The sequence below is a fragment of the Streptomyces sp. NBC_01198 genome (genome assembly GCF_036010485.1).
In the GTDB taxonomy this organism is placed as follows: domain Bacteria; phylum Actinomycetota; class Actinomycetes; order Streptomycetales; family Streptomycetaceae; genus Actinacidiphila.
Genome location: NZ_CP108568.1, coordinates 1370565 through 1427963, shown reverse-complemented (window position 1 = coordinate 1427963; position 57399 = coordinate 1370565). Strand labels below are relative to the sequence as shown.

General features: G+C 69.5%; 48 protein-coding genes and 10 pseudogenes (2 of these 58 running past the window's edge). 33 read left to right on the top strand and 25 right to left on the bottom strand.

The window, feature by feature from the left end; all coding sequences use genetic code 11:
* From OG702_RS06400 to OG702_RS06390, 3 genes are all read left to right on the top strand, one after another.
* Window positions 1-214: the 3' portion of a hypothetical protein gene (locus OG702_RS06400; RefSeq protein WP_327287894.1), read on the top strand. Its footprint begins 59 nt before the window's first position; the window shows 214 of its 273 coding nt (coding positions 60-273); its start codon lies beyond the left edge, outside the window; the stop codon is at window positions 212-214.
* 87 nt (window positions 215-301) lie between these two features.
* Window positions 302-673, top strand: coding sequence for a hypothetical protein (locus OG702_RS06395; RefSeq protein ID WP_327287893.1), 372 nt, complete (start codon window positions 302-304; stop codon window positions 671-673).
* Between the two features lie 68 nt (window positions 674-741).
* The gene (locus OG702_RS06390) at window positions 742-1737 is read left to right on the top strand and encodes a DUF389 domain-containing protein (RefSeq protein WP_327287892.1); all 996 of its coding nucleotides are present in this window, start codon (window positions 742-744) and stop codon (window positions 1735-1737) included.
* Window positions 1738-1974: 237 nt separating this feature from the next.
* Here OG702_RS06390 and OG702_RS06385 read toward each other — a convergent pair whose 3' ends face one another.
* From OG702_RS06385 to OG702_RS06370, 4 genes are read right to left on the bottom strand one after another with little or no spacing between them, the layout of a single operon-like run.
* Window positions 1975-2193 carry a hypothetical protein gene (locus OG702_RS06385; RefSeq protein WP_327287891.1) on the bottom strand — a complete coding sequence of 73 codons (219 nt, stop codon included), beginning with the start codon at window positions 2191-2193 and terminating at the stop codon, window positions 1975-1977.
* A 34-nt stretch (window positions 2194-2227) separates the two neighbouring features.
* A complete protein-coding gene (locus OG702_RS06380; protein WP_327287890.1) occupies window positions 2228-3595 on the bottom strand; it encodes a tetratricopeptide repeat protein in 1368 nt (455 codons plus the stop codon).
* Window positions 3592-4323 carry a class F sortase gene (locus tag OG702_RS06375; RefSeq protein ID WP_327287889.1) on the bottom strand — a complete coding sequence of 244 codons (732 nt, stop codon included), beginning with the start codon at window positions 4321-4323 and terminating at the stop codon, window positions 3592-3594. Before OG702_RS06375 ends, OG702_RS06380 begins: the two co-directional genes overlap by 4 nt.
* The gene (locus OG702_RS06370) at window positions 4320-5999 is read right to left on the bottom strand and encodes a DUF4331 domain-containing protein (RefSeq protein ID WP_327287888.1); all 1680 of its coding nucleotides are present in this window, start codon (window positions 5997-5999) and stop codon (window positions 4320-4322) included. The genes OG702_RS06375 and OG702_RS06370 overlap by 4 nt, the downstream gene beginning before the upstream one ends.
* A gap of 516 nt (window positions 6000-6515) precedes the next feature.
* Here OG702_RS06370 and OG702_RS06365 point away from each other — a divergent pair.
* The 3 genes from OG702_RS06365 (at window position 6516) to OG702_RS06355 (ending at window position 10538) form a co-directional block, all read left to right on the top strand.
* Window positions 6516-8198, top strand: coding sequence for a nickel/cobalt transporter (locus tag OG702_RS06365; RefSeq protein ID WP_327287887.1), 1683 nt, complete (start codon window positions 6516-6518; stop codon window positions 8196-8198).
* Between the two features lie 15 nt (window positions 8199-8213).
* Window positions 8214-8537, top strand: a complete 324-nt coding sequence (locus OG702_RS06360) for a hypothetical protein (protein ID WP_327287886.1) — start codon at window positions 8214-8216, stop codon at window positions 8535-8537.
* A gap of 258 nt (window positions 8538-8795) precedes the next feature.
* Window positions 8796-10538, top strand: a complete 1743-nt coding sequence (locus tag OG702_RS06355) for a multicopper oxidase family protein (protein WP_327287885.1) — start codon at window positions 8796-8798, stop codon at window positions 10536-10538.
* A gap of 105 nt (window positions 10539-10643) precedes the next feature.
* On the opposite strand, the pseudogene OG702_RS35405 reads toward OG702_RS06355, so the two are convergent.
* Both OG702_RS35405 and OG702_RS35400 read right to left on the bottom strand, forming a co-directional pair.
* A pseudogene (locus OG702_RS35405) lies at window positions 10644-10856 on the bottom strand (IS30 family transposase); the annotation flags it as partial.
* Between the two features lie 12 nt (window positions 10857-10868).
* Window positions 10869-10985: pseudogene (locus OG702_RS35400) on the bottom strand (transposase); the annotation flags it as partial.
* A gap of 103 nt (window positions 10986-11088) precedes the next feature.
* Between OG702_RS35400 and OG702_RS06345 the strand changes: the two are divergent.
* Window positions 11089-11417, top strand: a pseudogene (locus OG702_RS06345) (transposase); the annotation flags it as partial.
* 32 nt (window positions 11418-11449) lie between these two features.
* Here OG702_RS06345 and OG702_RS06340 read toward each other — a convergent pair.
* Complete coding sequence (locus tag OG702_RS06340; protein ID WP_327287884.1) at window positions 11450-12211, bottom strand: class I SAM-dependent methyltransferase; 762 nt, start codon at window positions 12209-12211, stop codon at window positions 11450-11452.
* Between the two features lie 309 nt (window positions 12212-12520).
* Between OG702_RS06340 and OG702_RS06335 the strand changes: the two genes are divergently transcribed.
* The 3 genes and pseudogenes from OG702_RS06335 to OG702_RS06325 all read left to right on the top strand — a co-directional run.
* A complete protein-coding gene (locus OG702_RS06335) occupies window positions 12521-12970 on the top strand; it encodes a DUF6882 domain-containing protein (protein WP_327287883.1) in 450 nt (149 codons plus the stop codon).
* A gap of 162 nt (window positions 12971-13132) precedes the next feature.
* A pseudogene (locus OG702_RS06330) lies at window positions 13133-13638 on the top strand (integrase); the annotation flags it as partial.
* Window positions 13639-13755: 117 nt separating this feature from the next.
* Window positions 13756-13963 (top strand): annotated as a pseudogene (locus tag OG702_RS06325) (VOC family protein); the annotation flags it as partial.
* A gap of 229 nt (window positions 13964-14192) precedes the next feature.
* Here the strand turns inward: OG702_RS06325 and OG702_RS06320 are convergent.
* The 5 genes from OG702_RS06320 to OG702_RS06300 all read right to left on the bottom strand — a co-directional run bounded on the left by OG702_RS06320 (window position 14193) and on the right by OG702_RS06300 (window position 21634).
* Window positions 14193-17321, bottom strand: coding sequence for an alpha-mannosidase (locus tag OG702_RS06320; protein ID WP_327287882.1), 3129 nt, complete (start codon window positions 17319-17321; stop codon window positions 14193-14195).
* Between the two features lie 69 nt (window positions 17322-17390).
* Window positions 17391-18599, bottom strand: coding sequence for a glycoside hydrolase family 76 protein (locus OG702_RS06315; RefSeq protein ID WP_327287881.1), 1209 nt, complete (start codon window positions 18597-18599; stop codon window positions 17391-17393).
* 14 nt (window positions 18600-18613) lie between these two features.
* Window positions 18614-19423, bottom strand: coding sequence for a carbohydrate ABC transporter permease (locus OG702_RS06310; RefSeq protein WP_327287880.1), 810 nt, complete (start codon window positions 19421-19423; stop codon window positions 18614-18616).
* 1 nt (window position 19424) lies between these two features.
* The gene (locus OG702_RS06305) at window positions 19425-20378 is read right to left on the bottom strand and encodes a carbohydrate ABC transporter permease (RefSeq protein WP_327287879.1); all 954 of its coding nucleotides are present in this window, start codon (window positions 20376-20378) and stop codon (window positions 19425-19427) included.
* Window positions 20375-21634, bottom strand: coding sequence for an ABC transporter substrate-binding protein (locus tag OG702_RS06300; RefSeq protein ID WP_327287878.1), 1260 nt, complete (start codon window positions 21632-21634; stop codon window positions 20375-20377). The genes OG702_RS06305 and OG702_RS06300 overlap by 4 nt, the downstream gene beginning before the upstream one ends.
* A gap of 310 nt (window positions 21635-21944) precedes the next feature.
* Between OG702_RS06300 and OG702_RS06295 the strand changes: the two genes are divergently transcribed.
* The 4 genes from OG702_RS06295 (at window position 21945) to OG702_RS06280 (ending at window position 28864) form a co-directional block, all read left to right on the top strand.
* Complete coding sequence (locus tag OG702_RS06295) at window positions 21945-23639, top strand: class I mannose-6-phosphate isomerase (RefSeq protein WP_327287877.1); 1695 nt, start codon at window positions 21945-21947, stop codon at window positions 23637-23639.
* Window positions 23636-24598, top strand: coding sequence for an ROK family protein (locus OG702_RS06290; RefSeq protein ID WP_327287876.1), 963 nt, complete (start codon window positions 23636-23638; stop codon window positions 24596-24598). Before OG702_RS06295 ends, OG702_RS06290 begins: the two co-directional genes overlap by 4 nt.
* 61 nt (window positions 24599-24659) lie before the next feature.
* A complete protein-coding gene (locus OG702_RS06285; RefSeq protein WP_327293106.1) occupies window positions 24660-25664 on the top strand; it encodes a LacI family DNA-binding transcriptional regulator in 1005 nt (334 codons plus the stop codon).
* 140 nt (window positions 25665-25804) lie between these two features.
* Entirely contained in the window at window positions 25805-28864 is a 3060-nt protein-coding gene (locus OG702_RS06280) for an alpha-mannosidase (protein ID WP_327287875.1), read from the top strand.
* 217 nt (window positions 28865-29081) lie between these two features.
* On the opposite strand, the gene OG702_RS06275 is transcribed toward OG702_RS06280, so the two are convergent.
* The 3 genes from OG702_RS06275 to OG702_RS06265 form a co-directional block, all read right to left on the bottom strand.
* Window positions 29082-29732 (bottom strand): hypothetical protein, encoded by a 651-nt coding sequence (locus OG702_RS06275; protein WP_327287874.1) that lies wholly within the window; start codon window positions 29730-29732, stop codon window positions 29082-29084.
* Between the two features lie 90 nt (window positions 29733-29822).
* The gene (locus OG702_RS35395) at window positions 29823-30446 is read right to left on the bottom strand and encodes a hypothetical protein (RefSeq protein ID WP_442814693.1); all 624 of its coding nucleotides are present in this window, start codon (window positions 30444-30446) and stop codon (window positions 29823-29825) included.
* Between the two features lie 249 nt (window positions 30447-30695).
* The gene (locus tag OG702_RS06265) at window positions 30696-31691 is read right to left on the bottom strand and encodes an immunity 49 family protein (RefSeq protein WP_327287872.1); all 996 of its coding nucleotides are present in this window, start codon (window positions 31689-31691) and stop codon (window positions 30696-30698) included.
* A gap of 116 nt (window positions 31692-31807) precedes the next feature.
* Here OG702_RS06265 and OG702_RS06260 point away from each other — a divergent pair, with 116 nt between their 5' ends.
* Entirely contained in the window at window positions 31808-32431 is a 624-nt protein-coding gene (locus OG702_RS06260; protein WP_327287871.1) for a transposase, read from the top strand.
* Between the two features lie 193 nt (window positions 32432-32624).
* Here the strand turns inward: OG702_RS06260 and OG702_RS06255 are convergent, their stop codons facing one another.
* The 5 genes and pseudogenes from OG702_RS06255 to OG702_RS06235 all read right to left on the bottom strand — a co-directional run bounded on the left by OG702_RS06255 (window position 32625) and on the right by OG702_RS06235 (window position 35932).
* Window positions 32625-33026, bottom strand: coding sequence for an SRPBCC family protein (locus OG702_RS06255; RefSeq protein WP_327287870.1), 402 nt, complete (start codon window positions 33024-33026; stop codon window positions 32625-32627).
* Window positions 33027-33161: 135 nt separating this feature from the next.
* A complete protein-coding gene (locus OG702_RS06250; protein WP_327287701.1) occupies window positions 33162-34031 on the bottom strand; it encodes an N-acyl homoserine lactonase family protein in 870 nt (289 codons plus the stop codon).
* A gap of 340 nt (window positions 34032-34371) precedes the next feature.
* Window positions 34372-34592 (bottom strand): annotated as a pseudogene (locus OG702_RS06245) (transposase); the annotation flags it as partial.
* 62 nt (window positions 34593-34654) lie between these two features.
* The gene (locus OG702_RS06240) at window positions 34655-34999 is read right to left on the bottom strand and encodes a cupin domain-containing protein (protein ID WP_327287869.1); all 345 of its coding nucleotides are present in this window, start codon (window positions 34997-34999) and stop codon (window positions 34655-34657) included.
* Window positions 35000-35389: 390 nt separating this feature from the next.
* Complete coding sequence (locus OG702_RS06235) at window positions 35390-35932, bottom strand: MarR family winged helix-turn-helix transcriptional regulator (RefSeq protein ID WP_327287868.1); 543 nt, start codon at window positions 35930-35932, stop codon at window positions 35390-35392.
* A 60-nt stretch (window positions 35933-35992) separates the two neighbouring features.
* Between OG702_RS06235 and OG702_RS06230 the strand changes: the two genes are divergently transcribed.
* The 3 genes and pseudogenes from OG702_RS06230 (at window position 35993) to OG702_RS06220 (ending at window position 39594) form a co-directional block, all read left to right on the top strand.
* The gene (locus OG702_RS06230) at window positions 35993-36712 is read left to right on the top strand and encodes an SDR family NAD(P)-dependent oxidoreductase (RefSeq protein ID WP_327287867.1); all 720 of its coding nucleotides are present in this window, start codon (window positions 35993-35995) and stop codon (window positions 36710-36712) included.
* Between the two features lie 12 nt (window positions 36713-36724).
* A pseudogene (locus OG702_RS06225) lies at window positions 36725-37094 on the top strand (transposase); the annotation flags it as partial.
* Window positions 37095-37593: 499 nt separating this feature from the next.
* A complete protein-coding gene (locus OG702_RS06220; protein ID WP_327287866.1) occupies window positions 37594-39594 on the top strand; it encodes a SpoIIE family protein phosphatase in 2001 nt (666 codons plus the stop codon).
* A gap of 252 nt (window positions 39595-39846) precedes the next feature.
* Here OG702_RS06220 and OG702_RS06215 read toward each other — a convergent pair whose 3' ends face one another.
* A complete protein-coding gene (locus OG702_RS06215; protein ID WP_442814313.1) occupies window positions 39847-39987 on the bottom strand; it encodes a hypothetical protein in 141 nt (46 codons plus the stop codon).
* A 191-nt stretch (window positions 39988-40178) separates the two neighbouring features.
* On the opposite strand from OG702_RS06215, the gene OG702_RS06210 reads away from it, so the two are divergent.
* The 10 genes and pseudogenes from OG702_RS06210 to OG702_RS06160 form a co-directional block, all read left to right on the top strand.
* A complete protein-coding gene (locus OG702_RS06210) occupies window positions 40179-40307 on the top strand; it encodes a hypothetical protein (RefSeq protein WP_327287865.1) in 129 nt (42 codons plus the stop codon).
* A 287-nt stretch (window positions 40308-40594) separates the two neighbouring features.
* Entirely contained in the window at window positions 40595-41419 is an 825-nt protein-coding gene (locus tag OG702_RS06205; protein WP_442814692.1) for an endo alpha-1,4 polygalactosaminidase, read from the top strand.
* Window positions 41420-41515: 96 nt separating this feature from the next.
* The gene (locus OG702_RS06200) at window positions 41516-42835 is read left to right on the top strand and encodes an ABC transporter substrate-binding protein (RefSeq protein ID WP_327287863.1); all 1320 of its coding nucleotides are present in this window, start codon (window positions 41516-41518) and stop codon (window positions 42833-42835) included.
* Window positions 42836-42845: 10 nt separating this feature from the next.
* Window positions 42846-43799 carry a carbohydrate ABC transporter permease gene (locus OG702_RS06195; protein WP_327287862.1) on the top strand — a complete coding sequence of 318 codons (954 nt, stop codon included), beginning with the start codon at window positions 42846-42848 and terminating at the stop codon, window positions 43797-43799.
* Window positions 43796-44701: a carbohydrate ABC transporter permease gene (locus tag OG702_RS06190; RefSeq protein ID WP_327287861.1), complete on the top strand. Its 906-nt coding sequence runs from the start codon at window positions 43796-43798 to the stop codon at window positions 44699-44701. The genes OG702_RS06195 and OG702_RS06190 overlap by 4 nt, the downstream gene beginning before the upstream one ends.
* A gap of 92 nt (window positions 44702-44793) precedes the next feature.
* Complete coding sequence (locus tag OG702_RS06185) at window positions 44794-45747, top strand: carbohydrate kinase family protein (RefSeq protein ID WP_327287860.1); 954 nt, start codon at window positions 44794-44796, stop codon at window positions 45745-45747.
* Window positions 45747-47057, top strand: a complete 1311-nt coding sequence (locus OG702_RS06180; protein WP_327293105.1) for an alpha-glucosidase/alpha-galactosidase — start codon at window positions 45747-45749, stop codon at window positions 47055-47057. The genes OG702_RS06185 and OG702_RS06180 overlap by 1 nt, the downstream gene beginning before the upstream one ends.
* 626 nt (window positions 47058-47683) lie before the next feature.
* Entirely contained in the window at window positions 47684-48871 is a 1188-nt protein-coding gene (locus tag OG702_RS06170; protein ID WP_327287859.1) for a hypothetical protein, read from the top strand.
* Window positions 48872-48926: 55 nt separating this feature from the next.
* Complete coding sequence (locus OG702_RS06165) at window positions 48927-49655, top strand: hypothetical protein (protein WP_327287858.1); 729 nt, start codon at window positions 48927-48929, stop codon at window positions 49653-49655.
* Between the two features lie 46 nt (window positions 49656-49701).
* Window positions 49702-50430 (top strand): annotated as a pseudogene (locus tag OG702_RS06160) (transposase); the annotation flags it as partial.
* Window positions 50431-50519: 89 nt separating this feature from the next.
* On the opposite strand, the pseudogene OG702_RS06155 reads toward OG702_RS06160, so the two are convergent.
* Window positions 50520-51952: pseudogene (locus OG702_RS06155) on the bottom strand (IS1380 family transposase).
* Window positions 51953-52324: 372 nt separating this feature from the next.
* Here OG702_RS06155 and OG702_RS06150 point away from each other — a divergent pair.
* The 4 genes from OG702_RS06150 to OG702_RS06135 all read left to right on the top strand — a co-directional run bounded on the left by OG702_RS06150 (window position 52325) and on the right by OG702_RS06135 (window position 54393).
* On the top strand, window positions 52325-52807 hold the full coding sequence (locus tag OG702_RS06150) for a YciI family protein (RefSeq protein WP_327287857.1): 483 nt from the start codon (window positions 52325-52327) through the stop codon (window positions 52805-52807).
* A 36-nt stretch (window positions 52808-52843) separates the two neighbouring features.
* Window positions 52844-53107 carry a hypothetical protein gene (locus OG702_RS06145; RefSeq protein ID WP_327287856.1) on the top strand — a complete coding sequence of 88 codons (264 nt, stop codon included), beginning with the start codon at window positions 52844-52846 and terminating at the stop codon, window positions 53105-53107.
* A 320-nt stretch (window positions 53108-53427) separates the two neighbouring features.
* Entirely contained in the window at window positions 53428-54051 is a 624-nt protein-coding gene (locus OG702_RS06140; RefSeq protein WP_327287855.1) for a TetR/AcrR family transcriptional regulator, read from the top strand.
* A gap of 93 nt (window positions 54052-54144) precedes the next feature.
* Window positions 54145-54393, top strand: a complete 249-nt coding sequence (locus OG702_RS06135) for a hypothetical protein (protein ID WP_327287854.1) — start codon at window positions 54145-54147, stop codon at window positions 54391-54393.
* A 145-nt stretch (window positions 54394-54538) separates the two neighbouring features.
* Here the strand turns inward: OG702_RS06135 and OG702_RS06130 are convergent, their stop codons facing one another.
* From OG702_RS06130 to OG702_RS06120, 3 genes and pseudogenes are all read right to left on the bottom strand, one after another.
* The gene (locus OG702_RS06130; protein ID WP_327293104.1) at window positions 54539-55744 is read right to left on the bottom strand and encodes an IS256 family transposase; all 1206 of its coding nucleotides are present in this window, start codon (window positions 55742-55744) and stop codon (window positions 54539-54541) included.
* A 223-nt stretch (window positions 55745-55967) separates the two neighbouring features.
* Window positions 55968-56301: pseudogene (locus tag OG702_RS06125) on the bottom strand (FtsW/RodA/SpoVE family cell cycle protein); the annotation flags it as partial.
* An 11-nt stretch (window positions 56302-56312) separates the two neighbouring features.
* Window positions 56313-56618, bottom strand: a complete 306-nt coding sequence (locus OG702_RS06120) for a winged helix-turn-helix transcriptional regulator (protein WP_442814312.1) — start codon at window positions 56616-56618, stop codon at window positions 56313-56315.
* Window positions 56619-56979: 361 nt separating this feature from the next.
* On the opposite strand from OG702_RS06120, the gene OG702_RS06115 reads away from it, so the two are divergent.
* Window positions 56980-57399, top strand: partial view of an MBL fold metallo-hydrolase gene (locus OG702_RS06115; RefSeq protein ID WP_327287852.1) — the 5' end (the start) only. It continues 432 nt past the right edge of the window; only the first 420 of its 852 coding nucleotides appear in the window; it begins with the start codon at window positions 56980-56982; its stop codon lies beyond the right edge, outside the window.

Here is a 57399-nt window from a genome sequence, read left to right as displayed (position 1 = left end):
CGCGATCGAGGCCGCCCTGCGGGCACTGCACGGGGATCTTGCGCTGTCGCTGCCGACCATGGCGGTGGTGGTCGGGCTCGTGCTGGTGACGGCGAACCACTGGCAGTTGGTGCGCCGCTTCCCGAAGGCGGCGCGGCCGCCGCGGCGGGCCGGGCGTTCGGTCCGGGTTGGACTTTCCTGCCGATCGGCGCCCTGGTGGTGGACTTCGTGCTGACCATCGGCCTGTCCATCTCCGCGGCGACCACCGCAGCCATCGCCCTGGCGGGCGGCTTGACGTGCGCTCCGCATCCCGCTGGCCCTGGTGCTCCCGGTCCTCGTCGCGGCGCAGACCTGGTTCGGGCACGGCGGCCGGCTGCTGTTCGCCGTGACCCGCTTCACCTATACCGAACACAAAACCGCCCTGACACCCAGCAATGGGATCGCGGCTGTCGCAGTGGCCTTCACCTCGGTCATCAACCTCCTGCGCGGCTGGCCGGTGGTCTCCCTGCTCGCCACGCTGATCATCGCGGCAGCCCTCCACCTCCGCTGGACCCGAGCCGGGCGCCGAGCGGCATCGAACACGTCGAGGCCGGAGCCCATCGGGGAGACTGACGCAGGCTGGTCCGGACCGCGAGGCCGACGCGCACCAGCCGCGCTCCAAGGCGCGATGCCCGCAGGGATCCTGGTTGCGTAGGCTCGGACGCCCGGCGCTCGCGTACGGTGGGCGCCCGGCACGACCACAACCACCGGAGGCGGCCCACAGTGCTCCATCTGCGGCTGATCGTCCCGACGGACCTCACCGACGAGGTGACCAAGCGCATATCCGCTGCCGTCGGAGCGACCCACCTGACGGTCATCAAGGGCGCCGCCCTCGATCCGGTCGGAGATCTGGTCACCGCCGACGTCGCCCGCGAGGCCGCCGACACCCTGCTGGCCGAACTACGCGCACTCGGCATCGACCAAAGCGGATCGATCTCCGCCGACTCCGTCGACCTCCTGCTGTCCAGCCGCGCCGACGCCGCGGAGGAGGCCGCCCCCGGTGACGGCGCGGACGCCGTGCTCTGGGCGTCGATGACGGAACTGACCCATGAGGAGTCCACCCTCAGCGTCACCTACATCGCCTTCCTCACGCTGGCCACCATGCTCGCCGCCTACGGGGTGATGCTGGACAGCGCCATCCTGATCGTCGGCGCGATGGCGGTGGGACCGGAGTTCGGACCGCTGGCCGGCTTCTGCACCGGCCTGATCCAGCGGCAACACCGGCTGATACTCCGCTCGTCGACCGCCCTGCTGGTCGGCTTCCCCGCGGCGATGGCGGCGACCGGCGCCTTCAGCGCGCTCATGGACGTCCTCGGACTCTTCAGCCACGCGCGGTTCGACGCCCCCCACCCGGCAACGCAGTTCATCTGGCAGCCGACAGCCGACTCCTTCGTGGTGGCCTTCCTCGCCGGCATCGCCGGCATGCTCTCCCTCACCTCGGCCAAGTCCGGTGCGCTGGTCGGCGTGGCGATCTCGGTGACCACCGTGCCCGCCGCAGCCGACGCCGCTCTTGCCCTGTCCTACGGCGCCTGGCACGAGGCACTCACCTCCAGTTGGCAGCTGGCGCTCAACCTGGCCGGCATCATCGTGGCCGGCAGTCTCACGCTGCTCGCCCAGAAACTGTTCTGGGCCCGTCGCACCGACCGCGACGCCATCTCCCGGGGGCGCCCGACGGAGGAGCCGCTGTCGCAACCGGAGGCGGCGCAGGAACGGCGCTGACGCGCAGGGTGCAGCCCTGGCCGCGCCGTACGGTCACTCCTTGGTCGAGCACCGCCCACTCGTCACGGTTTCCGGCCGTCGTGACAAGCATGATGGCCATGCCGAAGGCCATAGCCGCGTGGCAGCCGAGGTCCTACGCGGTGTGGCTGCGGGCGACGCCGGTCTTGCCGGAGGCGGTGATCTGGGGACAACAGTGCAGTGGCCGCTCCGGGCTGTGCCGGAGCGGCCGTTCATCGGTCAGCTGTGGCTGGGGACTGTTCCGGGGAGGGTCTGGAACCACAGGAAGATGGTGGTCGGGATGGGCTTGGTGACGCCGTTGGCCGGGTTGTTGGCGAGTTGCAGGGCGGTCTTGAGGTCCTTGGCGTACTCGATCTTCGCGAAGGAGGCGGGGCTGGTCACGCCGATGACGTAGACCACCCGTTGGCAGCGGGACTTCCGGGTCAGCCCGCCAGGCATTACTCGACTGGACCAGTGGATCCATCCGCTCGCCTCATGCGGCTCCGCTCAGGGCGGACAGAGCGGCGCGTGCTTTGGGGGCGAGGAGGGGGCTGAAGTGGGGGTTGATGGCAAGTGCCTCGGTGAGGTCGTTTTTCGCCGCGGCGGTGTTCCCGAGGGCTTGCTGGATCATGGCGCGGTGGTAGTGGAACAGGGCGTTGCGGGTGCCCTGGGCGAGGGCCTGGTCGGATTCGGTGAGGGCGTCGCGGTTCTGGCCGTTGGCGTGGAGGGCCCAGGCCAGGGCGTCGTGGGTGTCCATGAAGGGCCTGGTCTTGATGCCTTGGCGGGCGATGGCCAGGGCCTGTTCGGCATTGCCGTGGTCGGCTTCGAAGAGGGCGGCGTCGGAGTCGAGGGCGACGCCGTTGCTGGCGAAGAGCTGCTGTTCGGCGCGGAAGACCTGGTACTGCTGGGCGGCTTGCTCGTTGCGGCCGAGGGACTGGTAGAGCTCGCCGAGTTGGAGGACGTACTCGGGCTGGGGGACGCGCTGCACGGCCTGGTCGAGGTCGGTGATGGCTGCGGTGGTGTTCCCGAGGGCGGCTTCGGCGTGGGCCTTGGCCTGAAGCAGGGACGTGTAGGTGGGGGCAGTGCGCAGTCCGGCCTCGGCTTCGGTGAGTTCGGCGGCGGGGTCGCCGTTGTTGAAGGCGAGTTCGCCGAGGTAGTAGTGGGCGAAGGCCGCGTCGGCAGGTCCGGCGGCGTCATTGAGGGCGCGGCGCATGTCGGTGCGGGCGCCTGTGATGTCTCCGCGTAGTTCGGCGACGTAGGAGGCCCGGGACAGGGACGGTGATCCGGGGCGGAGGTCGACCATGCGCTGGACGGCGTCGGCGGCCTCGGAGTAGCGGCCGAGTTGGGTGTAGGCGTCGGCGAGGGTTCCGTACAGGGCGGAGTTGTACGGGTTGACGGCTACGGCTTTGCGAGCCCAGTCCAGTGCCTGGGCGAACTGGTGGCGGCCGGCTTCCAGGGCGGCCATGCCGCCCATCGCGGTGAAGTTGTCGGTGGTCCGGAGGGCCAGTGAGCGCTTGAGGACGGCTTCGGCCTTGGGGTAGTACGACGGGTCGGCGGTGGATTTGGCCTGCTGGACGTAGTCGAGTCCGAGGGTGGCCAGGGTGACCTCGTCGTGGGGGTTCTGCTGGGCCTTCGTCTGGAGGCGGGTGATGTCGGCGGCGAGCGGGTCGGCTCCGGCTGCGGGGCTGCCGGCCTGTGCGGGCGGGGCGGAGCCGGGGTCGGTGGGTGCTGCGGGCCAGGGGGACAGGCCGAGTCCCCCGGCGAGGAACAGTCCGACGCCGAGAACGGTGGTGACGGCGGCGGACAGCATGATGCGTCGGCGCGTCGGGCGCCGGCTGAGGGACCTGGTGGATCTGGTCAATTCCCGCTCCGGGGTGGGGTATGTGGAGGCGATGGGGACGAGTGGGGTGGGCTCGGCGCGGCGAGCGTGGCGTAGACGACCACGTTGTCGAGGTAGCCGCCCTCGGCCGGGTCGTAGGGGCCGCCGCAGGTGATCAGGCGCAGCTCCGGCGGGCCGGTGGTCGCGTACACCTCGTTGTCGGGGAAGTCGTCCTTCTTGTACTGGCGCAGGGCCTGGACGGTGAAGTCGAGGTGGGAGTGGTCGGCGCGGTCGACGGTTATGGAGTCACCCGGACGGAGCGCGGATATGCCGTAGAACGCGGCCGGGCCGGTGAGCGAGTCGACGTGGCCGACGATGACCGCGGCGCCCGCGTCGCCGGGGCGTGGGCCGTCGCTCCACCAGCCGACCTGTTCGGGGTCCTCGGGTGCGGCGAGGTGGCCGTCCGACTGGACACCCAGGTCGGCCAGGGAGCGGTCCACGCCGATGCCGGGTATGCGTATGCGAACCGGGCGGGCAGCGGGAGCGTTACGGCCGGGGAGGTGCTGGGCGCCGGCGGCTCCGGGGGCGGGCAGGGCCCCTATGTCTATGTGTGCCACCGGGCGGGAGCGGTCGGTGATCAGCGCGGTGGTACCTGCGGCGGCCAGGCTCAGGCCGGCCACGACGGCGGCCGCGGTGAGCCTGCGGACGCGCCGCGGTCGCCCGCCCTCCGGTGCGGAGGGCGGGCGACCTGCCGTGGGGTTGCCGGTCACACCCGGTCGGTCCGCCGTCGGCGCAGGGCGATGACTCCCGCCCCGGCCAGCAGGACCCCGCCACCGACAGCGGTCACCGCGACCACCGGGAAGTGCCCGCCGAAGGCGGTGCCGCCGAAGCCCGCTCCGACGCCGCCGTCGGGCTGCGCGGAGAACGCCTGGTTGACCGACATGTTGCTGGGCAGTGCCACGTAGGGGAATGTCGCGCCGGGCGCGCGGTAGGGGGCGTTGACGCCGTCGCCTGCTGCGAGGGCGGGCACGATCTTGCCGGTCTGCGCGGCGCCTTCCAGGGCCTGCAGTTCGATGTCGAGGACGTCGTCGGTGAGGCGGCGGCCGTTGGGGAAGCCGGCCAGGTCGCCGCCGAGGACGCCGAGGCGGTTGGGGCTGGCGGTGGGCGCCACCGACATGTTCAGCCGCAGCTCCTCGCCCGGCGTGAACGCGTTCTTGTCCACGTCGCCGTTCAGCAGTTGTGAGTTGAGGTCCGCGTTGATCGGGCCGCAGGCCTTGCAGATCCCGGTGAGGAAGATCTCCACGAGGTCGTTGCGGGGGGTCGCGGGGGCCGGGATGCCGTAGATGCTCTGTACGACCTTGGGCAGGATCGGGTCCTTGACCGCGTTGACCACCGGCGTGACCGTGTGGTCCTGGTAGGGGCTGAGGGTGTTGAAGGCGTCCTTGTACTTCAGCGGGACGACCACCTCGTTGACCAGGGGGTTGCCCAGGCGGGAGACCTGGTGCCAGCCGGCCCCGCCGGCCCCGTCCCTGCCCGGCGCCTTCCCGTCGTCCGCCGGGCCCGCGTTGCCGTAGGAGCCGGTCCCCTCGGTGCCCTTGCTCATCGAGGAGCTGACCTGCGCGCCCTGGCGGTCGGTGGTGGACCACACGCCGATCACCGGGTTGCGGGTCGCGTCGCCGCCCAGGGCGAGGTCCTTCTTGGGAACCTGGAGGGCGATGGTGTTGACGTTGTAGCCGGCCAGGGTGTTGTTGCCGGTTTCCGACAGGTTGCCGCCGTAGAGGAGGTCGAAGACCCGCAGGTCCGCGAAGAACGGGTCCGACGTCTGCCCGGCCAGTGTCTGGCCGCCGCCGGGCAGCGAGAGGGTTGCCTGTTTGCGCAGCGACGCGTAGTTCGGCATCGACGCCTTGCCGACGTTGGAGGGGGCCGCGGGGGCGTCCTTCAGCAGGGTGCGGGTGGCGCCGTGGGCGTCGGTGACCGTGAGGTCGTAGGTCTGGCGGAAGTTCAGGGTGGTGTCGTCCAGGTTGTTGACGACGCCGGTGTTGTAGAGGAACTGGTGGGCGGCGTCGCGGATGTGGTCGGTGAAGGACCAGGTGTAGGTGGTGTCGGCCTTGCCGTCACCGTTGCTGTCGATCTTGATGTTGTAGTGGGCGTCGTTGGCGAACGGGTAGAAGTTCGGGCCGCCGTTGGGCTCCTCGAAGGGGATCCAGTTCGCCACCATCGTCACGGTGTCGGGCTTGTCGGGGCTGGTGAAGGCGTAGACGTCGGTGTTGTCGGCCTTCGGGTCGCCCGCGATCAGCGGCGCCTCGCGGTGGCTGGAGGCGGAGCTGACGCCGGGCGTCAGACCGGTGAGGGCTGCGGCGGACACCAGGGCGAGGACGCCGGTGGTGGCGAGGACGCGTTCGGCCGGGAGGACCGGGAATCTCCGGCGCGGGCGGGTGCGGGGCATGGGCCATCCGTTTCGGGTGGGAGCCGGGGCCCTCCGGGTGCGGGAGGGGCAGGCTGACGGCGGTGGACACTCGAAGCCCAAACGGATCTTCCGGACCCTTTCCCCAACGGGTGCAGGCTCTCGTTGATTCATCCGTAATGCGACTTAAGTTATGAATAAGTCATCACGGAGGTGTCAAGCTCGCAACGCCGTGGAGCCGAACGGGGACGACCGCTCCGGACCCGCGAGGGGGATGGCGACGACGCCGCTCACGCTGTTCCCCGAGCGACGCCCCGATCGGTCGTCGAGATCCCCGGCAACCTCCTCGAGCTGCCGGGCGTTACCCACAGGACCCGTCCTCCGTGGGCTGTTTCGGTGGCCGGGGTGGGCCGCTCGGGTGGGATCCCTCCTGCGGTCGCCGGACACGGCGATCGACCGGGTACCAGTGCCGTCGTCAGGACGGAATACGCCTCGGATGCCGTTCGGAGACGTCCGACGGGACCAGCACCGGCCACGACCCTCGCGCGGAGGGATCTGATGGGATTCACCCGCTCCGTGCGGCGTACGGCAGCAGTGGCGGGTGTCGTCCTCTGGCTGTTCGGATGGGCCTGCGCGGCGGCGCCCCCCGCCCAAGCCCATCCGCTCGGTAACTTCTCCATCAACCACTACACCGGCTTCACGATCAGCTCCGGCCGTCTCGACGTCCTCGCCGTGACCGACACCGCCGAGATTCCGACGCTGCAGGCGGCCACGAGTGTCGACACCGACCACGACGGCGGCCAGAGCGCAGCCGAGCGCGCCGCGTGGGCCGCGGCGCGTTGTGCCGACACCTCCCGCCGGCTGGCCGTCACCACGCCCCGGCGCCTGGCCCTGACGGTGGATTCGGCCGCCTACGTCTACCGGCCCGGCCAGGCGGGGCTGCGCACCAGCCGGCTGGAGTGCCGTCTGCACGCGCCGCTGGAACTGGCGCGCGGACCGGTATCGCTGGAGGTGGCCACCGGTGTGGACGCGACCCGCGTCGGCTGGAACGAGATCACCGCCAAGGGGGCGGGTACCCACCTGCGGCAGTCCACCGTGCCGGCGTCCTCGGTCACCGACGAGCTGCGCAACTATCCCCGTGACCTGCTGGCCACTCCGCGCGGTGACACCCGAGCACGGTTCACGGCGGTCGCGGGCGAGGGTGCGTCCGGCGCCACCGCCCCGATGGCCGGGCCGGGCGCCGACGGCGGTCTCACCGGCCGGGTCGAGGCCCTGTCCCGGCAGCTGACCTCGCTGGCCGGCGCCCGGCGCCTCACCGTTCTGGTCGGACTGCTCGCGGTGCTGCTCTCGATCGTCCTGGGCGCCGGCCACGCACTGCTTCCCGGCCACGGCAAGACAGTCATGGCCGCCTACCTCGCCGGGCGGCGTGGCAGGACCCGCGACGCGGTGACCGTCGGCGCCACCGTGACCATCACGCACACCGCCGGCGTGCTCGTGATCGGCATGTGCCTCACCATGTTCTCCGCACTGGCAGGCGACGCGGTACTGAACTGGCTCGGCGTCGTCAGCGGTGCGCTGGTGGCAGTGGTCGGGGCGGTCCTGCTCGCCGACACCGTGCGACGCCCACACCGGCGGACCCGGTTGGCCGCAGCCGGGCCCGACGAGGACTTGGCACAGCCGGTCCCGGTGGCCCTGGTCGGCGCGGCAAGCCTTTCCTCCGGAACCGGTGGGCCGGGCTCCTCTGCGAACCGGACCGCGACCGAGCACGAGCACGCACACAGCCCTGCGGACGACCACTCTCACCACCGCGACCGCTTGGAACGCCGAACCCACGAACACAGCGAACCCCACCGCCACGGGCCGTTCGGCCACCACCACACCCACCCGCCGGGCGACGGCGAAGCCCGACCCTTCCCCACCCGCGGCCTGATCGGTCTCGGCGTCGCCGGCGGCCTCGTCCCCAGCCCCTCCGCGCTCGTCGTCCTCCTCGGCGCGATCGCACTGGGCCGAACCGTCTTCGGCGCCGTACTTGTGCTGGCCTACGGTCTCGGCATGGCGGCAACACTCACCGCCGTCGGGCTGCTCCTGGTCCGCCTCGGCAGCCGGGCCGGACGCCTCGCCGACCGCCCGCTGCTCGCGCGGCTGCGCCGCATCACCCCCTACACCGCCCTGCTCACCGCCGCACTCGTCCTCGTCGTCGGCCTAAGCATGATGGCGCGCAGCCTGCAAACCGTCCTGTAGCACCCGGGAGGTCCCATGGCACGCCGACCGATCGCCCCCGCTGCCGCACTGCTCGGCGTCCTCGTCCTGAGCGGATGCGGCGCCGCGGCCGGCGGGGTACTGGATGTACAGGCCACTGACCCCGCCCCCACGTGCCGCGTCCACCAGCGGCAGCCGCCCGGCAGCAGATACGCCGCGGGCGCCAGGGCCGAGACCGGCGCCGTCCTGCAGATGCTGCGCTACTACACGGCCAACGGAGCCAAAGCCTTCTGCGACGGCAAGCCACCCACCAGCACCGACCAGCGCTGGACGGACCTGTACACCGCCCTCGGCGCCAGACACGCCGCGGCGAAACCGTAGGAGGCGGGTCTCCCGCCGGTTCTGCCAACGGTATCGCTGGGTCACGGTCCTGCGGTGCTCGTTCGACCGTGTGCGGTGGCAGGGCAGGCAGACGGGGCAACACCGCAAGGGGACTGCGCTCTTCACCGACCGCGAAGCCGGCGGGGTGCAGTTCCGGCAAGTGGCCGCCATCCGTCCGTATGACAAGGAAGGCGGGGCGCCGACGCCACAGCACCAAGGCGCCGAAGGTGAGGAAGAGTCCCCACGAGGAGGAGCACCATGCCCTACGGTCCGACCCGCCGATCCCTGCTCGCGGCCACCATCCTGGGCCCCGGGACCCTCGCCACCAGTACGGCTCCAGCCCGGGGCGCTGACCTGGCCGTACGGGATCAAGCGGGAGAGCTCTCGTTCCCGTCGCCGGAGCTGACGCCCTATGTGGACCAGCTGCCGGTCCTGCCGACGTTGCGGGGTAGCGGCACGCTCTCGGTGGCCCCCTCTCGGCACCGCTTCCACCGTGATCTGGGTATGGCGCCGACCTGGTCCTACGGTGGCCAGCAGTATTTCGGACCGACCATCGAGGCCCACCGCGACCAGCCCATCGCGCTCGCCTTCAACAACCAGCTGGGGCGGCACCTGTTCGCCGCCGACGTCGACCCCTCCCTGGAGGGCGCCACCGAGCAGGACCGCACCAAACCGAGGGTCTCGGTCCACCTGCACGGCGCTGTCACCCCACCCGGCATGGACGGCCACCCCGAGCAGACCTTCCTCCCGGGCGGCGCGATGACCTACCGCCATCCCAACGGGCAGGAGGCCGCACACCTCTGGTACCACGATCACGCGATGGGCATCACCCGGCTCAACGTGGTCGCCGGACTGGCCGGCTCATACCTGCTGCGCGACCAGTACGACACCGGCACGGCCACGAACCCACTGGGTCTGCCGGGCGGTGAGTTCGAGGTGCCGCTGACCCTCGCCGACCGCAGGTTCCACACCGACGGCTCGCTGAACTTCCGCACCCTGCGCTCGGTACCGCAAGGGCACTGGGACGGCGGCATGATCGGCGACCGGATGACGGTCAACGGTGTGGTCTCCCCCTACTGCCGGGTCGCGAAGGGGTTCTACCGGTTCCGCGTCCTCAACGCCTCCAACCTCCGCGCCTACCATCTGTACTTCACCAACAAAATGCCGTTCTGGGTGATCGGCACCGACGGCGGCCTGCTCGACGCCCCGGTCCGGACCACCTCGGTGCGCCTGTCCCCGGCCGAACGCCTCGACCTGGTGGTCGACTTCTCCGGTCTGGTGGCCGGCGCCCACGTCGATCTGACCAACGACCAGGAACTGGCCCCCTCTGTCCGCGCGGTGACCGGCGCCAGGCCCCTGCCGTACATCGTCCGGTTCCTCGGGACTGGCGGCACAGGCCACAAGACCGCCCCGCCCACCCGGCTGCGCGGCGGAACCCGCCAGCCGGCGAGCCTGCCCACCTGGGCTGCCCCCAGCAGGCACCGAGTCGTCTCCATCGCCCAGATGCGGGGCAAGAACCGGCCGCCGAGCATGATGCTCGACAACCTCACCTACGACGACGACCCGATCCTCATGCCGAAACAGGGCACCGTAGAGCTGTGGGAGATCGTCAACGCCTCCTTCCAGGACCACCCGATGCACCTGCACCTGGCCAAGTCCCTCATCGTCAACCGCCAGTCCTTCGACCTCAAGAACTACCTGCGCGCCAACCCCCGCCCCAGGACAGGCATCTTCTGGGCACCGAAACCGGACCCCTTCCTGCTGGGTGCCGCGCAGCCCCCACAAGCGTGGGAGGCCGGGCTGAAGGACACCGTGCGCTGCCCGTGGGGCATGGTCACCCGCATGCTCGTCCGCTTCCCCTCCGCAGCGGAACTCGGCTTCGACCCGGACGCCGCCTTCGCCGCGCAGAACGGAAAGGCCCTGCGGGGCTACGTCTGGCACTGCCACATCCTCGACCACGAGGACGACTGCATGATGGCCCGCTACCGCCTCATCAAATAAGCGGCTCCCCGGGGCTCAGGGCTGCTCCGGCGAGGCGGACGATGCCAGCCCGGGCCCGGTCGAGGCACCCGACGCGTCAACGCGATTGCCTTGGCACGCTCAGATTCAACCGGTCAAGGCAAAACTCTCGGCTGGTGTGCGGAATTGCAGGCACTTGCGCGGACGGTTGTTGAGCTTCGTCGCGATGGCGTCAAGGTCGTTCTGGCTGAAGGCCGACAGGTTCGTACCTTTGGGCAGGTACTGCCGGAGCAGCTTGTTGGTGTTCTCGTTGGTGCCGCGTTGCCAGGGGCTGCGCGGGGCTGCGAAGAACAGGTCGACCTCAGCCTGCTTGACCCAGTCGCGCACCGCGGTCTCGGTCAGATCGAAGTCCTTGGCGACCTGACGCATCGAGCGGTCACCGCGTCGGCACAGATCGACGATCTCGGCCTTGAACTCCGGCGTGAACGAGCGGCGAGGGCGTGGCTTCTTCTTCCCCCATGCTCTCCATGATGGACATCATCCCGGGGCAGAACCCCCGATCTCGGATGTCCGTCAAAGCGGATCAAGCTCAGTCATCCTGGACAACCTGTCCGCCCACAAGAACTGGCGGATCCGCCGCTGGGCGGCGAAGAACAAGGTCGAGTTGTGCTTCACGCCGACGAACGCGTCCTGGGCGAACCCGATCGAGGCGCACTTCGGCCGCTGCGGCAGTTCACCCTCGCCAACTCCCACCACCCCAACCGCCCGGTCCAGACGCGCGAGTTGCACCGTTATCTGCGCTGGCGCAACCAGAACGCCCAGTACCCCGACGTCCTGGCCGCCCAACGGCGGGAGCGCGCCCGTGTCCGCAGCGAGAAAGGCATCCGGCTCGGTGGCCGCCCCATCGCCGCAGCTGCCTGACTGCCCTTCCGGATCCCAGGACACCATCCAGGTCACGGACGCGTGGCCACCAGCAGGTCAACCACGTAGGTCTCTTCGACCACCTCGTCGGGGAAGAACTCGCGCAGTCGCCTGCGCTCCCCGGAGAGAAAGGCACGCCTGTCGTCCTCGGCAAGTACAAGGAACGCCGAGCGGCTGCTGATATTGGCAAGGTGGCTGTCGAGGGAGACCACACGGCTCCACCGCACCTGGCGGCGCGCGACCCGGAGCCCCGACAGGCCCGCGAGCCGGATGGCGTTGCTGTCGTCGGGACGCACCCGAGAAGTCGGCTTCACTCCGCAGTGGTGCGCGATCCGCTGGTGCTGCTCTCGGATCCAGGGCACGTCGAAGGCGGTGGTGTTCCACCAGATCGCGAGCGCACCGTCCGGCAGCAGGACCCGCAGTGCCTCTGGGACCGAGCGGGTGGTGTCGGTCCACTGCCAGGACTGCGCGTAGGTAAGGAGGTCCTGCGAGGCGTCCGCGAGGGGGAGGGCGTTGCCGTCACCTCTGATGAGCGGCACATCCGGGAGCACGGTGTGGAACTTGGCGGCCATGGCGTCGCCGGGCTCAACGGCGATCACGTCAGCCCCGCGCTCACGCAGCAGAGCGGTGGCGATTCCGGTGCCCGCGCCGATATCGGCGACGCGGGCACCGGCCAGGGAACGGCTCGCGAGCTGTTCGATGCAGTCGAAGAGCGCGGGAGGATACGAAGGCCGGCTGGCCGCGTACTGGTCAGCCGCCGCGTTAAACGAATGGGCACGTGAGCTGGTGGTCATCCTCACATCATCCCCCTGTCCCGTTGACCGCCCGCCCCGGTGATCATTCCCGGTCACAGCACTGGCGACCGGATGCCCTCGGTGGGGTTGAGGTCTGTGAACGATCACGTATTTCCCCGCCCGGTTGGTCACGTAATTCCCCACCTTGTCGATGGGCAGATAGCCGTTCTGAGGGGACATCGCTGGCTGGCCAGTGGCGGCTGGCAGACTCTGCGGCATGGGATTGTTCAAGCGGGCCAAAGAGGCGGAAGTGCTGTTCAGGCTGCGGGGCGGGCTGACCTGAGCGTGCTTCTCCTGCAGGGAGAGGACATGATCGAACAGCTGGGTCGTGCGCACATGCCCTGGGGCCTGGGATCGGCGGACCGTTGGGATCTCGACCAGACGACGGGCATGATCACTTGGACCTTCCCCGACAAGACAGCCACGGCGCCGGCACAGATTCTCGGGAGCTTCAGCCCGGGCTCGGTCTCATGGCTGTGGGCCTGGGCTGACCAGAGCATCCTCCCCGACATGAGCCGAGACGCGCGCATCTTCCGGGACTGGGCAGAGGCCAACGGGCATCCCGCTCTCGCCCAGCCGAAGATCGAGGCCGATGAGACGGCCGCTGCAACGCTCGTGGCCTTGGCAGTTCGGGTCACCGAGGCGACCGGCTACTACCGGGGCCCGGGAGGCAACTCCGCCGTCATCATCACGTTCGGTCCGGTCACCCTGACCGCCGCGGACGGCAGCGTCTCCGACTTCAACATCAGCGTCGGCTAACACCAGCGAGCTGGGCCGCAGCCCGGCGCCTGAGCCTCGTGCTCAAGCGCCGGGCTGAAGACTCCTGCGGTCAGCCGACCTTCGCGGTCGCCGTTCCGCTCCTCTCGGTGGGTTCCTGGGGCGCTTGTTCGGGCGGTAACTGGGGCCGTTCATGATGACCTGGAACGAGCGAGCACGACGTGGGCCGACTTCCTGCGCTGCCAGGCCGGCGCCCTACTGGCCTGCGACTTCTTCGAAACCCGCACCCTGACCGGGGCGCGACTCTACGTCTTCGCCGTCGTCGAGCACTCCACCCGGCGCATCCGGATCCTGGGCGCCACCGCACACCCCACCGCGCAATGGGTCGTACAGCTCGGGCGGAACCTCGTCATGGACCTCGAAGACGCAGGGAGCAAGGCCAGCTTCCTGATGCGCGACCGCGACTCCAATTTCACGACCGCCTTCGACGCGCTACTGACGGACGCCTGACTGAAGGTCGTCACCACCGGCGTCCCGGATGCCGCGTATGAACTCCATCATGGAGCGCTGATACAGACCTGCCGGCGCGAACTCCTCGACAGAGCACTGATCTGGAACCAGAGCCACCTTCTGGACACATCAGGCACCTGGAGGTCCGCCGTCAAGACCGACTCGGCGGAACCCTCCATGAATGCCAGCATGCCGCTTGACCAGCCCGGATGATTAATCGGCACCCGCCGCGGCATCGCGTGTCGGTCATCGGCTGGGTGAGGCATGGAGGTGTCCGCGAGGTGCCTTACGGAGGCATTCCGCACACGTCAGTCGAGTTGAACCACACCATCGTTCACGCCCGGAACAACCGGGAATCCGCCGAATTCCTGGCGGGGCCTTGAGATCGGAGACGAGTGGGGACCCTTCATCCCCGTAGCCACCAGCAACCGCGTCACGCTGGACTTCGCCGTCATCCCGGCCGAGTCGATCACTATCCAGCACTACGCCTTCCTCGTCTCCGACGATGAGTTCACCACTCCCTACAGCAGCCACGCGGCGACACCCCGGCGCTGAGGTAGAGGCCCAGCTAGCCGCCACCGGGAGGGGGCGTACGTGCGGAGCTGTGTGCACCGAACGACCGCCCCCGAAGGCATGCTCCGCGGACATCCAACTCATGAGCTGAAGAGCTCACGCGCCACGTCGAACCTCTGTCACAGGCCTTGGACCTGCTCGTCTAGCCGTATCCGTACCGCTTGCCCGACCCCGGACACGGTCAGGTCCCCGTGACCACCAGCACCGCGGCTGTGCCCCTGGGACCGAGCGCCACGCGGAGCGTGCCGTCGTCCTCCGGAGCGATCGGTTCCCCGTTCTCGCCGAGGTAGGAGCAGCGCAGCGCGGCGGCGTAGGACGGCGTCAGGGTCAGCCCGGCCCGTACTGGCTCGTCGGCGAAGGACTGGAGCCGGATCAGGAACGTGTCCGGCTCCCGCGCCAGCAGCCCCACGACCCGGACATCGGGGTGGTCCACCGACACCACTGAGGTCTCGGCCACGTCCGCGCCGTCGGCCCCGGTGTTCACAACAGGCCCGGTGGCCCGTACCGCGAGCAGCGGGTGACCGGGGTCCGAGGCCCGCATGCCGAGCGCCGCGTCCGACGCCGGGTCACCGTCCCGGCGGACCGCCACGCTGTACCGGAAGGTCTGCTCGAACGCCTGCTGACTGGGGAAGTTGGTGTCCCAGATGTTGTTGTGCACCCAGGAGTACAGCGTCCCCGGCTCCTGGCGCGGCACCGACGGTGGGTAGGGCACGTACGGGATGGCGATGTTGCCGTGCTGGACGAGCGGCGCGTCATGGGTGGCCCAGCCCACGGTGGTGCCGCCCTCCGTCAGCGTGGCCCAGCGGCGGATCCCGCGCATGTGCAGGGCAGAGCCCGGGATCAGCGGCAGGCCGGTGCCGACCACGCCGCCCGTGGCCTCCATCCGGACCACCGGGGCGTCGAGGGCGAAGGGGAAGGCGAAGAAGGCGCTCTCCTTCGTCATGGTGGCCGGTTTCGCCAGGTGGTTGGCGATGTCGAGGCGCGCGACGCCGTGCGGCAGCGTCAGGGTGGTACGGAGCCGGGCCGCGCCCGGCGGCACGCACTCGTAGACCAGGGTCTCCGCCACCGCCGAGGAGGTGCGCTCCACCAGCACGGACGCGGGTGCGACCTCGCGCCCTGCCAGCAGGTGCATGGAGTCGTCGGCGACGGTCTTGCTCGACTGGTGGTTGAAGCCGCCTGCCGTCGCGTACCGGTCGTGGACGTAGCCGTTGAAGCCGAATGCCGCGTCGCCCGCGACGAGTTCGGTTCCGGTGGACTTGTCGACCACGGACGCGATACGGCTGCGCCGCAGGTCGACCTGGACGGCGAGGAATTCGTTCTCCAGCACCGCGTTCTCCGGCATGGCGCTCTCGCCGGACACCGGACCGGTCCCGGCAGCTGCCTCGGTGACGTCCAGCCGGACCGTGCCCAGCGGTGGCACGTCCGCCACCGTGACATGCAGATACCGCCCCGCGGCCCGGTGCAGCGGATTGGTCTGGGGCTCGCCGACCACCGGCAGTTCGCGTCCGTCGCGGCCGTCCGTCACCAGGGCCGGGCGGTCCAGCGGCAGCACGCTCTCCGGCAGGAAGAAACGGACCACATCCGTACGGGTGCGGCTGCGGGTGTTGACGACATGGAAACTGGCGCGGGCGTTCGCCCCCGCCGGCAGCGCCGAGCCCAGCCGGTGCCCGGCCCGCTCCAGCAGCGCGAGCGCCCCGTCGTGGGCACGTACGGCCTGCCCGTACTTCCAGTGCCACTGCTGTTCACCGGAGCCGTGGCCGCGGCAGCCGTACGTCCACGGGTCGCCGGCGCCCCAGGTGTGCTCGTTGAACAGGGACACCGCACGGTAGACGTCGGCGGTGTCGCCGGCCGGGTTCGGCTCGCCCTCGGCGCCGCGCAGTCCGGCCAGCGCGTCCAGCGTCTGGGCGTCCGCGAGCGCGGACTGGGCAGTGCGGTTCATCGCCATCGGTGCGGCCCCGGCGCCGACTCCGTCCACCCACCAGTCGGACCAGTCGCCCTCGAAGGTCTCCAGTTGGTCGCCCAGGCGCATTTCGGCGTCGGCGAAGAAGTCCTCGTGCCGGGAGATCCGCAGCTCGGGGTAGGCCCAGGTCTCGTTCCAACGCCGTACGGTCTCGGCGGCCACAAGACGCGGTGGCCCGTTGTCGGCGAAGGTCCCCAGCACCCGCAGATGCAGGATGTCCCACCGATACGGGTCGGCCTCGTAGGGGGCGTCCAGGATCGGATAACCGGGGATTCCTTTGCCCTGGTGTGGCACGGGGTGGTCGGCCAGCGCCGTCAGATAGGAGGGGAAGAGGTCGTCGACCGCAGCGGCGGACTCGTCGAAGCCGATGATCGAGCCTTCCATGTACGCCAGCCCGTGCGGCGTGTCGGTCCGCCAGACCAGCACCGACCGCCCGTCGGAGGTGCGCCAGCGGAACAGCCGCGGCAGCCGCGCTCCGCCGGCCAGGTGCGGGACGGCGCGCCCGGCCCAGTTGTGCGCCACCGACAGGCCGCGGATGCCGTGCTCGGCCAGCACGTCCTGGAGCCCGACGACCTGGCCGGGCACGTCGGTCTGCATCGCCGTGGTGAGCGGCACCCCGTAGCGCTCCCGGGTGGCGACCGCGTCCCGCAGCAGCTCGTGTAGTTCGTCCACCGAACACGTCTCGCTGTGCAGGTTGAACGGCAGCGCCGTCAGTTCGATCCGGCCCTCGTGGATCCGCCGGACGAATTCCTCGACGCGGCCCGGCGGCCGGTGCGCCGCCCAGTCGGTGAAGGTCGACAGACCCTCCACCGACCAGCGGTAGCGCGCGTTTTCCGGCCAGTCGTCGGTGGCCCGGATCAGCTCCAGACACGTGTCGAGCGCCGCGCGGCCCTCGGCGAGCACCGTCCCCTGCGGGTCGGTGTAGCCGATGTCCAGATGCGCGTGCTGCACCAGGTGCACGGTCCAGTGCCGCTGCGGGCGCAGCCGCAGCGGCAGCGGCTCGGGCAACCCGAGGGCCGGCAGGTCCAGCGTCGCGGACACCTCCGCGTCGACCTCCGGTACGAGCACGCGTACCGAACCACCCGGCCCGTCGATCACCTCGCAGCCGACCGGAACGCCGTCGGCGACCCGCAGCACCGCCGATGCGACGGACGCCGGCGGGGCCGGATCGATGTCCACGCGCACCGACTGGGTCAGCCCGCCCGAGGCGGTGCGCCGCAGCAGCGGCTCAGGGGACAGCCGGACGGTCGTCCCGCCGTGCCGGTGGACATGGGCGACCGCGCGTTCGCGCAGCGCGTCGCGGGCGATCGTGGAGTCCCACCACGAAGGGCGGGTGTGACCTGAGGTCATCGGATACGTGCTTCCTCTGCGTGCTGCTGGTGCTAGTGCTTCGTTGCGGGGCCCGAGGGCGGGCCGCCGTCAGCTGGTGCGGTCGTAGTCCCTGGGGTCCCAGGCCAGCAGTGAGAAGAGCTGGACGGCGGCGGACTGGTTGAGCGTGGCGACCGGCTGGGCCGGGTCGGGGGCGCCGCCGTTGCTCGCCTGGAAGCGGAACAGGCCGGTGGCCGGGTCCCGGTTCTCCGACCACAGCCGGTCGGCGTAGTCGCTGAGGACCTGGCGGTACCGCGGGTCGTGGTGCTGGGAGTCCAGCAGCAACAGGTCCTGGAAGAGGAAGGAGTTGAAGATGGCCGGCTGGTTGTACAGGCGGTCGTCGGCGGTCCAGTAGGTGAGGGCGCCGTCGGCGTCGCGGACCGCCTCGTCGAGATACGCGCGCTTGCCGGTAGCGCGGTACAGCTCGGTGGCGGTGCCGATCATCGCGCCCGAATTGTACGTCCACAGCGTGGTGTTGACGGTCCCGTTGTCGTCCCGGTCGTTCTGGTAGAGGCCAGGGGATTGCTGGAGGCAGGTCTTGTTCCAGTCGTACGCCTTCTGCGCCCAGTCCAGATATGCCGGTTCCTTGGTGATCTGGTAGAGCCCTGCGGACAGTTGGGCGAACAGACCGGTGACGTTCGCGGCCCGAATGGCGTTGGCGTCGTTCTCGACCCAGTGCATGCCGCCGGGGCAGGTCTTGGCGGGGTCGTCGTCCCAGGCGCGGGTGTCGGTGGTGAAGGCCGCGCGGGCCTTGGCCAGCATCGACCGGTCGCCGCCGGCCCGGTACTGCGTCAGGAACGACAGACCGACCACGGCGTTGTCGTCGAAGAACAGGTCCCCGCCGGTGCCCAGCGGTGCGGGCAGATAGGAGTCGTAACCCGGGTGGGCCGGATCGGAGGCCGCGTACTGCTGGAGAGCGGCGAAACGGTCCGCGACGTCCTTGCGGTACGGGCCCGTGTTGTGCGGGATGGTCCGCACATAGAGCGTGGCCTGGGTGGCCTCGCGGAATTCCCACAGGTACGAGTAGGGGTTGCTGCCGGCCGCCGCCGGGGCGGCCTCCCGGTACAGATCGTGGCTCGCGGCGCCGAGGTAGAGGTTGTGCTGAAGAGCTCGGTAGCTCGCCTCGGCGCGCCCGGCCCAGGCGGTGGTGGTGTGGCGGCCCTCGGCGTGCGCGGCGGGGGCGGCGAGCAGACCGGCCGCGGCGGTGGCCAGCGTGGTCAGCAGCAGACCGGCCCGGCGGGCGGTACGCGCTGTTCTCATGGCAGGACTCCCTGTCAGACGTTGAGTTTGAGGCTGGAGACGAAGAACCGCTGGGAGAGGAAGAAGATGACGACGGTGGGCAGCGACACCACGAGTGCGCCGGCCAGTACCACCGGCGGACCCACGTTGGAGTAGTTGCCCTGGAGATCGGCGAGGGCGGCCATGATCGGCCGGATGTTGCGGCTGGTGGCCAACGTGATGCCGAACAGCAGGTCGTTCCAGACGGCGACGAACTGGAAGACGAACGCGGCGACCATCGCGGACTTCGACAGTGGCACGTAGATGCTCCAGAACAGCCGCCACCAGGAGGCGCCGTCCAGGCGGGCCGCCTCGATCACCTCGGACGGCAGCGTGGCCGCGAAATTGCGCAGCACGAAGAAGGCGAACGGGATGGCGATGGCGACATAGATGATCACCATGCCCATCTGCGTGTCGTACAGCCCGGTGTTGGCGTACGCCAGGAACAACGGGCGCAGGAACACCTGGAGGGGCAGCAGTGTGCCCGCGTAGATCAGCCAGAACCACAGGGCGCGGCGCCGTACCGGCATGATGGCGGCGGCGAACGCGGCCAGTGAGGCGAGCAGTACGGCGCCGGCTGAACTGGCCGCCGCGTAGTAGAGGCTGTTGGCCATGGCAGGACCGAGGTCGGCGAGATTCCATGCCGCCCGGATGTTGGAGAACAGACCGAAGCTGTTGGGGTACCAGCGCGGGCTGCCCGAGTAACTGCCCACCGACGTCAGCCCGTTGACCAGCAGAAGGTACGTCGGCACGAACCAGAGCAACGCGACCAGGACGACGACGGTATTGCGGATGACTCTGCTCATGTCACACCTTGCCCTGGGTCGGCACTTGGCGGCGCAGATAGGTCCAGGACGCCAGCAGCACGATGACGGTCAGCAGTACGGCGATGGCGGCGCCCGCGCCCGGCCGCAGGAAGAGGAAGGTCTCCTGGTACATGGAGACGGCCAGCGTCTCGGTGGCCCGGCCCGGTCCGCCCTGGGTGAGGACGAAGATCAGGTCGAACGCCTTGAGCCCGTTCACCAGGCTCATCCCGATGACGATGATCGACACCGGCCGCAGTTGCGGGAGGACGACGTACCGGAACCGCTTCCACGGCCCGGCGCCGTCCAGCGCCGCCGCCTCCAGCGTGTCCGGCGGAATGCCCTGGAGCCCGACCATGAAGAGGATCACCGCGACCCCGGTCGCCTGCCATGAACTCGCGATGATCATCACGATGGTGTTGCCGGGCCAGGTGAGCAGCCAGGTGCCGGTCAGGCCGCCCAGATGCAGGCCCTTGAGCGCGCTGTTGACCGCTCCGTCGCTGGTGAGCATGAAGTTCCACACCACCGCGACCGCGGAGCCGGAGATCGCGTACGGGATGGTTACCGCGAGCCGCGCGGCGCGGCTCCACCGGGTGGCGTCGGTGAGCATCGCGATGAGCAGCCCCATACCGGTGGGCAGCACGATCGCGCCCACCACCCACATCACGGTGTTCTCCAGGGACTTGAGGAGATTGGGGTCGGTGAAGAAGGCGGTGTAGTTGGCGAATCCGCTGAAGGTCGAGTGGGTGTAGTCGCTGAAGAAACTGCGGTAGAGCGTGTAGCAGAAGGGCGCCAGCAGGACCGCGGTGACCAGCAGGGCGGCGGGCAGCAGGAAGCCGCCGGCCATCAGCCGCTCCTTGAGCTCTGCCGAGGCGCGTCTCTTCGTGCCGGGCGGCGCTTCGGGACCGCCGTTCGCCAGCCCGCGCCGGGCACGGATCGAATCGGTCGTCACACTCATGAGCCGCCCTTCCGCCAGATGTCCCATTCCTTGTCCGCGCGTTTCTGCATCGACTTGAGCGTGGAGCGGACTGCGGTGGGATGGATCATGAAATTGCCCAGGTCGAGGATGTTCCCCTGGATGAGGTTGGGCGGGCTCGCCTCGTTGTAGCGGGTCAGCAGCGTGCGGCTGTTCCGCTTGATGTCCTGCTGCACGCCCTCGATCACCGGATTGGACGCCGGCACCGTCGGGTTGGCCGAACTGTCCTGGAGGAAGTCCGACCACACCCGCTGCACCCGCGGGTCCAGCCAGTTGGAGACGGCGGCGATACCGCCGTCGTGGTTGGCGGCGCGCCTGGGCACCGCGAACACTCCCGACTCCGCGATCACCGACGGCTTGGTGTCGTCGTGCACGGCGGGCATGATGAACGCGCCGTAGTCGGTGCCCGGCTTGAGCCCGGCGGCCGCGATCGCGGCCGACTCCCAGGTGCCGTGCAGGAACATCGCAAGCTTCCCGGCCTTCATCTGCGCCGGGCCGTTGGCGCCGTCGAAGTCGGGCGCGGTCATCCAGCCCTTGGCGTAGAAGTCCCGCCAGAGGGTCAGCGCCTCCACGGCGGTGTCGTCGGTGTACTTCGCCTGCCCGTTGACCAGCCGGGTGTAGAAGTCAGGGTCGATCTTGCTGACCAGTTCCTCGAACCACTCGAAGGCCGGCCAGACACCGTTCTGGGTGGCGAGGAACGGCGTCACACCGTTCTTCTTCAGCACCTCGGCGTTGTGCGTGAACTCCGCCCAGGTGGCGGGCTCGCGCAGCCCGTACTTTGTGAACACCGGCTTGGCGTAGAAGAACACGTAGGACGACTGGTACAGCGGGATGCCGTACACCTTGCCCTGGTAACTGACCGCGGGCTTCAGCTCGGTGGAGACCCAGCCGCGCTTGACGGCGGCGTCCCACTGGGCGCCGAGTTCGGTCAGCCCGCCGGAGCGGGCCAGTGAGTACAGCGGAAAGCCGGACGCCCACTTGACGACGTCGGCGGCCCGGTTGGTCTGCACGGACGTCTGGACCACCTCCTGGTAGGAGGTGGTGGAGGCGTTCGACAGCGGGCGCAGGTCGAAACCGCTGACGCGCTTGAGCACCGCGCCGGCCTTCTTGTACCCGTCGGACCAGGTGGCGTTGTCGTTGTAGAGGTTCACCGCGCCGGGCACGCTCGTGGTGGAGCTGCCCCGGGCGCAGCCGGCCAGCGCCGCCGCCAGTGCCAGGCCCCCGGCGCCTGCCAGCACCCCCCGGCGAGTGGGACCGTCTGGGGGGCTCGTCGAGCCGTCGGGCTCCGCCCCGTGATCAGCGCGGCCAGGTTGCATCGACCTGTCCTTCCGTCATGTGCCGTCCTGTGCGACCCGGCCGGAAACAGCCGTCGGGTGCACGATCGCCTTGAAGGTAACGGTAACAAGGAGGTGTGGCAAGGGTTCATCTGCCGGAAACTCGAAAATGCCACGTCGAGTGGTGTGAATGATCGACAGGAGGGAGGAACGCTGATGATGCGATATGGTACCGGTACCTTATGGAGCTATCCGAACGACGAAAGGTGTCCCCGTGCACCACGACGGCAGTGGCCTGCCCTACCAGCCCAACCCGCGCTACGACGCCGTCGGGGCACGGGTCCGGCACGGCTGGGAGGCGGCTCTGGCCGAACTGCCGGAGTCCGTCGGCGTCCTGGCTGTGGACGGCCCCTGGGTGCTGGACTGGGATGCGGTGCGCGCGGGCCTGGCAGCCGCACGGCCCGGCCTGACCTTCGTGGACATACGCTCCCACCTGGCTCCCTGGCCGGAGATCGCCGCGATCGGCGGATCAGGACCGCTGGCCGACGACCCGCAGTTCGCCGCCCTGTCCCGGGCCACCCTCGGCGACTTCTTCGGCCCGCTGCCCACGCCGGCCGCCGGTGAAGGCCGCACCGTCGTGTACGGTCCCGGCGCCGCGCTGGTCGCTCACGACGCCATCTGGTACGCCGATCTGCCCAAGCGGTACGCCGAGGCGGCCGTCACCGCGGGTACCGTTACCAACCTCGGGCAACGGGAGGGCGCCGCGGACACCCGTCGGCTGTTCTACATCGACTGGCCGGTTCTCGACCGGCACCGCGACGGCCTCGCCGAGCGGATCGATCGCTGGCTGGACCTCCAGGACCCCGCCGGGCCGGTGTCGCTGAGCGGCGACGCGCTGCGGGCCAGTGCCGCCGAGCTGACCGGCCGACCGTTCCGCACCCGCCCGACCTTCAACACCACGCCGTGGGGCGGTCAGTGGGCGCGCCGCGAACTCGGATTCAACCCCGAGGGCCCCAACACCGCGCTCGGCTACGAACTCATCGCCCCCGAGTCCGGCATCCTCCTCGGCGACGACACCGCCCAGGTCGAGATCCCCTTCCAGCTCCTCGTGGCGCTGCACCCCGAACGCGTCCTGGGCCCGCGGGTCCACGAGATGTTCGGCGAGTCCTTCCCCATCCGCTTCGACTACCTCGACACGGTGGCGGGCGGAAACCTCTCGGTCCACTGCCACCCGCAGCCGGACTACATGAAGGATGTCTTCGGCTGGCCGTACACCCAGCACGAGACGTACTACCTGATGGTCGGCAGCGAGGAGAACACCGTCTACCTCGGCCTGCGCGGCGACGCCGACGTCGAGGAATTCCGCGGCCGGGCGCACGACGCCGACTCCGGCGGCAACGCCTTCGCCATCGAGGAGTTCGTGCAGACCTTCCCCGCCACCCCGCACCAGCTCTTCCTGATCCCCGGCGGCACCCCGCACGGCAGCGGCAAGGGCAATGTCGTACTGGAAGTCAGCGCCACCCCGTACCTGTACTCGCTGCGGTTCTACGACTGGCTGCGCCGCGACGCCCAGGACCGGCAGCGCGCCGTCCACGTCGAGCACGCCTTCCGCAATCTCGACACCGAACGGACCGGCGAGGCCGTCGGCCGGGACCTCGTCCAGGCGCCGCAGGTGCTGCGCAAGGGCGACGGCTGGCGCGAGGAGGTCATCGGACAGCTCCCGGAGATGTTCTTCGTGGTCCACCGGCTGACCGTGCAGGGCGCCGTCGCCGCTCCGGACACCACCGACGGCCGCTTCCATGTGATCAACGTCGTCGAGGGCGAGGGCGTGCTCGTCCGCACCGCGGCCGGCGCCGAACACCGGCTGGGATACGCCGAGACACTGGTGATCCCGGCCGCGGTCGGCGTGTACACGGTGACCGGCGCGGGTGCGGGCGAGACCAGGGTCGTGAAAGCGTTCGTGAAGTGAACGCCAGCGCCACGGCAGGCACGGACACCGGCGCCACGGCGGACGCGAACGGTACGCACCCCGGTCCGCCGGTCCCCGTCCTGGAGATCGGCGGCACCCATGTGACGGCCGCCCTCGTCCGGCTCGGCGACCAGCGGTCCCGGGTGCTCGCCTCCCACCGCGAACCTCTCGACGGCCACGCCGGCGCCGACCGGATCACCGCCACGCTGCTGCGCGCAGCCCGCGCCCTGCCACCGGCGCCGCCAGCCCGCTGGGGCATCGCGCTGCCCGGCCCGTTCGACTACGCCAAGGGCATCGCCCGCTACCGGGACGTCGGCAAATTCGACGCGCTCGACGGCACCGACCTCGGCGCACTGCTCCGGGCCGGCCTGCCGCACTGCACGGGCACGGCCTTCCTCAACGACGCGGAGGCGTTCCTGCGCGGCGAGTGGGCCGAGGGGGCCGGACGCGGACACGCCAGAGTGGTCGGCATCACCCTCGGAACCGGCGTCGGCTCCGCCTTCCTGCTCGACGGCCGGGCTGTCACCGACGGCCCGGCCGTACCGCCGGAAGGCCGCGCCGACCTGCTGACCTACGACGGCCGGCCGCTGGAGGACCGGGTGTCCCGGCGGGCACTGATCGCCGCCTACCGGCGGGCGTCGGGACGCGACCTGGACGTACGGGAGATCGCCGCCGAGGCCAGGAGCGGTGACGTCGCCGCCAGCCGGGTGCTGGACGACGCCTTCGCCGTCCTCGGCGAGACCCTGGCCCCGTGGCTGCGCCGCTTCGGTGCCACCGCCCTCGTCGTCGGCGGTTCGATGACCGGCTCCTGGGACCTGATTGGCCCGGCACTCGCCGCGGGGCTCCCGGCCGGCCTCCCGGCGCCACTGCCCGCGGCCAGCCCGGCCGAAGCCGGACTGATCGGCGCGGCATCGTACGCGGCCGCCGTTCCGGAATGCAGCGATGACCCTATTCTCTAGTCAACGAGCCGAGAGGGAGATCACCGTGGCCGGCGCGCCGCTCACCACCGCACCACCGACCATGAAGCAGGTCGCGACCCTCGCCGACGTCAGCGCGATGACCGTGTCCCGGGTCCTGCGCGGGGACTCCGGCGTGTCGGCGGACAAGCGCGCACGTGTCGAGGCCGCGGTCCGCGAACTGGGCTACCGGCCCAACGCGTTGGCCCGCAACTTCCGCCACGGGCAGGGCACCGGCACGATCGGCCTGATCGTCACCAACCTCGCCAACCCCTTCTACGCCCGGCTCGCCCTGGGCATCGAGGCGGCGGTCGCCGAGGAGGGCCTGCGGGTGATGATCACCAACACCGCCGGTGACGCCGGCCGCGAGCGCGACGCCGTCCGGGACTTCTCCGCCCGCCGGGTCGACGGCGTGATCCTGGTACCGGCGGGGGCCGATCAGGCGTATCTGGCCGAGGAGTTGCCCACCGCCCTGCCCGTGGTCACCGTCGCCCGGCCGACGGCCGGCTTCGAGGCGGACTGCGTGCTGGTCGACGACTTCGGCGGCGCCTACGCGGCGACCGGCAGGCTGCTGGCGGCCGGGCACCGCCGGATCGGCTTCCTTGGCAACCCACCGTCGGTGTACACCGGTTCCGAGCGCTACCGCGGCTACAGCGCGGCCCTCCACGAGGCGGGCATCGACCCCGACGACGCCCTGGTCAAACGCGGCCAGGAGGATCTCGCTTCGGCCGAGACGGCGGCGTCAGAGCTGCTCGCGCTGCCGGCGCCGCCCACCGCGGTGTTCTGCACCAACAACCGCAACACCCTTGGTGCCTACCGGGCGTTGCGACACCACGGCGCCACCGCGACGCTGGCGGGCTTCGATGACTTCGACCTCGCCGACGTGCTCAGCGTGCCGGTGCTGGTGGTGGACTACGACCCCGACGAGATCGGGCGCCGCGCCGCCCAACTGCTCGGCGAGCGACTGGCCCGCCCCGGCACCGGAGCGCCGCCGCCGCGCCGGGTCGTCGTGCGGACCACGATCATCGCCCACGGCGAGGACCGCGGCCCGGTGCAGGACGTGTCCTAGCCGCCCGCACCGTTCAACACGCCCCGAAACGGCAGACGTCGCCCGTCGGTGCCGCGCCTTGAGCCGTCTCGAACCCGCCGCCCGTTGCCGCCCCTGCCGGCCATCCGTCCCGGCTGCCCACCACACCCCGGAGCCCGTACATGCACGACGACAGAAGCCTTATCGAATCCCGCCTGGAGCGCGTCCTCAACGAGCGCATCCGCCCAGCGGTGTACGGGGAGCGGGTGCCGCTGACCGTCGGTATCTGGGACGCGCCCGACGAGCCGGTCCCGGTGGTCGAGGGCATCGCCGCGGTGCGCGAACCGATCGCCCCCGGCGAGCCGTGGGGACCGCCGTGGGGGACGAGCTGGCTCACCGTCAGCGGCACCGTGCCCACCGAATGGGCGGGCCGTACGGTCGAGGCGCTGATCGACCTCGGCTTCGACCGGGACACCCCGGGCTTCCAGTGCGAGGGGCTGGTCTACCTGCCGGACGGCACCCCGGTGAAGGGCCTCAACCCGCGCAATCAGTGGGTGCGGATCGGCGATCCCGTCACCGGCGGCGAGCAGGTCCTGCTGCATGTCGAGGCCGCGGCCAACCCGATCGTGCTGGACAACCCGCCGTTCCGGCCGACCTCCCTGGGCGACAAGGCGACGGCGGGCCGCGCGCCGCAGTACGTACTCGGCCGGATGGATCTGGCCGTGCTGGACCGTACGGTCTGGGAGCTGGTGCAGGACCTGGAGGTGCTGGGCGAGCTGATGCCGGAGCTCCCCGCCGACTCGGCCCGCCGCTGGGACATCCTGCGCGCGGTCGAACGGGCCCTGGATGCCGTCGATCTCCAGGACGTGGGCGGCACCGCCGCTGCGGCCCGGGCACTGCTGACCGACGTGCTGGCCGCGCCCGCGCACGCCTCGGCGCACCGGATAAGCGCGGTGGGCCACGCCCACATTGACTCGGCCTGGCTGTGGCCGCTGCGCGAGACGGTCCGCAAAGTGGCGCGCACCACCGCGAACATGACCGCGCTGCTGGAGGACGAGCCCGACTTCGTCTACACGATGTCCCAGGCACAGCAGTACGCCTGGATCAAGGAGCACCGTCCCGAGGTCTACGCCCGGGTCCGACAGGCCGTCGCCGACGGCCGGTTCGTGCCCACCGGCGGAATGTGGGTGGAGTCGGACACGAACATGCCCGGCTCCGAGGCGATGGCCCGTCAGTTCGTGTACGGGAAGCGCTTCTTCCTGGACGAATTCGGCATCGAGAGCGACGAGGTGTGGCTGCCGGACACCTTCGGCTTCGCCGCCGGGCTGCCGCAGATCATCCGGGCGTCCGGGTCGAGTTCTCTGCTGACCCAGAAGATCTCCTGGAGCCGCACCAACTCCTTCCCGCACCACACCTTCAGCTGGGAAGGCATCGACGGCAGTCGGGTCTTCACGCACTTCCCGCCGATGGACACCTACAACGCGGGCCTGGAAGGCCGCGAAGTCGCCCACGCGGCGCGCAACTTCAGGGAGAAGGGCATGGCGGGCCGGTCGCTCGCGCCGACCGGTCTCGGCGACGGCGGCGGGGGCACGACTCGCGAGATGATTGCCAAGGCGGCCCGGCTGCGGGACCTGGAGGGCTCGGCCCGGGTGGAGTGGGAGTCCCCGGCGGAGTTCTTCGCCAAGGCGCGCGCCGAATACCCCGAACCGCCCGTCTGGGTGGGCGAGTTGTACCTCGAACTGCACCGGGGCACGCTGACCAGTCAGGCCGGTACCAAGCAGGGCAACCGCCGCAGCGAGCATCTGCTGCGCGAGGCGGAGCTGTGGTCTGCGACCGCCGCCGTACGGGCCGGACTCCCTTACCCGTACGAGGCGTTGGACCGGATCTGGAAGACGGTGCTGTTGCACCAGTTCCACGACATCCTGCCCGGCTCGTCCATCGCGTGGGTGCACCGGGAGGCCGAGGCGACTTACGCGGCACTCGCGGTGGAGCTGCGGGCGATCATCGACGCCGCTGAACTCGCCCTGGCCGGTGGCGGTGAGCCGTCGGGGGAGGGGGTGGTGGTCTTCAACGCCGCCCCGCACGCCCGCGGCGGAGTCCCGGCTGGCGGCGCCGCTCCCGCCGTCGGCACCGGTTCCGGCTCCGACCAGGCGGGGACGGTCACCGCCTCGGCCCGCGTCGGCGGCGGCCACGTACTGGACAACGGCCTGCTGCGCGTGGAGATCGACGGCCGCGGCCTGGTGGTGTCGGTCTTCGACCTCGCCGCGGACCGGGAGTCCCTCGCCGAGGGACGCCCGGCCAATCTGCTCCAACTCCACCCCGACTTGCCTAACATGTGGGACGCCTGGGACGTGGACGCGTACTACCGCAACACCGTCACGGACCTGACCGCCGCGGAGCGCGTCGGGGTGAGCGCCGAGAGCCCCCGCGCGGTCACCGTCCGGGTCGAGCGCTCGTTCGGCCAGTCGCGCGCCGTGCAGCTCCTCACCCTGGCCGCCGGGCACAAGCGCCTGGACGTCGACACCGAGGTCGACTGGCGCGAGACGGAGAAATTCTTGAAGGTGGCCTTCCCGCTGGACGTGCACGCCGACCGGTACGCCGCCGAGACCCAGTTCGGCCACGTGTACCGGCCCACGCACACCAACACGAGTTGGGACGCCGCACGTTTCGAGGTCTGCAACCACCGCTTTCTGCATTTGGCCGAACCCGCCTGGGGCGTGGCCCTGGTCACCGACTCCACCTACGGCCACGACGTCAGCCGCTCGGCCGACGACAGCGGCCACGGCGTCACCGTCACGGTCCGGCTGTCACTGCTGCGCGCGCCGCGCTTCCCCGACCCCGAGACCGACCAGGGCGTCCACCGCTTCCGCTACGCCCTGCTGCCCGGTGCGTCCATCGACGACGCCGTCCGCGAGGGATACGCCATCAACCTGCCCGAGCGCCGCGTCCCGGGCACCGCGGCGGTCGATCCGCTGGTGGCCGTTGACCACGAGAGTGTGGTCGTCAGCGCGCTGAAGCTCGCCGACGACGGCAGCGGTGACGTCGTCGTCCGTCTCTACGAAGCCGGCGGCACCCGCGCCCGCACCACCCTGACCGCCGCCTTCCCGCTGCTTTGCGCCACACCCTGCGACCTGCTGGAGCGCCCCCTGTCCGACGCGTCGCCCGCGGAGGTACAGGACGGGCAAGTGGAGCTGCGGCTACGGCCGTTCGAGATCGTCACCCTCCGGCTGCGCGGGTGCTGATAAATTATTTGCCCCTTACCTCTGTGATCGCCGGTCCACCTGCGCCTGCTCCATCCCCTCGATGTTCGCCTGCGCAGGGGATGACGGCATCATGATCCGTCGTGCTCCTGTGCCTGACCTACCTCACCGCGACCAACGCCCCGGCGCTCCTGCACCTGCTGCTGGTGAGCGACCACGGTAATGATCTCGAAATCCTTGCAGTCCGACACCTGTGGGCTCAAAGATAGGATTCCCCCTCTGAGCTGGGGGTGCGCTGTGTCAGCTGGTGATCTGGTACTGGTTGATGGTTTCTTGACTGCAGCCCTGGTCGGCGGCCGTCCGGCTCGATTGCCCACTTCGCCGCGATGAACTTGCGGTGCCAGGCTGGCAGCGTGCCGGGCGGGACGGGGACGACGGCCTGCCGGCGGTGACGGGGTATCACGCTGGAGAGCGCAGCAAGCCACAGCAGGTCCGCGCGCTCGTAGCGGACCGGGCCGGGGATCTGACGAGGCAGGACCGCGTTCTCATGCCGAGCACGAGCACCTCGGCGGCCTTCTCGGTGCCGCTGCGCAGCAGCACTCCAGGGACGGACAGCAGCTTGCGGGCCGCCTTGTACAGCAACGAAACGATCACGCGGACACGGTGTCAGCCGAGCCTGCCCCACCGCTGCTACCTGCAGCGATGACTTTCCGAGCCTGACAGGGTACGCCGCCACAGGCTCCGGCTCGTCTTCCTTCGTCAGGAAGATCTCGGCGTGACCCAGCTCATTGGTGTCGGGGTCACGTGTTAAGCCGCGACGAGCGTCTTTAGTTTTCCTCGACTGCGCGAGGCGCGCACCTTTCGGGACTCTGACAATGGCGTCGTACTCGTCGTACTCGCTGCTGTCCATGCTCCACCTTCGACCAGCGGGATACCCTGCGTCCGCCACTGCACCCCGGGAGCGGAGCCTCCAACACCGTACGACCACGCACTCAGGACTTCAGCCACTCCCGCTGGGCGCCAGACCGCCAACGGCGGGATCTTCGGACCAGGATGACTCACACCCAACTACCCTCGACTCTCCGAAGGGACTAGCTAGTGGATGATGACCGCGCAGCTGGTGGCGAGGTCGGCGGCTGTGAGGTAGCAGGTGGCGTGACCGGTGCCGCCGTCGATGACGGCTCCGGGGACCCCGGTACCGGGGGTGGAGGTAGCTGCCGGCGTGGATGACGTCGTTGCCGCCAAGGCCGCAGATGACCTGGTGGCCGATGCCGACCAGGATGTTGTTGCCCGGGGTGCCGGTCAGGGTGCAGCCGTTGCCCTTGGGGATGGTCTCGCTCTGGGTGGCGGTGTTGTCCGCCGGGTTCAGATCGGGCTGGGTGGCGTGCGCCACGGTGGTGGCGGTGACGGTGCCCGTCGTGGACGGCTCAAGCGTGATCTTGACGGTGGCACCGGCCCCGGAGTCGACCGTGCCCGGGGTGCAGGTGACGACCCGTCCGGAGACGGAGCAGGTTCCCTGCGAGGGGACGGCGGACAGGATCGTGGCGGCGCTGCCGGTGAAGGTGGTGGTCGAGGTGGTGCCGGTGGCGTTCAGGAGTCCGGCGTTGATGGTGGTCGCGGTCAGGGTGTAGGTCGAGCCGAGCGCGGCCGGGTTGGGGCTGACGGACAGGGTGGTCGACAGGTCGGCGACCGCCAGGTAGGAGTACTGGTGTGCACTTCACACCGAGGAGCTCGTCCTGGCTGAACCTGGTGGAGCGGTGGTTCGCCGAGCTCACGCAGAAGAAGGTCAAGCGAGGGGTCCACCGCTCCGTCCAGGCCCACGAACGCAACATCCGAGCATGGCTCGCCGACCGGAACGAGCACACCCGGTGGCCTACTTGGCGGCCCAGCAGCCCAAGTTGTTCCGGTTCGCCTCCGCCGCCCGGCGCGGCGCGTCCGGCGATCCCAGCAGACCGTACGGCAGATACCCGGACCGGACACCGAGTTCCCATCCATGGACCTGGACGGCGAGGCAGGCCAGGGCGAGGGTGCCGAGTGGGAGGAGGGACCGGGGCGGGAGATCACCGGCGTCGGCCTCGACACTCTCCCGGTACGCGACCAGCCGGGCGACGAGGGCGTCCTCGAAGGCGTGCTGGTCGTCGTCGATGAGGACGCGGAGCAGCCGCTGGTCCGCGCTCAGCGCGTCGCCTACCTCGTCGAGCCGCCGGGCCGCCTCCGCGCGTTCCCCGGCGTCCGGCTTGCGCAGCGGAACCGTGGGCCAGTCACGGGGCAGATGCCCGGCCGCCTCGGTGAGATAGGGGCACAGGGCGTCCATGGCGGCGAGGTCGGCGGGGGCGGAGACGGAGGTGTACCGGTTGTAGGGCACGCCGTCACGGATGGCAGGCGCGTAGTCGGCGCGCAGCAGCAGCCCGGTGGCCCGCTCCCAGTCCCACACATGCCCGCTGACGACACACAGCTCGAACATGTCGAGCCAGGTCCGCGCCGTGGGCGCCTCCCTGACGACCTCCTCGAAGGTGATGGGCCCGTCCCAGAACTCGTCGTCGTCGTCCGGGTCCGTGCTGATCCGCTCCCCGACGAGGGGGAACCGGAGTTCCTGGTCCCCGCTCGGAAAGCACATGATGCTCAGCACTCCGTGCACACACTCCGCGGCGGTGACGGCGACCGTGCCGGCGGCAGCATCGAGCCCCGGCTCCGTCACCGCTCGCGCGGCGACGTGGTCGAGCAGTTCGTCCGCCATGGCCCGGATCAGCGCCGGCGAGATGCGGCCGTACCGCAGCCAGTGCCACCGCGTGTAAGCCCGCCCTTCGATGCCGTCGAGCGCCTCGGCCAACCGCTGCTCGCCGACCTGATGGCATGTCACATTCCGCACGTACCGCGTCCCTTCACGAACTCCACGACTGGACGAAGCACGTTATCAACGGGCACTGACAGCACTAGCCAGGGTCTGTGCTGGAAGTGGATCAAGATCGTTGATGATCACAGCCCGTGGGACGTGGTGATCTGACGAACGGCCAGTGGGAGCGGCTGGAGCCGTTGCTTCCGGTAGGCAAGAAGCCAGGCCGCCCGTGGACCTGGACGCGCCGGCAGCTGATGGACGGCATACGGCTGCTGCAGGCCGAGGCCGATGTGAAAGGTCTGATCACGTGGGACGTGAACGTCGATTGGACCATCGCCCGTGCCCACCAGCACGCCGCCGAGGCCAGTAAAAGGGGGGATCTCCACAAGGAGCCTCCCGGAGGCGTCGACACCGAGCCCGACGACCACGGCCTCGGCCGCTCGCGTGGCGGGCTGACCACGAAGCTGCATCTGGCGGTCGAGCAGGGGCAGAAGCCACTGTCCCTGCTCGTCACGGTCGTCCAGTGGCAGGACAGTCCCCGGCTCCAGCCGGTCCTCGACGCTATCCGGGTACCGCGGACCGGGCCCGGCCGGCCTCGCACGAAGCCGGACAGGGTCCGCGCAGACAGGTCGTACGGTTCTCGCGCGAACCGCGCCTACCTGCGCCGACGCGGCGTGAAGTGCGATCAGCCGTTTCAGGCGGCGCCCCGAGTACGAGTCACCCGGGTGACGAGGCATCGATGGGTTGCTCCGACGACGCAGCGTCACCGCTGATCATCGCGAAGAGGCGCTACAAAATAAGGGACCATCGGAGCCTTTGTCGAGTCGCTCACTCGGATGGGCTCACCATTCGGGGCGCGGAGCACCGCGACAGACCTGCGGATCGGGACTCGGCGTCGCCGTTGCCCGGCAGCGGGGTCGTCCTCGGCGTCGGAGATGTTGTCGGTCGGCCGGACTTGTGGGGTGGTCACTGGCCGGCGGCGGTGTCGGTGAGGCGGTCGAGGCGGAGGGTGGGGAGGGTGTCGAGTGTGTGGCGGAGGACGGCGGCCAGTGGTCCTGTGCGCTGGACCGAGTGGACTACTTCGGTGGTGGCGCCCTTGTCGTGCAGTATCCATTCGCAGTTTTCGTGCATGCCGGGGACGGTCCATTCCATCCGGATGCGGTGCGGGCTGATCTCGGTGTAGCGGAACGTGCCGCGCAGGTCGGGCAGGGTGCGGAGTTGGTAGTCCTGGTCGAGGAGGGCTTCCTCCGGGCCGGTGAGGGAGAGGAATGCCGGGTTCCAGTCGGGCAGTCGGCGGGGCTGGAGGAGCAGTGCGTGGATTCGGTCGGCGGGGGCGGTGATGAGCCGGCTGCCGGTGGCGCTGGTCATGAGGGTTTCCTTGATGTCGTGGAGTCGGGCGTGAGGGGGCCTCGACAGGTCTGGCGTCGTTGTTGGAACGGCGCCTGGCTTGGCGTTTTGCTGCGTTGCGTGCTGGGGGCCGGAGTTACAGGTGTTCGGCTTGTCTCACACGGTGGATTGGGTGCGGTCGAGTGCGGTGTTGAGGAGGTGGGCGGCGGCGGGGTCGTGTGCGGCGAGGATGGTCAGTCCGGGGTTGCGGGTGGCGAATTCGTTGACGTGGCGGGTGGAGGTGTGGAGGCCTGTGGTGTCGCCGACGCCGGGGATGCGGTCCTGGGCGAGGAGGTTGACGTCGTAGGTGAGGTCGCCGACGAAGAGCAGGGGTGCGGCCTGGGGCTTGCGCAGCAGCAGGGAGAGTGAGCCCGGGGTGTGGCCGGGGGTGGGGAGGAGCAGGAGGGTGCCGTCGTTCATGACGTCGTAGGCGTTGGTGAAGGGTGCGAGGGTGGGGTCGTCGACGGGGGTGGGGGTGACGCGGTTCCAGTGCAGTGCGGGGATGTCGATGTGCTGTTTGAGCAGGCCGATGAAGGCTGCGTCGGGCCTGTCGAGTTCGTCCCAGTCCTGCTGGCTGACTATGATCTCGGCGTGGGGGAGTTCGCGGAGTCCGCCGATGTGGTCCTGGTGGAGGTGGGAGAGGATCGCGACCTTGACGTCGGCGATGTCGTGGCCGAGGCGGGCGAGTTGGGCGGTGAGGGTCTGGTCGGCGGGGATCTCGAAGCGGGCGAGGCGGTCGTAGACCTCTCCGGCGGGGCCGCCGGGGAAGTAGTCGGGGTCGGTGACCGAGCTGCGGTCCTGCCCGGTGTCGAACAGGACGAGGCCGTCGCTGTGCTCGATCACGTAGACGTTGATCGGCCTGGGTGCGGTCCAGGTGGTGGCGGTGCTGAGCCACTCCGTCATGGAGGAGCCGTCGGATTCGACGTGCTGGGGGCGGATCTGGACCTGGCCGGTGCTGAGGACTGAGATGTTGTTGATGGTGCCCATGACGCTCTCCCCATGTGTGCTGTGACATGCATGTCGTGACACATGAATAGTCGCCTGCTGGACGGACCCGTGTCAAGCACGGGCGGGCACGACTTCTGCGGCCGCTTCGACCTGCGGACACGACACGGTCGAAGCGGTCCCGCCAGCCGTCTCGCGCAACTGGCCGCCCCGTCCCAGGCGGTGCGTGTGAGCGCCGAAGTTGCCGGCGCAGGACCGTCAGGTCGGCGTCTGTCCGACCTGTGTGGCGTGGTCCTGGGGTCGTTGACGTCTTCCTTCGCGTGCTTGGTTTGCCTGCGGTGTGGACGTCGTGGCGCGGGTGTAGGTCGGGTGTTCTTGCGGCCCGTGGCCGGCCGAGTCCGGGGTGGGAGGGTTCTGGTGCTTGGGCGGGACAGGTGAGCCGGGTGACGTCGTGCCGGTTGCCAGCGGTGACCGAGACAGCGAGCGGGGTGCCGTGCCGGTCGACGATCACATGGTGCTCGGACCCGGGGCGGCCGCGGTCGACGGGCGAGGGCCCGACGTGATCCCCCCTTTGAGCGCCCGGACGTGCGAGCCGTCGACCGCGAAGTCGGCGCCAGTTGGTCAGGCACCCGCGGCCGCTGATCAGTCAGAGGTTGTTTGGGACTTCACAGCGAACCGGGTTCCTGGCCGGCGGCGAGGGGGAAGTAGCCGAGGAAGGTCACGTTCTCGTCCAGCGCGTCGAAGTGCGCGATCGGGGCCCCGGCGGGTTCGTAGAACACGTCGCCGGGACGCAGGGTCACCTCGTCCTCGCCCTCGACCTGGAACAGCACCGAGCCCTCGACGATGCTGCCGAACACCGGGCCGTTGTGAACATGCCGCCCTGCCGGGTGCCCCGCCAGGATGTGGATGCGCCTCACCTCGACCCGATCAGTCGTCAGCGCCGTCGGGAACTGCTCGTCCAGAAGCACCTCGCGGGTCATCGGCTGCTCAGGGGCCGGGGTGCTCCCCATGATCGAATCCTCCTGCGCCCCGTGATCACACCGAGAACGAGTCTACGATCCGCGCCGACGACTACCCGACCCGCTCCAGTACCCAACTACGCTGCGGGTGCTGATTAATCATCCGGCCAGGTCACGCGGCATGGTGGTACTCGTGGAGGGTTCCGCCGGACCGGTCTCGTCGGCGGACCGACAGGTGTCTGATGTGTTCTGGCACGCTGGTCTGCTGGGGCAGTGGCCGGAGTGGAGCTGCTTGCTTCAGGGTCCGGTGCGGTCGGTGCTCGTTGTAGAAGGTCGCGAACTCGCGGAGCGCGTGGAGAAGGTGTCGTTACGCCCAGGATCCGGATGGCGGCGGGTGCAGTGCGCGATGACGGCGAAGTGGCTCGTTGGAGGAGCGGTAGCTCAGCTCTGATCGGCTGTGCGGTGTCTGACGTCGGTCGTGAGTTTTTCCAGCAACTCGATGAGCGAGGCGCGGTCGGGTTCGGACAGGCAGCTGACGAGTGCGGCTTCGCGGCCGAGCGCTGCGTCGACGGAACGCTCGATGAGCCCCTGTCCCTCGGCTGTCAGCGACACCAGGACGGTGCGACGCCCGGTCGTTCCTGGTGTTCGCCTCACGAGTCCGTCCCGTTCGGCCCGGGCGACGCGCTGCGAGATGGCACCGGCAGTCACCAGTGTCCGCTGTGCGATCTCGCGGGTGCTGAGCGCGTAGGGCGGCCCGGAGCGGCGGATGACGGACAGCAGGTCCAGGGTGGCCGCGTCGATCCCTGCAGCGCGCAGGACCCGGCTGCGATCGTCCGCGAAGAGTTTCGCCAAGCGCCAGATTGGCGTCACGATCTCGATCGAATCGGTCGGGGTGCCCGGCCGTTCCCGTCGCCAGGCCGCCGCGATCTGAGCGGCGGGGTACGCGACAGCGGCCTCTCCGGATGTCGGAGCGGTCTCAACCACGGTGCGAACTCCTGTCAACGTCAGCTATGTTTAGATCTAAACGTAACACCAGGAGGAGTCTTGACCCGCATAGTGCTCGTCACCGGAGGCACCAGCGGCATCGGCCGCGCCGTCGCCGCGAGGTTCGCGGCCGACCAGGCCGAGGTCTTCATCACCGGACGCCACGCCGACACTGTCGAACAGACCGCCAAGGAGTTGGGTGTCCATGGCGTCGTCTGCGACGCGACCCATCCAGGGCAGGTCGCGGCACTGAGTGCGCAGCTCGGGGAAGCACTTGACGTGCTCGTCAACGCGGCCGGCGGCCTGCCCGACTCGGCACCCGCCGACGCCCCGCCTCTGGAGGCACTGCTCGCCCAGTGGCACAGCAACCTGGCCCAGAATCTGCTCGGCGCGGTCCTGACCACCGCCTCGGTGCAGGACAAGCTCACCCCCGGCAGCTCGGTCCTCAGTATCGGCTCGATCGGAGCCGAGCGACGAGGCGGCTCCTACGGAGCGTCCAAGGCCGCTCTTGCCGCCTGGAACGCCTCGCTCTCCTGTGAACTCGGTCCGCGTGGCATCACCAGCAACGTCATCTCGGCCGGCTACATCGCGGGCACCAACTTCTTCCGCGGACAGATGACTGACGAACGCCACCACGCACTCGTTCAAGAGACCCATAACAAGCGGCCGGGCACCCTGGACGACATCACGGAGACCGCGTACTTCCTCGCATCCCCGGGCGCCAGACACATCACCGGTCAGACCATCCATGTCAACGGCGGCGCCTTCACCACGCGATAGCTATACCCGCCCGTGGCGCTGGCACCCGAGCACCGGCGCGGGCACAACGCCCTCTACGACGCCTTGGACTGCGGCCGGGTCGAGCTGGACCGGCTGAGAGTGACGCCGGCCGCCCTGCCTCTGCCCCGAACCGCCGACGGGCGGATCGGGCTGGCCGTAGACGTCAGCCGCTGGTTGCGCTTCGACGCGGCGACCCGGCGCGGAGCGGCTGTTCTGCCACGTCCACGGGCGGGCGAAGAATGCTGCACAGTTCATCCCGGGTTGGCCCTACTCCTTCGTCGTCGCCCTGGAAAGCGGTCGCACCTCCTGGACCGGTGTGCTGGACGCGGTCTGGCTCGGACCCCAGGAGGACGCCACCGCCATGTCCGCTGGCGCCCGCCGATAGAGCCCTTGAGCGGCCGAGAACGGCGGCGACAGCATCGGTCCTGCGGACGGGCCGGGGGTCCCACAGGGGAGCCGACGCCGCGCGCCGGGTAGGCCAGTTGCGGCGGCTCCGGCAATGTCACCCGGGTGAGCGGGGCCCGTGCCGTGCTCGGCGGCTTGCCGGGCCCGGTAAAAGATGTCGGCGTCGAGCACCGCCCGGATCCGCGTCCAGTACGGGGCCAGCGCCAGCTCCCAGTATGTCTCGATCTCCTCCGTGACCCGGGCTAGGCAGTTCCGTGGCTCCGCGTGGAGGGTCTGCAGGCGGGAGGGGAGGTGTCCTGTCCAGGATTCGCGGCGGCAGGTCCGTGTTCAGCGCTCCCTGATCGAGTTCGTGAGCGGTATCCGACACCGCTTCCCGCACTCCCCGACGGACTACCTGTGGACATAACGGGTAAGGAGCGTGAATGTACGCTAATCACTCCGCCGCATCCCCAGGAGACGGGGCTGAGGACGAGCTGGTGGACATACTCCTGGTAGTCGATGCCGACCTGCGGGTGACCGCCTGGACGGGCGGCGCCGAGCGGCTGTGGGGCTATCCGGCCGACGAGGTGATCCATCGTTCTGTCGCACGCTTGCTGGCTCCGGATGGTCCTGGCCCCGCCGAGCTCTTCGCCGGCAGTCCCTGGTCGGGGCGCACGCGGATCAGTCACGGCGACGGCCGGGAAACTGCGGCCACCCTGCGGGTCTCGCCCTTGCACGACGGTGACGGCGGCATCGGGTGGCTGGTCTGGGCGCCCGGCCCGTCCGCGCGGCCCGGCCCATACCCAGCCGCGCTGGAAGCGCTCTTCGGGCATGCGCCGGTCAGCATGGTCATCTGGGACCGCGACCTGCGCTGCGTCTGGTTCAACGACAGCGTCCAGCACCGGGAGATCTTCCGCACCGGTCCGGAGCTCGGCGGCTACGTCACGGACCTCATCGACACCCGGCATCCCGCATTCCTGGAATCCGCCATGGCGCACGTCCTGGAGACCGGCGTGCCCCTGCTCGGTCACGAACTGTGGCCGGCCGCGGCGGAGGGTGACGACCGCTATTTCTGGGTTTCCTTCATCCGCCTGGAGGGGCCGGACGGCCTGCCGCTGGGCGTGTGCTCGGTGGTGATGAACGTCAGCGAGAGGCCCGAGCAGGGACGGTCCAGTCTGCTCAGCGAGGCGGAGAACCGTATCGGTGCCAACCTGGACCCCATGGCCGCCGCCCAGGAACTGGCGGAGACCGTGGTGCCGCGCCTCGCCGACTACGTCACGGTCGATCTGGCCGATGCCATCCCGCTGGGGAAGGAACCACTGGAGCACCTCAGGTCCACCGACACCCGGATTCCCGGTTTCTACCGCGCCGGGGTCGCGTCCATCCACTCCGACCTGCGCGAGTCCCTGTGGCGGCGCGGAACCCCCGTCTACGTCCCGCCGACGTCTCCCTTCACCGCCGTGCTGCACAGCCGGGCATCCCACTTCGAACCGATCCTGGACACCTCTCCGGGCACCTGGCTCGACAACGACCCCGACCGGGCACGGGTCATCCACGCGACGGGGATGCACTCCCTGATGATCGTCCCGCTCCAGGCCCGCGGATCGATGCTCGGCATCGCCGTCTTCGTCCGGACCGAGAACCAGGTCCCCTTCACCAGAGCCGATCTCGTCCTGGCCGAAGACCTGGCGAAACGGGCATCGCTGAGCCTCGACAACGCCCTTCGCTACACCCGCGAGCGAACCGCCGCACTCGCCCTGCAACGCGATCTGCTGCCGCACCACCTCTCGGGCGGGGACGCGGTCGAGGTGGCCTCACGCTATCTGCCGTCGGACACCCACGGCGGCGTCGGCGGCGACTGGTTCGACGTCATCACGATGCCCGGCGGCCGGGTCGCACTGGTGGTCGGGGACTGCATCGGCCACGGCATCAACGCGGCCGCGACCATGGGACGGCTACGCACCGTGGTCCGCACCCTCACCAAAGTCGGGACGCCGCCCGACGAACTGCTGACACTCATGGACGAACTCGTAGTCGAAGAGCTGGCCCACGACCCCGCCGACTACGATTCCGCGATACCGAACATCGGGGCCACCTGCCTGTACATGGTCTACGACCCGGCCACCCGGCGCTGCACCATGGCCAGCGCCGGACACCCCCCACCCGCGATCATCTCGCCCGACAGGTCCGTCGAGTTCGCCGACGTGCACCCGGGCACACCGATCGGGGTCGGCCTGGGCACCTTCGAGCAGGTCGAGACCTACGTGGCGGAGGCCAGCGTGCTGGCGCTCTACAGCGACGGCCTGATCGAGACCCGCCACAGTGACATCGACGCGGGTCTGGAACGGCTACGGATCGCACTGGGCTGTCCCGTCGCAGCCTTGGACGACGTGTGCGCCTCGGTCATCGACGCCCTGGTGTCCGAGGGGCCGAGCGACGACGACATCGCCCTGCTGCTCGCCCGGACCCTCCCCGCGGACCCCACCGCCCGTGGCTGAGTCCGCTTGGGCAGCAATACGAAGCCCTTCTGGTTGTCGCTGCGTTTGACGACCTGCAGGACCAGGGCGAGTGCGGCCAAGCAGTGCTCGGTGAGGCTTCCGGCGCAGCCGTCATCGGCCCAGACCAGGGCCGGGCGGCGGTGCGCGTCGCCCACTTGCTGGAGCAGGACCTGAGCCGCGGACGCAGTCCCCGATATCCGCGGCGGTGACCATCACGCCAGGCGGCAGGCGGAGCGTGTCGACCACGATGTGTCATTTGCGGCCGTTGATCAGCTTGCCGCCGTCGAAGCCGCGGCTGTGGGATCCGACGACGGCATCGGCCTTGACCGACTGGGAGTCGATCACCCCGGCCATCGGCTCGCTGTCCCGGCCGGCACGGGTACGAGACATCATCAGGGGGAACAGCCGTGTCCGGCGGCTTGGGCGGCTGCTGGAGCCGTACCTGGTCGACTGCGTGACCTTCGCACGCGGCATACCGCCCGCCGCGCTTGCCGCGCGACTCGGCTCCGTTCAGGGCGAGGACGCCCGCCCCCGCTTGGCGCAGGAGGCGCTGGGCAGTGGGGCGCGCTGCATCGCCCGGGTGGGTGAGGTGGCCCGGGTGGGCCTTCGCGGTGGAGTACGGCGACGCCGTCGGCGCGACCGCGGGCGGCCTCGCCGCGGTGTCACGCGGTGGCGTGGCTGCCGTCAACTTCCTGCTGACGGGAGGTACGTGATGACCCCGACGAGTTTCGTGCCGGTCCGGACGGCAGTGACGGCCGTCGGCGCCTACTTCGCCGCCCACCGGCCCCGCTGGCCGGGCGGCCAGAACAGCCCTGCGTATACAAAGCCTTGACGCCGCCCACGCCAGTCGCTTTACTTCCCGCAACGCCGAATCGAGCACGCGGCGCAGAGGTACGCCTAGCCGGTGGACGGCCCCCGCGCCGTAAGCCCGGACTGAGTCGCCAGGATGGCTGTCAGCTTCCGAGGCGGGGACGTACCCTCCATCATCCGGAGACCGATGATGCGCACCCCGTATATGCGAACCCCCCGACGTCGTTGGATCGCCATCACCGCGGCAGCCGCCATGGCCACGGCAGTTCCGATGCTCAGCCCCTCTTCGGCCGGTGCGGCCGGCACGGTGACCCTGCCCAAGGCGCACGCCGGCTTCGACTACCAGATCGGCGGCCCCTACACCCCGCCGGCCGGTGTGGCGGTGGTCAGCCGCGACCATGACGCGGCGCCCGCCGCCGGCCTCTACAACATCTGCTACGTCAATGCCTTTCAGACCCAGGAGGGCGCCGAGAGCCAGTGGGACGCCGACCTGCTGCTGCACGACGCCAAGGGCAAGATCGTCAAGGACCCCGGCTGGGACGAGGCCGTGCTCGACATCCGAACCGCTGGTAACCGGCAGCGGATCGCCGCCAAGGTCGACGGCTGGATCGACCAGTGCGCCGCGGCCGGCTACCAGGCCGTCGAACCCGACAACTTCGACACCTTCGACCGCTTCCCCAGCTACCTCACCCAGGCTCAGGCCGAGGCCTACATCCAGCTGCTGTCGGCCCACGCGCACCTGAAGAGACTGGCGATCGCCCAGAAGAACACCGCTGAGCTCTCCGGCGACCACACCGTCAACGGCCTGGACTTCGCCATCGCCGAGGAGTGCGCCGACTACACCGAGTGCGGCGACTACACCGCCGCCTACGGCAACCACGTCATCGTCATCGAGTACACGGCCAAGGGCCTGAAGAAGGCGTGCACCAGCTGGGGCAGCACGCTGAGCGTCGTACGGCGCGACGTGGACGTCGTCCCGCTCGGCACCAGCGGATACGTCCGCGCCGCCTGCTGAACCCAACCGCCGCGAGCGGCCCGGCGGGCCCCGGTGCCCCCTCGGCCGGACACCGGCCCGCCGATCCGCTTTCCGTTCCGTTCCCCTGGAGGTCCGATGGCTGTCGGCCGTTCCCTTCCTGCCCGGCCGTCGCGCCGATGTGTCCTGCGCCGGGGTTCCGGCGCGGCCCTCGGCGCCGCGCTGGCCGGCTGCGGCGCGGACACCGGTGACGGTGTCGGCGCCGACGGCCTGGTGACCATCGAGCTGTGGCACGGCCAGACCGACGTCGGCCGCGCCGCCATCGAGGGCCTGGTCAAGGCCTTCAACCGCACCCACCCGCGGATCCGGGTCCGCCCCGGCGCCGGCGTGCTGGCCGACTCGATGCTGCAGAAGGTGACCGCGGCACTGGCCTCCGGCTCGTACCCGGACATCGCCTACATCTTCGGCTCCGACCTTGCCGGCATCGCCCGCAGCCCGCGGGTGGTGGACCTGACCGACACCGTCACCGCCCTGCCGGTGCCGTGGCACGACTACTGGACGCCGGCCCGGGAGGCGGTCACCGTCAACGGCCGGGTCCGGGCGGCGCCCGCGCTGCTCGACTCGCTGGCCGTGGTCTGCAACAAACGGCTGTTCAGCGCCGCCGGCCTGCCGCTGCCGCAACCCGGCTGGACCTGGGCGGAGTTCCAGGACACCGCGGCCAAGCTTACCGACGCCGGCCGGGGGAGCTTCGGGACCGGCTGGCCCGGGGCCGGCGACGAGGACACCGTGTGGCGGCTGTGGCCGATGATCTGGGACCTGGGCGGCGACGTGGTCGCCCCGGACGGCAAGGGCATCGGTTTCGCGGACGCCGGCGTCCGCGCCCTGGAGACCGTCCAGGCGCTGGCCCGGGCCAAGAGCGTCTACATCGACCCCAAGTCCGGCAGCGAGCAGATGTACCAGGTCTTCAACTCCGGCCGGATGGGCATGGTCGCCACCGGCCCCTGGGGACTGCCGGACATGATCACCGCGAAGATCGACTACCACGTCGTACCGCTGCCCAGCTACAGCGGCAAACCGCTGACCATCTCCGGGCCCGACACCTGGACGGTGTTCGACAACGGCGGCGCCCGTGCCAAGGCGGCCCGCGCCTTCGTCAGCTGGCTGACGCAGCCCGCGCAGGACGTCCGCTGGGACATCGAGGCCGGCAGCCTGCCGCTCAGTCGCAGCACCGAGAAGCTGCCCGCCTGGCGCGCCCAGGAGACCGGCATCGAGGGGATGCCGGTCTTCACCCGGGCACTGGAGACCGCCAGGGTCCGGCCGGCGCACCCCGCCTACCCGGCGATCTCGGAGTCGCTGGGGCAGGCGATCGTCTCAGTCCTGCTCGGCCGGAGCACGCCCGCCCAAGCCCTGCGCCGCTGTGCCGACGAGGCCGACGCCGCCCTGCTCATCCCGCGCTGAGGAGCCCGCGATGCCCCCGCTGCCCGCCCCGCTCACCCTCTCCGACACCGACCGTGTCCGGCTGCGCGCCCGGAGCCGCCGCCGCGAGTCGGCCACCGCGTGGGCGTTCCTGTCGCCCGCCGTGCTGGTCATCCTCGGTCTCAGTGCCGTGCCCGTGGTCTGGTCGTTGCTGCTGTCCTTCAAGGCCGACGACCTGGTGACCCCCAGCCGCTGGGTCGGCCTGGACAACTACCGGGCGCTCAGCAAGGACCCGCACTTCAGCCAGGCGGTGGGCAACACCCTGCGGTACACCGTGCTGTACGTACCGCTCACCATGGTCCTCGGGCTGGCCCTCGCCCTTGCGCTGAACCGGCGGATCCGGCTGGTCGGGATCTACCGCACCCTGATCTTCGTCCCCTTCGTCATCTCCGACACCGCCCAGGGCGTGCTCTTCTCCTTCATCCTCGACCCGCAGTTCGGCGCCGCCAACTCCGTCCTGCACTCGCTGCACCTGTCCGCGCAGGGCTTCCTCACCGACCCCGGGCAGGCGCTGTACGTGCTGGTGGGCATCTCGCTGTGGAGCAGCACCGGCTTCTGCGTGGTGATCTACCTGGCCGCGCTCCAGGACGTACCGCGGGACCTGATCGAGGCGGCCCGACTGGACGGCGCCGGCCGGCGGCAGCTGCTGCGCCACATCGTGCTGCCGACCCTCACCCCGGTCAGCGTCTTCCTGCTGCTGTGGCAGACCATCAACGCGCTGCAAGTCTTCGACCTGGTGTACGTCACCACCAAGGGCGGCCCGATCGGCTCCACCAGCGTCATCGTCTACTTCATCTGGCAGCAGGCGTTCCAGAACTTCACCGCCGGCTACGGCGCCGCCGCCGCGTACGCGCTCGCGGTGGCCCTGCTCGTCATCGCCGTCGCGGCCCGCCTGGTGCGGCGCCGCAGTATCACCCCCGTCGGCCTGGAAGGAGCGGCACGATGACCTCCACCTCCACCTCCGCGACGCAGTCGCCGGCCGGCCAACCGCCGCAGGCCGCCGCCGTGCCGACGCCCGCGGCCACCCGGCGCCGGCGGCTGCCGTTCAGCGCCTGGCACCTGCTGCTCGCGCCGCTCGCCCTGCTCTTCGCGGTGCCGCTGATCTGGCTGCTGCTCAGCTCGGTGATGAGCGACGCCGAGATCAACCGCTTCCCGCCCGCCCTGTGGCCGTCCGGTATCAATCTGGGCGGCTACCGGTACGTGCTGGGGAACGCGATGTTCCCGCGCTGGTTCGCCAACTCGCTGATCGTCTCGGCGGTCGCGGTCGGGTCCAACCTGCTCTTCGGCGCGCTCGGCGGTTATGCCTTCGCCCGGATGCGGTTCGCCGGGTCCCGTACGGTGCTGACGCTGATGCTCGCGACGATGGTGGTGCCGTTCCAGCTCACCATGATCCCGACCTTCCTGGTGATGAAGAAGCTCGGTCTGATCGACACGCTCGGCGCGCTGATCGTCCCGTCGCTGGTCACTCCTTTCGCGGTGTTCCTGCTGCGGCAGTTCTTCCTGTCGCTGCCCAGGGAGCTGGAGGAGGCGGCCTGGATCGACGGCTGCTCCCGGCTGCGGGTGCTGTTCCTGATCGTGCTGCCGCTGTCGCGGCCGGCGCTGAGCACCGTCGCGGTTCTGACCTTCCTGGCCACCTGGAACGATCTGACCTGGCCGCTGATCGCCATCAACCACGACGTGCACTACACCCTGCAGCTGGGCCTGACCACCTTCCAGGGCCAGCACCACACCAAGTGGTCGGCGGTGATGGCGGGCAACGCCATCACCATCACCCCCGTCCTGCTCGCCTTCCTGGCCGCGCAGAAGTCCTTCATCCAGTCCATCACCTCCAGCGGGCTCAAGGGCTGAGCCGCCCCACGGTGCTGTCCCTGGGGCCGCCCCTGGAACCGCCCCGCCTTTGCTCCGCTCGTGACCGCCTCTTCCACCATTACGGGACACCGATGCCGCACGACTTCGACCTGCTCGTCATCGGGGACGCCAACCCCGATGTCGTCCTCGGACCGCTCACCACCGCGCTCGCCTTCGGCCAGCGCGAGCAACTCGTCGACACCGGCCGGCTCACCCTCGGCGGCTCCGCCGCGATCATGGCCTGCGGTGCCGCCCGGCTCGGCCTGCGCACCGCCTTCGCCGGCCGGATCGGCGACGACGACGCCGGGCGCTACGTCCGCGGCGCGCTGGACGCACGTGGCGTGGACACCACCGCGCTGCGGCTCGACCCCGACCTGCCCACCCCGCTCACCGCCGTACTGAACCGCCGCGACGACCGCGCCATCCTCACAGCGGCCGGCACCCTGGCCGCCACCTGCGCCGACGACGTACCGCAGGCCCTGCTCGCCGGCTGCCGGCACGTGCACGCGGCATCGTATTTCCTGCTGCCCAAGCTCGCCGACGCCTTGCCGGACCTGCTGCGTACCGCACGCGCCGCCGGCGCCACCACGTCCCTGGACACCAACGACGACCCGAGCGGCCGGTGGGCGCCACCCGGCTTCGACGAGCTGCTGGCGGTCACCGACATTCTGCTGCCCAACGCCGCCGAGGCACTCGCGCTGGCCGGCCCCGGCGATCGCACGCCTGCCGAGGCCGCAGCTGTACTCGCCGCCCGGGGACCGTTGGTGGTGGTGAAGAACGGCGCCGACGGGGCCCTCGCCCACGACGGGCACACCCTGGTGGCCACCGCCGGCACTCCCGCCGAGCCGCTGGACACGGTCGGCGCCGGCGACAGCTTCGACGCCGGCTTCGTCAGCGCCCTGCTGGCCGGCCTGCCCCTCGGGCAGGCCCTCGACCTGGCGGCCGCCTGCGGGGCCCTGTCCACCCGGGCGCACGGTGGCACCGCCGCCCAGCCGACCTGGACCGAGGCGCTGGCAGCCGCAACCCGCAACGGAGAGAACACATGATGACTCCCACCAAGATCGCGTTCATCGGCGCCGGCAGCGTCGTCTTCACCCAGGGGCTGCTGGCGGACCTGTTCGCCTTCCCCGAGCTGAAGGACGCGCACATCGCGCTCCACGACATCGACTCCGAACGCCTGGCCACCGCGGAGGGCGCCGCCCGCCGGATCGCGGACGAACGCGGCGCCGCGCCGCGGATCACCGCGCACGCCGAACGGCGCGCCGCACTGGCCGGCGCGCACTTCGTGATCAACATCATCCAGGTCGGGATGGGCGAATCCACCCGCACCGACTTCGACGTCCCGGCCCGCTACGGAGTGCGCCAGACCATCGGCGACACCCTCGGGACCGGCGGGATCTTCCGGGCGCTGCGCACCTTTCCCGTGCTCAAGGCGCTCGGCGCGGACATCGCCGAGGTCTGCCCCGACGCCTGGCTGCTCAACTACACCAACCCGATGGCGATGAACGTCCAGTACCTCACCCAGGCCACCGGACTGACCCGGGTGGTGGGCCTGTGCCACTCGGTGTACTGGACGATGCGGGACCTGTCGGAGCTGCTGCGGGTCCCGTTCGAAGAGATCAACTACCTTGCGGCGGGCGTCAACCACCAGTCGTGGGTGCTCCGCTTCGAGCATGACGGCGCCGACCTCTACCCCCGGCTGGACGCCCTGATCGCCGGCGACCCGCAACTGCGCCGCCGGGTACGGGTGGACATGTACCGGCGGCTGGGTCACTACCCGACCGAGACCAGCGAGCACTCCGCCGAATACGTCCCCTGGTACCTGCACCATGACAGCGAACTCGACCGGCTGCGCTTGCCGGTGGGCGCATACCTCGACATTGTGGCCGAGAACGTGGCCAGTTACGAGAGCACCCGGGCGGCGCTCGCGGCCGGCGACCCGCTGCCGGTCGAGGGGACAATGGAGTACGCGCCGCAGGTCATCCACAGCATCACCACCGGCGTCCCCCGCACCGTCTACGGCAATGTGCCCAACCACGGCCTGATCGAAAACCTGCCGGCCGGCGGGACCGTCGAAGTCCCCTGCCTGGTCGACGCCTTGGGAGTCCAGCCGACCCGGATCGGCGCGCTTCCCGCGCAGTGCGCCGCGCTCAACCGGGGCTACCTCAGCATGAACGACCTGGTCGTCCGAGCCGCTCTCCAGGACGACCCCCGCTCGATCCGCCAAGCCGCCATGATCGACCCGGCGACCGCTGCGGCGCTGCCCGTCGAGCGTATCTGGGACCTGTGCGACGATCTGGTCCGCGCCCACGCGGATCTGCTTCAGCCGGGGTTGCGGGTGACGCTGGGGCACTGACGCGGGGCGCCGAGTGTCCGCGCGAGGCCCGGCGCGGCCCAAAAGCGGGCCGAGCCCGGTCGACAGTGCACGGCCGGCCAGCAAGCACCACGTCATCACCGACGTGGTGCGCTCCTGATTGGGCGCCGGGCACGGAGGCGACCGGCGAGTCCTCTGGGTGTGCCGTTAAGCGACGCGCAGTGGGCGCGGATCGAGCCGTTGCTGCCGGACCGGACGCCCCGGTGGGGCGGACGGTGGCGCCCCGGTCTACCCGTTTGCGGGGGTGCGGGGCAACTGAAGGGCCGACGCGGTCCGCCATGCGGTTTGGGCGGGTGCGCGAGCCGTAACAGGTCTGACAAATAACCACCTGACCTGCCGGAACAGTCGAAATTCAGTGGGGAGAGTTGCCGGCATCCAAGGCGCCCGGCCACCGACCCACTCCCACGGATCAAGGTCCGAAGACAAGCCGCCCGGCCCAGCATGCCGACCGGGAGAACATGACCTTATGCGACACTGTGCCCGAAAGGTCCACCACGGTTCATCCAGCATTTTTGTAGTTGACACTCCAATCTTGAGCCATAGAATAGAGTGATCCCTGCAAAATTTGCCGGGTGTGGTACGCCGCTGAGAGCGGCCAGGAGACCATCGTGGAAACGATTGACCAAGTCACCCCGCGGTCGGCGGGAGCTTTGACCTTCAGCCCCGACGGGGTCCTCTTCGTGGGCGACAGTAAGCGGGGGGCCGTCTTCGCCTTCGAGACGGACCGGGGCAAGGCTCCGGCCTCGCTCGATCCCTTCCTCTTCGAGTCGATCGACGAGAAGATCGCCGAAGCGCTGGGCGTAACGGCGAAGAGCCTGGTGATGAACGGGATGGCCGTCCATCCAGTGACGCGCGAGCCGTACCTGTCAGTCGGGGTGCGCAAGGGCGATCGCCTGGAGCCCGCGGTCGTGAGCGTCTCACTGGCCGGCGAGGTCCGCCCGTTCGACCTCTCCTCGTCGAACGTGACGGTGCACCAGCTGTCCGACGTTCCCGACGAGGGCGAGACCTTCAAGTCCCGGGCCGGCATTTTCCCCATGCCGCCGGCGGCCTACTTCGACGAGAAGGCACGAACGCCGCTGCGGTCCATGACGATCGTGGACCTGAAGTTCCACGCCGGACAGGTGTTCGTCGCCGGCGTCTCGAACCAGGAGTTCTCCTCCACGCTGCGGCGGATCCCCTACCCGTTCACCGGGGGCACCAGCGAGACCCAACTGGAGATCTACCACGTCGCCCACGGCCAGTACGAGACGCGTGCACCGATCCGAACCATGCAGTTCGCCACCATTGACGGCAAGGACACCCTCATCGCCGCCTACGCCTGCAGCCCGCTCGTCACCATCCCGGTCTCAGAGCTCAAGCACGGAGCGAAGGTGAGGGGCAAGACGATCGGCGACATGGGCAACGGCCAGCCCATCAGCATGATCGCCTACCGCGAGGGGGACGAGGAGAAGCTGTTCATCACCAATGTCAGCCGCGGCCCCGTCGTGGTGCCGCTCTCGGGGATCCGCTCTGCCGGAGGTTTCACCCCCGAGAACCGGCCGGCCCAGGGCCCGATGCTGGACCAGTCCCCCTTCATGCCGGCCGGGCCGGTCGGCAAACAGGTGATGTTCGTCGGATCGTCCCTGCGGGCGGACCTTTTCAGCGACCGCTTCTTCGTCTCGCTGACCCGCTACGCGGACACCGGTGATCTGACGCTGGAGACCCTGATGGTCGCCCCGCTCCCCGCGCGGCTGGACAAGATCTGGGTGGAGATGGATTTCCCGGGCGCGGAGAGCACGCACAAGGTGACGGCGTGAACCGCGGGCTTCAACGTTGAGTGCGCCAGAGAAGCCGATCCGGACTTCCCCAGAGATGCCCATCCGCATCTCTCCCCAAGCCGGGGTCCTGCCCGCCAACACCCTGCGTTTCTACCTACATTTTCCTAGGCCGGGAGAGGCGCGCTTCGATCGTGACCGCCTCTGGCTGCTGGATCAGGAGGAACAGGTGGTGCGTGAGCCCTTCCTCGTCCTGTCCTCTGAGCTCTGGTCCGTCGACGGGCGCCGTCTGACGGTCCTGATGGAGCCAGGAAGGATCAAACGCGGTCTGGGAGCGGACCCGTCCCACGAGGCGGCGCTGGTCGTCGGCCGGACGTACAGCCTCGTCGTCACGGCGCTCGGGCAAACAGCGCGCCATACCTTCCGCGTCAGCGATCCAGTGCTGGAGGCGGTCGACGAGACCCACTGGAGTCTCGTCTCCCCGCCGGCGGGGAGCCTTGATCCCGTCGTCGTGAACTTCGACAGGGTGATGGACGCCGCCCTCTGCCAGGACGAGATCGCAGTCCTGGCCCCTTCAGGAGAGGTCGTTCGGACGCATGTGTCACCCGCACCGGACGGAACCGCAGCGCGGATCATCCCGAGCCATCCGTGGCGCGCCGGGGAGCACCGCCTCCTCGTCTCCGAACGTCTCGAAGACGTCTGCGGCAACAGGCTGGGGGAGGCCCTGGACCACGGCCTGGGAGCGGAAGGAGCACCACGGGCCGGGGTGATCAACTTCACTCCATGTGGCGTCGCCGCGCCCTCGTCTGCTCAAGCGGTGCGCTGATGCGACCGGGACGCGGAGCATCGCAGCACCTGGTGCCCAGTAGACGGTGCCCTATGTGGTGGCGAGTCGTTGGACTGAACACGGCGCCTGGCAGCTGGAGTTGGATTGTTCCGGAATCCCGCCGTCCAGAGTGCGGGCGCAGGGCGGCGGGACACAGGACACGCCTGATGAGACGTTGTTCGCGGCGAACATCTACGTGCTGGTCAGCGGGTGCGCGTGGCGGGCGTTGCCGCCCTGCTTCGGGATACACAGTCGACCGCGCACCACCGATTCCTGGTCCGGTGCCGGTGTGTGGGGCCGGCTGCACGAAGCGATCCTTCACCGACTGGACGACGAAGGTCTACTCGACCTGTCACGCGTCGTGCTGGACTCCGCCCGTGTGAGGGCTAGAAAAGGGGGGCGAACTCACAGGTCCGAGCCCCGTGGGCCGGGGCAAGCCTGGTTCCAGGATGCACGTCCTGTCGGGCGCGAACGGACTGCCCCTTCTCGTCGGCGTCTCGGCCGCCAACACCCACGACGGCCAGGCCCTGAGGCCCGTGGTCGAGGGTCACCAAACGAGGCACGACCCCCACCGCGGCCGGCACTTCAAGCCTCAGCGACTGCACGCCGACGAGGCTTACGATGTCCCCACCTGCGCAAATGGTGATGGGGCAAGCACATCGGCGTCCGTATCGCCCGCAAGGGCACCGAGTCCAGCGAACGATTAGCCTCGCTGTTTCGGTTGGGCTCGGCTGAGCTGGGCTGGTGCCTCCTTTTCGGTGGTCGTCGCCGTTTGTGGATGGGTGGGTATGGCTTTGGCCCGACGCTCGGGTCGGGTGCTCCAGGGGTCCTCGGGTCGTGGGCGGACAGCGACTGGTCGTTGGGTCAGGTGGCGGGTCCGGGCAGGGCCGCGAGGCGGGTGAATGCCGTGGTCAGTTCGTGGCGCCAGGGCCAGGTGTCGGCGATCCGCAGGTGGAGGCGTCGCCCTCCGCGGGTGAGGCGGGCGGCTGCGTGGAGCAGGCGGTAGCGGAGTTTCTTCGGCTCGGCTGCGGCCAACTCGCCGTCCAGCAGGAGGGTCTGGGCCCAGGCGAGCAGGTCGATGGCGGTCAGTGCCAGCTCCAGCCACGCCTGATTGATGGCGAAATGGCGGGAGGGGAAGCGGCCGAAGCCGGTGGTCTTGCCGCAGCGGATGCGGTCCTCGACGCGGGCATGCCCGCGGTGGCGGACCTCCAGAAACTGCAGCGGGCCTTCACCGACGGGAGTGTCGGTGAGGAAGGCCTGGTGGCGCATGCCCTCGTCGAGGTCGAACAGCGACAACTGCGCTCCGGGGTGCGGACGCTCGCGCCGGACGATGAGGCGTGTGCCGTCGGGGTGGCCTGTCAGGTCGACCATGCCGGTCAACTCGGCGACCTCGGCGCCGGCCCGCAGGGTGCCGTCCTGCTCCAGAGCCGGGTGCCAGAACCGGTCGGGCAGGGCCCGGACCGCCCGGCGGACCGGTTCGGTGACCGCGTATCCCACGGAGAAGGAGGTGCGGATGCCCCGGTCTTGTAGGGCCCGCAGGTGGGCGAGGAAGGTTTTCGCGCCTCCTGCGCTGTCGGTGCGGACCGGGATCGGGGTGCCGTGGCGATGGGCGTCGGGGATCTGGGCCAGGGCCCGATCCAGGACGGTGATGTGGTCGCTGGCGGTGTTCGCGCCGGCGTTGCCTGGCCGCAGCACGCCGGCCAGGGCTTCGCCGGTGTTGTCCAGGAAGCACAGCAGCGGGTGGTAGCCGAACCCGCGTTTGTAGGTGGGTGCCGCCTCCTCCTTGTCGGAGTGGCAGGTCACCAGGGTGGCGTCGATGTCCAGGACCAGGCCGGGCAGGCCACGTCCACCGGCCCGGGATGCGGGTATGCCGGTCCTTGTCTCGGCGGCCTGGAGCAGGCGACCTCCCGGGCGGCGGCCCTGGCCGAGCGCAGTCCGGCGAGGGCGGCCGGGTCGAGGGCGGCCAGCAGACGCCAGGCAGTCGCGGTGGAGGCGACCGGGCCGAAGACGCCGGCCTGGTCGCGTAGCAGGGCCAGGTCGCTGATGGCTTCGCCGCCGTCGGCGAGCATCACCGCCACATCGACCGCGATCCTGCCCGGATCGTGCCCGGTGCCACGCGGCCGAAGCCCACGCAGTGTGTCAGTGAAGGCCGCTGTCAGGCCGGTGGCATCGGCGAGGTCGGCCAGCAGCCGGGAACCCGCATGGCTGACCACCCCGCGACCGTCGGCGGACACGACGAGCTTGGGGCGTGACCCGGTAGTCTGCACGCAGAAAGCGCCTTCTCGTTGTGGTGACAGAAGCCCTAGACAAGCCTCATCATCCCAGCTCAGAAGGCACTTTCGCGTTCCCGCTCAAGATCCGGACACCGTGGCAAGCGAAACACGCAGGCTAGGGCGTCGGCACTGCCTCACCGCACAGGAAGCGGTCTTGAGATCAGTCTCGCCCGGTCGGGCCTGCTCGGCCGGGCGGCTTGTCCTCGTGCTCTGATCCCTGGGAGCGGCCGGATCTCCCGGAGATAGCCGGCTTGAATGGTTCCACGTAGGCATAGCGTCTCGCGCGGAACGAGGACGAATCTGTACCGTTCCTTTGGGGACGACGAGGGCGGACCGAGTGACGAGCCCGCAGTATGTGTCGGGTTTGAAAGGTATCGCTCACCATCATTTTCGGCATTGGACACCGCCGTGTCCGCTGCATTACATTCCGCAGGACAGCGTGAAAAGCCCTATCGAATATCATATCAGCTGGAGGATCGCATTACCGAACATCGCATGCCTTGGGGTGAGCTCGTGGCCTGGTCTCAGGAACACGACCTGCTGGCACTCCGGCTCTACGTTGTGATTTCCGAACCGACCAGTGGCCTCGGCCCGGTACTCAAGAACCTGGATCCCCACGTGGCCTACCAGACCCGCCTGGAAAATGATGGGATCATGTTCGCCGCCGGGCCGTTGGCCGACGATGCTGAGGAGCAGTGGAACGGCGAGGGTCTCTTCGTCTATCGCGCGTCCTCCCGGGAAGAGGTAGTTGAGATCGCCGAGAGCGATCCGATGCACCAGAGCGGAGCGCGTCGATTCGTTGTTCACCCCTGGCTACTGAACGAGGGCACTTACAACGTTCGGCTGTTCTACTCGGGTGGCCGGCCCCAGATCAGCTGACTCCCAAGGTAGATGCTGGGCGCATGAACCGGTCCGGTGGTCGCCGCGGATCCCGAATCTGCATTCCGTTCCACAGCGGAGCCGCCGAACAGCATCATTGGCAGCCGGGCCGGCCTGACGCAGAACGGACTCCTGGTTCATCTCGCCCCGCTGGCCGTGGTCCTCGTCCTGGTCATCGCCGGTTTCCTGCTGCACTCCGTGCTCAACTCGGCCCCGAGCATCATCGCCCTGCTTAGCGCGGGCCTGCTCGTCGCCGTCTCGGGGTTTTCCCTGCGACTGCGCTGCTTCGCCCTGGTTTGACGGTGCCCTGGCCCCCGAGTCAGCCGGCGGGGGCGCTCTGGTAGGCCATGTCGGCGGCGGTGAGGCATTCCAGGGCCATGCCGAGGGGGACGCCTTCGGCGAGGCGGCGACTGACGCACTACGCGGGGGCCGGTGCTGGACATGGGATTTTCTCCGGATTCGCCGGTGGTGGCCGGGCAGTCGGCCAGCCGAGATTCGATCCGGTGCGCGCGCTCGTCGGAAATAGAGTATACAGTCTAAAATGTGGCGTCCGCGCGATGGGCTCCGTCCAGGCGGCAGAATATAGACTGCCGATTCCAGGAACTTGGTACGCTCATCACATGGGAACTCGTACGTCACCGCAGCGGCTCACCGCGAAGGGCCAGGCCACCCGCGACCGGATCGTGGCCGCCGCGGCGAAGCTGATGTTCGAGCGCGGCGTGGCGGGGACGAGCACTGAGGACGTGCTGAAGGCCGCCGGGGTCACCAGTCCCTCGCAGCTGTACCACTACTTCGGTAGCAAGAAAGCGTTGGTCCAGGCTGTGATCACGTACCAGACCGAAGACGTGCTGAGTTCCCAGCGGCCGCTGCTGAGCCAACTGGACAGCTTCGGAGCGCTGGAGGCGTGGCGGGACGCGATCGTCGAGGCCCAACGCGCAGGCAACTGCGAAGGTGGCTGTCCCATCGGATCCCTCTCCGTCGAGCTGTCCGACCAAGATCCGGAGGCCCGCACCGAGATCATGGCTGGCTACAGCCAGTGGGAGTCCGCAATCCGCGACGGCCTCATCGCCATGCGGACCCGCGGTGAGCTGAGCGAGGACGCCGACGCTGATTTCCTGGCGCTGGCCCTGCTCACCGCCCTGCAAGGCGGGCTGCTCATGACCCAGGCCCGGCGCGACACCGTCGCCCTGGAAGCCGTGCTGGACGCCATGATCGACCGTATCCGCTGCCACGCCACCGCCTGACGCGGCGCTTCGGCCCCACGTTCCCCCGGAACAAAGCCCTCGAACCCGTCACCCGCAGGCGGTCCAGCCGCCGACGCTGGGCCGCTTGCGGTGTTGGGCAAGAGTGATGAGCTGGCCGAATTCCTGCAAGCAGGCCGTGAACTGGCGCCGGCCGAGCAGGGCGCCGTCACGTGGTATGCATTCAAGATCAACGACAGCAACTACGGCATCCTCGATACCTTCGAGGCTGAGCCCGCGACACCCACCTCGCCGGACAAATGCAACAAACCATCAGCCGGATCTCCCGACCTGCTCGCCTCCACGCCAGACATCCGCACACTTGATGTCGTCGCCGTCAAATAGTCGACGGCGGATTGGACCACCGCCGCAGGTAACGGATTGAAATGAAGCTGGACACATCGGCAACAAGGATCAACGACTCCGGACGCTCGCGATCGGCAGCACGAGGGGGTGTGTCCAGTTAACGGCTGATCTTGGTTGTTGGGGTTCAGTTGTTGGTCGGGGTGAGCCGGCCCTCGAAGGCGATCTGGAAGGCGTTCAGGGGTGCCTTCCAGCGCATGGTCCAGCGTTTGCGGCCCTTGCCGGTCGGGTCGAGGCTCGTCAGCGCCATGTAGACACACTTGAGGGCGGCGGCCTCGGTGGGGAAGTGTCCGCGGGCCCGGACGGCCTTGCGTATCCGTGCGTTGACGGACTCGATGGCGTTGGTCGAGCAGATGACTGTGCGGATCTCGACGTCGAAGGAGAGGAAGGGTACGAACTCGGCCCAGGCGCTCTCCCAGAGCCTGATGATCGCCGGGTACTTCCTCCCCCAGGCGTCCTGGAATTCTCCGAAGCGTTCGGCTGCGGCGCTCTCGCTCGGCGCGGTGTAGACGGGCTTGAGCGCCTTGGCGATCTTGTCCCAGTCCTGACGGGCCGCGTAGCGGAAGCTGTTGCGCAGGAGGTGAACGATGCACGTCTGAACAATTGTTCGAGGCCAGACCGCTTCGACCGCGTCGGGCAGGCCTTTCAGCCCGTCGCAGACCAGCATCAGCACGTCGTCCAGGCCCCGGTTCTTCAACTCGGTGAACACCTGCAGCCAGTACTTCGCGCCCTCGCCGCCGTCGCCGGCCCAGATGCCCAGGATGTCCCGGGTGCCCTCGACGGTGACTGCCATCACGACATAGATCGGCCGGTTGGCGACCTTGCCGTCTCTGACCTTGACATTGATGGCGTCGACGAACAGGACCGGATAGACACGGTCCAGCGGCCGGTTGGACCATTCGGCCATCCCGTCCATCACCTGGTCGGTGATCGTGGAGATGGTCTGCCTGGAGACCTCCGCGCCGTAGATCTCGGCCAGGTGCGCGGAGATCTCCCCATGGGTCAGGCCCTTCGCGGACAGCGACAGCACCATCTCGTCCACGCCCGTCAGCCGACGCTGCCGCTTCTTGACGATCTGCGGCTCGAAGCTGCCCTCCACGTCCCGTGGCACCTTCACCTCGACCGGCCCGACGTCCGTCAGCACGGTCTTCGCCCGGCTCCCGTTACGGCTGTTGCCACTGTTCTTCCCGGCCGGATCGTGCTTGTCATAGCCGAGGTGGTCGGTGATCTCGCCCTCCAGCGCGGACTCCAGCACCCGCTTGGTCAACTGCTGCAGCAGTCCGCCGGCACCGGTCAACTGCACGCCCTCGCTCCGGGCCCGGTCGACCAGCATCGCGATCAACTGCTCGTCCGACGAGGCCACACCGGCCAGCTCAGGCGCGGACTCGTGCTCGATCGTCATCTCACTCACTTGGCGTCTCCATGATCAACAGATCCGCCGTTTATTAGACACTCCCGCTACTGGACGCTGCGGTGGTTCGGCTGCGGGAGGATGGCTTCGACGTCCGCGTTGAGAATACGGCCCGCCTCTCACCCTTCGTACGGCACCAAGAACGCGCCCAGTTGGCGATCACGGGGGAGCCCCCGTACACGACGAGGGCACCGTCGTGCTGGTCAGCGGGATGAGGCCCATGACGCCGCCCGCGACGACGAACACTTGGAGCGCGAACGCCGGCGACGGCCCGCCGTCGAGGAGCTTGCCGAACGGGTCACGGGTGGCGAGCGCGGTCCGCATCCCGCACTCGACGATCGAGGCGTAGTGCAGCACCACTACGCCGGCCAGGCCCATTTCTTGGCCCACCGCGGCCAGAAGGAAGTCGGGGTTGGCCGCAAGCCGATCAGGTTGGAATTGCCCTGCGCCAGAGCGCTACCGACCAGGCCGCCGGAGCCGAGCAGTGGGCTCAGCGGGTGGGCTGCTGCAGACCCGACACGGCGTCCGCCGCCTCGCGAGAGCGCTCGACGTCGTTGATGTAGCGCTCCGCCCACGCACGCACCGATGCCATCGGCTCACTCAACGAACGGCCTAGGTCTGTGAGTTCGTACGTCACCGACGGCGGGACGGCCGGACTCGCCGTGCGGGTTACCAGGCCGTCGCGTTCGAGGCTGCGAAGGGTCTGGGTCAGCATCTTCTCGCTGATGCCGTCGACCTGGTCACGCAACTGGCCGAAGCGTCGCGGTCCGGCCTCGAGGCTGCCGATCAGCAGCATGCTCCACTTGTCCGCCAACCGGTCGAGGGCCTGCCGGGACGGGCATGCGGCCGTGTAGACGTTCGCTAGGTGGCCGTCGGCCAGCCGCGCGCGGGCAGGCCTGCGAGTACCGGGGCGGGGGCGTGGAGCTGGTCTCGATGGCATGGGTCGAGCTAACCACCGGAGAGTCATGAGAGCAATATGAGGCCGCTCCCACGTGGGGAAACGCACTTGCAAGTACGTACTTGCAAGGTCAATGGAACTCACCAATGGTGAGTAGAGAAACGTAGACCGAGCACGCAGGCACATCAGGACGACGGAACCGGAGAACGCCATGCTCGACCCCGCTCCCCGCAGCCAAGTGAGAGTCGGAGACACCACGGTGACCTACCTTCCCGACGGCGAGGTCCACCTCGAACCGACCATTTTCTTCCCCACCAGCACAGCCGACGGCTGGGCCGCTTTCGCGCCGTACCTGGACAGGGACGGGCGGCTGCCCGTGAGCGTCGGCTCGTTCCTGATCCGCACCAAGGCGCACCGTGTGCTGGTCGACCTCGGCTTGGGCGCGGTGGACTTCGAGGTGCCGGGCCTGGCGACTTTCCGCGGTGGGCTTCTGCTCGACAGCCTCCAAGGCGAGGGGCTGGGCCCCTCGGACATCGATGCCGTGGTGTTCACGCACCTGCACCACGACCACGTTGGCTGGACAGGCAACGTCGCCCCCGCGCCGAACGCACCTGACGACCGGAAGCCGGTCAACCTGACGTTCCCGAACGCGCGACACTTCGTCTCCCGCGCCGAATGG

What these genes read in the sequence shown, in the direction of transcription:
- OG702_RS06385 (WP_327287891.1), bottom strand. Translation starts at nt 2,193, where the DNA reads ATGCCTGGCGGGCTGACCCGGAAGTCCCGCTGCCAACGGGTGGTCTAC.
- OG702_RS06370 (WP_327287888.1), bottom strand. Translation starts at nt 5,999, where the DNA reads ATGCCCCGCACCCGCCCGCGCCGGAGATTCCCGGTCCTCCCGGCCGAA.
- OG702_RS06365 (WP_327287887.1), top strand. Translation starts at nt 6,516, where the DNA reads ATGGGATTCACCCGCTCCGTGCGGCGTACGGCAGCAGTGGCGGGTGTC.
- OG702_RS06360 (WP_327287886.1), top strand. Translation starts at nt 8,214, where the DNA reads ATGGCACGCCGACCGATCGCCCCCGCTGCCGCACTGCTCGGCGTCCTC.
- OG702_RS06355 (WP_327287885.1), top strand. Translation starts at nt 8,796, where the DNA reads ATGCCCTACGGTCCGACCCGCCGATCCCTGCTCGCGGCCACCATCCTG.
- OG702_RS06340 (WP_327287884.1), bottom strand. Translation starts at nt 12,211, where the DNA reads ATGACCACCAGCTCACGTGCCCATTCGTTTAACGCGGCGGCTGACCAG.
- OG702_RS06335 (WP_327287883.1), top strand. Translation starts at nt 12,521, where the DNA reads ATGATCGAACAGCTGGGTCGTGCGCACATGCCCTGGGGCCTGGGATCG.
- OG702_RS06320 (WP_327287882.1), bottom strand. Translation starts at nt 17,321, where the DNA reads ATGACCTCAGGTCACACCCGCCCTTCGTGGTGGGACTCCACGATCGCC.
- OG702_RS06315 (WP_327287881.1), bottom strand. Translation starts at nt 18,599, where the DNA reads ATGAGAACAGCGCGTACCGCCCGCCGGGCCGGTCTGCTGCTGACCACG.
- OG702_RS06310 (WP_327287880.1), bottom strand. Translation starts at nt 19,423, where the DNA reads ATGAGCAGAGTCATCCGCAATACCGTCGTCGTCCTGGTCGCGTTGCTC.
- OG702_RS06305 (WP_327287879.1), bottom strand. Translation starts at nt 20,378, where the DNA reads ATGAGTGTGACGACCGATTCGATCCGTGCCCGGCGCGGGCTGGCGAAC.
- OG702_RS06285 (WP_327293106.1), top strand. Translation starts at nt 24,660, where the DNA reads ATGAAGCAGGTCGCGACCCTCGCCGACGTCAGCGCGATGACCGTGTCC.
- OG702_RS06280 (WP_327287875.1), top strand. Translation starts at nt 25,805, where the DNA reads ATGCACGACGACAGAAGCCTTATCGAATCCCGCCTGGAGCGCGTCCTC.
- OG702_RS06275 (WP_327287874.1), bottom strand. Translation starts at nt 29,732, where the DNA reads ATGGACAGCAGCGAGTACGACGAGTACGACGCCATTGTCAGAGTCCCG.
- OG702_RS06255 (WP_327287870.1), bottom strand. Translation starts at nt 33,026, where the DNA reads ATGACCAGCGCCACCGGCAGCCGGCTCATCACCGCCCCCGCCGACCGA.
- OG702_RS06250 (WP_327287701.1), bottom strand. Translation starts at nt 34,031, where the DNA reads ATGGGCACCATCAACAACATCTCAGTCCTCAGCACCGGCCAGGTCCAG.
- OG702_RS06240 (WP_327287869.1), bottom strand. Translation starts at nt 34,999, where the DNA reads ATGGGGAGCACCCCGGCCCCTGAGCAGCCGATGACCCGCGAGGTGCTT.
- OG702_RS06215 (WP_442814313.1), bottom strand. Translation starts at nt 39,987, where the DNA reads ATGATGTCTCGTACCCGTGCCGGCCGGGACAGCGAGCCGATGGCCGGG.
- OG702_RS06205 (WP_442814692.1), top strand. Translation starts at nt 40,595, where the DNA reads ATGCGCACCCCGTATATGCGAACCCCCCGACGTCGTTGGATCGCCATC.
- OG702_RS06200 (WP_327287863.1), top strand. Translation starts at nt 41,516, where the DNA reads ATGGCTGTCGGCCGTTCCCTTCCTGCCCGGCCGTCGCGCCGATGTGTC.
- OG702_RS06195 (WP_327287862.1), top strand. Translation starts at nt 42,846, where the DNA reads ATGCCCCCGCTGCCCGCCCCGCTCACCCTCTCCGACACCGACCGTGTC.
- OG702_RS06190 (WP_327287861.1), top strand. Translation starts at nt 43,796, where the DNA reads ATGACCTCCACCTCCACCTCCGCGACGCAGTCGCCGGCCGGCCAACCG.
- OG702_RS06185 (WP_327287860.1), top strand. Translation starts at nt 44,794, where the DNA reads ATGCCGCACGACTTCGACCTGCTCGTCATCGGGGACGCCAACCCCGAT.
- OG702_RS06180 (WP_327293105.1), top strand. Translation starts at nt 45,747, where the DNA reads ATGACTCCCACCAAGATCGCGTTCATCGGCGCCGGCAGCGTCGTCTTC.
- OG702_RS06165 (WP_327287858.1), top strand. Translation starts at nt 48,927, where the DNA reads ATGCCCATCCGCATCTCTCCCCAAGCCGGGGTCCTGCCCGCCAACACC.
- OG702_RS06140 (WP_327287855.1), top strand. Translation starts at nt 53,428, where the DNA reads ATGGGAACTCGTACGTCACCGCAGCGGCTCACCGCGAAGGGCCAGGCC.
- OG702_RS06130 (WP_327293104.1), bottom strand. Translation starts at nt 55,744, where the DNA reads ATGCTGGTCGACCGGGCCCGGAGCGAGGGCGTGCAGTTGACCGGTGCC.
- OG702_RS06120 (WP_442814312.1), bottom strand. Translation starts at nt 56,618, where the DNA reads ATGCTGCTGATCGGCAGCCTCGAGGCCGGACCGCGACGCTTCGGCCAG.